48 protein-coding genes (1 of these 48 running past the window's edge) are annotated in these 57,671 nt (G+C 33.1%); 24 read left to right on the forward strand and 24 right to left on the reverse strand.

Annotation, left to right across the window (positions count from 1 at the left end; translation table 11 throughout):
- Nucleotides 1-222: 222 nt before the first annotated feature.
- The gene (locus tag Q0910_RS14935) at nucleotides 223-729 is read right to left on the reverse strand and encodes a hypothetical protein (RefSeq protein ID WP_299218141.1); all 507 of its coding nucleotides are present in this window, start codon (nucleotides 727-729) and stop codon (nucleotides 223-225) included.
- 259 nt (nucleotides 730-988) lie between these two features.
- Between Q0910_RS14935 and Q0910_RS14940 the strand changes: the two genes are divergently transcribed.
- The gene (locus Q0910_RS14940; protein ID WP_299218143.1) at nucleotides 989-1,372 is read left to right on the forward strand and encodes a transcriptional repressor; all 384 of its coding nucleotides are present in this window, start codon (nucleotides 989-991) and stop codon (nucleotides 1,370-1,372) included.
- 240 nt (nucleotides 1,373-1,612) lie between these two features.
- Here Q0910_RS14940 and Q0910_RS14945 read toward each other — a convergent pair whose 3' ends face one another.
- A complete protein-coding gene (locus tag Q0910_RS14945; protein ID WP_299218145.1) occupies nucleotides 1,613-2,881 on the reverse strand; it encodes a S8 family serine peptidase in 1,269 nt (422 codons plus the stop codon).
- A gap of 460 nt (nucleotides 2,882-3,341) precedes the next feature.
- Here Q0910_RS14945 and Q0910_RS14950 point away from each other — a divergent pair, with 460 nt between their 5' ends.
- The 4 genes from Q0910_RS14950 to Q0910_RS14965 all read left to right on the forward strand — a co-directional run bounded on the left by Q0910_RS14950 (nucleotide 3,342) and on the right by Q0910_RS14965 (nucleotide 7,052).
- Entirely contained in the window at nucleotides 3,342-3,878 is a 537-nt protein-coding gene (locus tag Q0910_RS14950; RefSeq protein ID WP_299218148.1) for a hypothetical protein, read from the forward strand.
- A gap of 120 nt (nucleotides 3,879-3,998) precedes the next feature.
- Entirely contained in the window at nucleotides 3,999-4,952 is a 954-nt protein-coding gene (locus Q0910_RS14955; protein WP_299218150.1) for a DUF5829 family protein, read from the forward strand.
- Nucleotides 4,953-4,985: 33 nt separating this feature from the next.
- Entirely contained in the window at nucleotides 4,986-5,813 is an 828-nt protein-coding gene (locus Q0910_RS14960) for a hypothetical protein (RefSeq protein ID WP_299218152.1), read from the forward strand.
- Between the two features lie 27 nt (nucleotides 5,814-5,840).
- Entirely contained in the window at nucleotides 5,841-7,052 is a 1,212-nt protein-coding gene (locus tag Q0910_RS14965) for a GTP-binding protein (RefSeq protein ID WP_299218153.1), read from the forward strand.
- A 363-nt stretch (nucleotides 7,053-7,415) separates the two neighbouring features.
- On the opposite strand, the gene Q0910_RS14970 is transcribed toward Q0910_RS14965, so the two are convergent.
- The 5 genes from Q0910_RS14970 to Q0910_RS14990 form a co-directional block, all read right to left on the reverse strand.
- Nucleotides 7,416-8,330, reverse strand: coding sequence for a metallophosphatase (locus tag Q0910_RS14970; protein WP_299218155.1), 915 nt, complete (start codon nucleotides 8,328-8,330; stop codon nucleotides 7,416-7,418).
- Between the two features lie 11 nt (nucleotides 8,331-8,341).
- A complete protein-coding gene (locus Q0910_RS14975; protein WP_299218159.1) occupies nucleotides 8,342-9,106 on the reverse strand; it encodes a 5'-nucleotidase C-terminal domain-containing protein in 765 nt (254 codons plus the stop codon).
- A 74-nt stretch (nucleotides 9,107-9,180) separates the two neighbouring features.
- Nucleotides 9,181-9,624, reverse strand: a complete 444-nt coding sequence (locus Q0910_RS14980; RefSeq protein ID WP_299218162.1) for a hypothetical protein — start codon at nucleotides 9,622-9,624, stop codon at nucleotides 9,181-9,183.
- Nucleotides 9,617-10,732, reverse strand: coding sequence for an FtsX-like permease family protein (locus tag Q0910_RS14985; protein ID WP_299218165.1), 1,116 nt, complete (start codon nucleotides 10,730-10,732; stop codon nucleotides 9,617-9,619). Before Q0910_RS14985 ends, Q0910_RS14980 begins: the two co-directional genes overlap by 8 nt.
- Before the next feature lie 83 nt (nucleotides 10,733-10,815).
- The gene (locus Q0910_RS14990) at nucleotides 10,816-11,448 is read right to left on the reverse strand and encodes an ABC transporter ATP-binding protein (protein ID WP_299218168.1); all 633 of its coding nucleotides are present in this window, start codon (nucleotides 11,446-11,448) and stop codon (nucleotides 10,816-10,818) included.
- A gap of 103 nt (nucleotides 11,449-11,551) precedes the next feature.
- Here Q0910_RS14990 and Q0910_RS14995 point away from each other — a divergent pair, with 103 nt between their 5' ends.
- The 6 genes from Q0910_RS14995 to Q0910_RS15020 all read left to right on the forward strand — a co-directional run bounded on the left by Q0910_RS14995 (nucleotide 11,552) and on the right by Q0910_RS15020 (nucleotide 17,775).
- Nucleotides 11,552-11,956: a MerC domain-containing protein gene (locus Q0910_RS14995; RefSeq protein ID WP_299218172.1), complete on the forward strand. Its 405-nt coding sequence runs from the start codon at nucleotides 11,552-11,554 to the stop codon at nucleotides 11,954-11,956.
- Nucleotides 11,957-11,962: 6 nt separating this feature from the next.
- Nucleotides 11,963-12,640, forward strand: a complete 678-nt coding sequence (gene folE, locus Q0910_RS15000; protein WP_299218175.1) for a GTP cyclohydrolase I FolE — start codon at nucleotides 11,963-11,965, stop codon at nucleotides 12,638-12,640.
- A gap of 29 nt (nucleotides 12,641-12,669) precedes the next feature.
- A complete protein-coding gene (locus tag Q0910_RS15005; RefSeq protein WP_299218179.1) occupies nucleotides 12,670-13,626 on the forward strand; it encodes a prolyl oligopeptidase family serine peptidase in 957 nt (318 codons plus the stop codon).
- Between the two features lie 531 nt (nucleotides 13,627-14,157).
- Nucleotides 14,158-14,883 (forward strand): hypothetical protein, encoded by a 726-nt coding sequence (locus tag Q0910_RS15010; RefSeq protein ID WP_299218183.1) that lies wholly within the window; start codon nucleotides 14,158-14,160, stop codon nucleotides 14,881-14,883.
- Between the two features lie 399 nt (nucleotides 14,884-15,282).
- Nucleotides 15,283-16,353 (forward strand): AraC family transcriptional regulator, encoded by a 1,071-nt coding sequence (locus tag Q0910_RS15015; protein WP_299218186.1) that lies wholly within the window; start codon nucleotides 15,283-15,285, stop codon nucleotides 16,351-16,353.
- Between the two features lie 273 nt (nucleotides 16,354-16,626).
- Nucleotides 16,627-17,775: an NAD-dependent epimerase/dehydratase family protein gene (locus tag Q0910_RS15020; RefSeq protein WP_299218189.1), complete on the forward strand. Its 1,149-nt coding sequence runs from the start codon at nucleotides 16,627-16,629 to the stop codon at nucleotides 17,773-17,775.
- A gap of 287 nt (nucleotides 17,776-18,062) precedes the next feature.
- On the opposite strand, the gene Q0910_RS15025 is transcribed toward Q0910_RS15020, so the two are convergent.
- The 5 genes from Q0910_RS15025 to Q0910_RS15045 form a co-directional block, all read right to left on the reverse strand.
- Nucleotides 18,063-18,932 (reverse strand): hypothetical protein, encoded by an 870-nt coding sequence (locus Q0910_RS15025; RefSeq protein ID WP_299218192.1) that lies wholly within the window; start codon nucleotides 18,930-18,932, stop codon nucleotides 18,063-18,065.
- A gap of 152 nt (nucleotides 18,933-19,084) precedes the next feature.
- Nucleotides 19,085-19,888, reverse strand: a complete 804-nt coding sequence (locus Q0910_RS15030) for a DUF4249 family protein (RefSeq protein WP_299218194.1) — start codon at nucleotides 19,886-19,888, stop codon at nucleotides 19,085-19,087.
- 4 nt (nucleotides 19,889-19,892) lie between these two features.
- The gene (locus Q0910_RS15035) at nucleotides 19,893-22,529 is read right to left on the reverse strand and encodes a TonB-dependent receptor (protein ID WP_299218196.1); all 2,637 of its coding nucleotides are present in this window, start codon (nucleotides 22,527-22,529) and stop codon (nucleotides 19,893-19,895) included.
- A 152-nt stretch (nucleotides 22,530-22,681) separates the two neighbouring features.
- Nucleotides 22,682-23,638 carry a FecR domain-containing protein gene (locus Q0910_RS15040; RefSeq protein ID WP_299218198.1) on the reverse strand — a complete coding sequence of 319 codons (957 nt, stop codon included), beginning with the start codon at nucleotides 23,636-23,638 and terminating at the stop codon, nucleotides 22,682-22,684.
- Nucleotides 23,639-23,709: 71 nt separating this feature from the next.
- The gene (locus Q0910_RS15045; RefSeq protein ID WP_299218200.1) at nucleotides 23,710-24,228 is read right to left on the reverse strand and encodes a sigma-70 family RNA polymerase sigma factor; all 519 of its coding nucleotides are present in this window, start codon (nucleotides 24,226-24,228) and stop codon (nucleotides 23,710-23,712) included.
- A 397-nt stretch (nucleotides 24,229-24,625) separates the two neighbouring features.
- Between Q0910_RS15045 and Q0910_RS15050 the strand changes: the two genes are divergently transcribed.
- From Q0910_RS15050 to Q0910_RS15080, 7 genes are read left to right on the forward strand one after another with little or no spacing between them, the layout of a single operon-like run.
- Nucleotides 24,626-26,134, forward strand: a complete 1,509-nt coding sequence (locus Q0910_RS15050; RefSeq protein WP_299218203.1) for an aspartate aminotransferase family protein — start codon at nucleotides 24,626-24,628, stop codon at nucleotides 26,132-26,134.
- 14 nt (nucleotides 26,135-26,148) lie between these two features.
- Nucleotides 26,149-27,480, forward strand: a complete 1,332-nt coding sequence (locus Q0910_RS15055; RefSeq protein ID WP_299218205.1) for a lysine N(6)-hydroxylase/L-ornithine N(5)-oxygenase family protein — start codon at nucleotides 26,149-26,151, stop codon at nucleotides 27,478-27,480.
- An 11-nt stretch (nucleotides 27,481-27,491) separates the two neighbouring features.
- Nucleotides 27,492-28,673: an MFS transporter gene (locus tag Q0910_RS15060; protein ID WP_299218207.1), complete on the forward strand. Its 1,182-nt coding sequence runs from the start codon at nucleotides 27,492-27,494 to the stop codon at nucleotides 28,671-28,673.
- 10 nt (nucleotides 28,674-28,683) lie between these two features.
- The gene (locus tag Q0910_RS15065; RefSeq protein WP_299218209.1) at nucleotides 28,684-31,125 is read left to right on the forward strand and encodes a GNAT family N-acetyltransferase; all 2,442 of its coding nucleotides are present in this window, start codon (nucleotides 28,684-28,686) and stop codon (nucleotides 31,123-31,125) included.
- A gap of 13 nt (nucleotides 31,126-31,138) precedes the next feature.
- Complete coding sequence (locus tag Q0910_RS15070; protein WP_299218211.1) at nucleotides 31,139-33,583, forward strand: GNAT family N-acetyltransferase; 2,445 nt, start codon at nucleotides 31,139-31,141, stop codon at nucleotides 33,581-33,583.
- A gap of 20 nt (nucleotides 33,584-33,603) precedes the next feature.
- Nucleotides 33,604-34,722, forward strand: a complete 1,119-nt coding sequence (locus tag Q0910_RS15075; RefSeq protein WP_299218213.1) for a heparan-alpha-glucosaminide N-acetyltransferase domain-containing protein — start codon at nucleotides 33,604-33,606, stop codon at nucleotides 34,720-34,722.
- 4 nt (nucleotides 34,723-34,726) lie between these two features.
- Nucleotides 34,727-35,554: a crotonase/enoyl-CoA hydratase family protein gene (locus Q0910_RS15080; RefSeq protein WP_299218215.1), complete on the forward strand. Its 828-nt coding sequence runs from the start codon at nucleotides 34,727-34,729 to the stop codon at nucleotides 35,552-35,554.
- Nucleotide 35,555: 1 nt separating this feature from the next.
- Here the strand turns inward: Q0910_RS15080 and Q0910_RS15085 are convergent, their stop codons facing one another.
- Complete coding sequence (locus Q0910_RS15085) at nucleotides 35,556-36,575, reverse strand: AraC family transcriptional regulator (RefSeq protein WP_299218217.1); 1,020 nt, start codon at nucleotides 36,573-36,575, stop codon at nucleotides 35,556-35,558.
- A 114-nt stretch (nucleotides 36,576-36,689) separates the two neighbouring features.
- Here Q0910_RS15085 and Q0910_RS15090 point away from each other — a divergent pair, with 114 nt between their 5' ends.
- The 3 genes from Q0910_RS15090 to Q0910_RS15100 all read left to right on the forward strand — a co-directional run bounded on the left by Q0910_RS15090 (nucleotide 36,690) and on the right by Q0910_RS15100 (nucleotide 41,743).
- A complete protein-coding gene (locus Q0910_RS15090) occupies nucleotides 36,690-39,062 on the forward strand; it encodes a TonB-dependent receptor (protein ID WP_299218219.1) in 2,373 nt (790 codons plus the stop codon).
- Between the two features lie 31 nt (nucleotides 39,063-39,093).
- Nucleotides 39,094-40,377 (forward strand): DUF4374 domain-containing protein, encoded by a 1,284-nt coding sequence (locus Q0910_RS15095; protein WP_299218221.1) that lies wholly within the window; start codon nucleotides 39,094-39,096, stop codon nucleotides 40,375-40,377.
- Between the two features lie 190 nt (nucleotides 40,378-40,567).
- Nucleotides 40,568-41,743, forward strand: a complete 1,176-nt coding sequence (locus tag Q0910_RS15100) for a PepSY-associated TM helix domain-containing protein (protein WP_299218223.1) — start codon at nucleotides 40,568-40,570, stop codon at nucleotides 41,741-41,743.
- Between the two features lie 160 nt (nucleotides 41,744-41,903).
- On the opposite strand, the gene Q0910_RS15105 is transcribed toward Q0910_RS15100, so the two are convergent.
- The 5 genes from Q0910_RS15105 to Q0910_RS15125 form a co-directional block, all read right to left on the reverse strand.
- Nucleotides 41,904-43,550, reverse strand: a complete 1,647-nt coding sequence (locus tag Q0910_RS15105) for a serine hydrolase domain-containing protein (protein ID WP_299218225.1) — start codon at nucleotides 43,548-43,550, stop codon at nucleotides 41,904-41,906.
- A gap of 30 nt (nucleotides 43,551-43,580) precedes the next feature.
- Nucleotides 43,581-44,585: a prolyl oligopeptidase family serine peptidase gene (locus tag Q0910_RS15110; RefSeq protein ID WP_299218228.1), complete on the reverse strand. Its 1,005-nt coding sequence runs from the start codon at nucleotides 44,583-44,585 to the stop codon at nucleotides 43,581-43,583.
- Nucleotides 44,586-44,630: 45 nt separating this feature from the next.
- Entirely contained in the window at nucleotides 44,631-45,749 is a 1,119-nt protein-coding gene (locus Q0910_RS15115) for a T9SS type A sorting domain-containing protein (RefSeq protein ID WP_299218231.1), read from the reverse strand.
- Between the two features lie 457 nt (nucleotides 45,750-46,206).
- Nucleotides 46,207-47,817, reverse strand: a complete 1,611-nt coding sequence (locus Q0910_RS15120) for an isocitrate lyase (protein WP_299218234.1) — start codon at nucleotides 47,815-47,817, stop codon at nucleotides 46,207-46,209.
- Between the two features lie 889 nt (nucleotides 47,818-48,706).
- Nucleotides 48,707-48,985 (reverse strand): 2TM domain-containing protein, encoded by a 279-nt coding sequence (locus Q0910_RS15125; protein WP_299218236.1) that lies wholly within the window; start codon nucleotides 48,983-48,985, stop codon nucleotides 48,707-48,709.
- 555 nt (nucleotides 48,986-49,540) lie between these two features.
- On the opposite strand from Q0910_RS15125, the gene Q0910_RS15130 reads away from it, so the two are divergent.
- From Q0910_RS15130 to Q0910_RS15140, 3 genes are read left to right on the forward strand one after another with little or no spacing between them, the layout of a single operon-like run.
- Nucleotides 49,541-49,945 (forward strand): nuclear transport factor 2 family protein, encoded by a 405-nt coding sequence (locus tag Q0910_RS15130; RefSeq protein WP_299218238.1) that lies wholly within the window; start codon nucleotides 49,541-49,543, stop codon nucleotides 49,943-49,945.
- Nucleotides 49,942-50,697 carry a GNAT family N-acetyltransferase gene (locus Q0910_RS15135; protein WP_299218240.1) on the forward strand — a complete coding sequence of 252 codons (756 nt, stop codon included), beginning with the start codon at nucleotides 49,942-49,944 and terminating at the stop codon, nucleotides 50,695-50,697. Before Q0910_RS15130 ends, Q0910_RS15135 begins: the two co-directional genes overlap by 4 nt.
- Before the next feature lie 49 nt (nucleotides 50,698-50,746).
- Nucleotides 50,747-51,745, forward strand: coding sequence for an NADP-dependent oxidoreductase (locus tag Q0910_RS15140; protein WP_299218242.1), 999 nt, complete (start codon nucleotides 50,747-50,749; stop codon nucleotides 51,743-51,745).
- A gap of 470 nt (nucleotides 51,746-52,215) precedes the next feature.
- Here the strand turns inward: Q0910_RS15140 and Q0910_RS15145 are convergent, their stop codons facing one another.
- From Q0910_RS15145 to Q0910_RS15170, 6 genes are all read right to left on the reverse strand, one after another.
- Nucleotides 52,216-52,887 carry an SDR family NAD(P)-dependent oxidoreductase gene (locus tag Q0910_RS15145; protein ID WP_299218244.1) on the reverse strand — a complete coding sequence of 224 codons (672 nt, stop codon included), beginning with the start codon at nucleotides 52,885-52,887 and terminating at the stop codon, nucleotides 52,216-52,218.
- Nucleotides 52,888-52,994: 107 nt separating this feature from the next.
- Nucleotides 52,995-54,005, reverse strand: coding sequence for an XdhC/CoxI family protein (locus tag Q0910_RS15150; RefSeq protein WP_299218246.1), 1,011 nt, complete (start codon nucleotides 54,003-54,005; stop codon nucleotides 52,995-52,997).
- Between the two features lie 61 nt (nucleotides 54,006-54,066).
- On the reverse strand, nucleotides 54,067-54,534 hold the full coding sequence (locus Q0910_RS15155) for a (2Fe-2S)-binding protein (protein WP_299218248.1): 468 nt from the start codon (nucleotides 54,532-54,534) through the stop codon (nucleotides 54,067-54,069).
- Entirely contained in the window at nucleotides 54,531-56,798 is a 2,268-nt protein-coding gene (locus Q0910_RS15160; RefSeq protein ID WP_299218250.1) for a molybdopterin cofactor-binding domain-containing protein, read from the reverse strand. The genes Q0910_RS15155 and Q0910_RS15160 overlap by 4 nt, the downstream gene beginning before the upstream one ends.
- A gap of 5 nt (nucleotides 56,799-56,803) precedes the next feature.
- The gene (locus Q0910_RS15165; RefSeq protein ID WP_299218253.1) at nucleotides 56,804-57,469 is read right to left on the reverse strand and encodes a hypothetical protein; all 666 of its coding nucleotides are present in this window, start codon (nucleotides 57,467-57,469) and stop codon (nucleotides 56,804-56,806) included.
- Nucleotides 57,470-57,471: 2 nt separating this feature from the next.
- Nucleotides 57,472-57,671: the 3' portion of a DUF481 domain-containing protein gene (locus tag Q0910_RS15170; protein ID WP_299218256.1), read on the reverse strand. 607 nt of this gene lie beyond the right edge of the window; only the last 200 of its 807 coding nucleotides appear in the window; the start codon falls outside the window, past its right edge; it ends in the stop codon at nucleotides 57,472-57,474.

A 57,671-nucleotide genomic window follows, 5' to 3' on the forward strand; every position in this document is an offset into this window, starting at 1 on the left:
TATGGATCCAATCGTTGCTTTTTTTTGCAAAGATCTTATTCTATTTCCAATTCACACACAACTTTTGAGAATGATCCTTTTTTTACTTAAGTCTGACAATTTTTTCTTGTTTTTTAACAACACTATCTTTTCTAGAGTACGATGTAGTGTAAGGTTAAGACCAATACATAAAAAAATCCTTGAAATATTATTTCAAGGATTTTTTCTGGTATGATTAAAGGTTTACTGTTCAGAATTTTCTTTTGTTGCTTTCTCCTGATCTTCTTTCATCATTTTTTGATCTTCTTCTGTAATTCGTTTATGCTCAGCTGTTATACTTTTATGCTCTTTCTCCATATTTTCATGTTCAGCTTTCATAGACTCGTGTTCCGTTGTCATTTGTTCTAGTGTAATCTCACCAGAAGTATGTTTTGTTTCTAATTCAGCATGTTTTTCTATTAATGCCTTATGTGCTGCAATAAGCTGATCATGTTTGGCTAATAAGGTTTTATGGTTCTTTTCTGTTAATAGGTGAATAGAATCATTTTCAATAGTTTTGTGAGCAGCTTCCATTTGTTGATGATCATCTCTCATAGAACCGTGTTCTGCTTCCATTTTACTATGAGATTCTTCCATTTCAGAATGTTCAGTTACCATCGCTTTATGTTCCGGAGCTTCAGCAGGATTTTGTTTACAGGATACAAATAAAAGAACTGTTGCAATTACTGTTAATTTACTAAATGTTTTCATGATTTTGGTTAATTGGTTTACGATTTAAATCACATGTAAAACTGTTTTTTCACGAAATTATTTCAATATTCCTTTTTAAAATTAAAAAAACTCCGCCTCTTTAACAATCGAATTAATAAAGATTACCACTTTATTAAAAAACAAATTCCTTAAAAGACAAAGTATTAAAGCTTAACTTTTTTCAATTTTATAGAAAAAAATCTCTAATGACTAAAAAATTACTACTTTAGATAAAGTAAAGGGGTTTGAATACTGTACCATGGAAATCAAAAAATCAAGAAATACTGAAAAACAAAACCTGGTAAAGGATATTTTATCCAAAGCGGAACATACTTTAGCCGCAGAGGATATTATGGAGGCGATGCCTGTAAAGGTAAACAAAACAACTATATATAGGATTTTAGATCGTTTTGCGGAGAAAGGAGAAGTTCATTTTATAACTGGCAAAAATGGAAAAGCATATTATGCACTATGTGATGGCTGTGGAACCTCTCATAAAATTCATAATCACATACATTTTGAATGTCAAATATGTAAAGAGGTAACTTGTCAACCCAATACACTACATATCCCAAATTTAGAAGGTTTTACCATTCAAGAGACTCAGTTCTTGGTCATCGGTATCTGTAATAAGTGTAAATAAACTACCTCGATGCAAGCATACGAGGTATTCAATGGAAAATAGTTGTTAAAGTTCTGAAGCAAGCTTCGAGGTATTAGACCTGAGATCCCGCTGAAAAAGCGGGATTAGTTCAACTCTATTTTGAATGCATTGCTATGCAAATTTTCAAAATAGAGTTTCACTAATAAAATGAAACCACCCGCTCTCCAGCTGATGGTTTCGTAACTACACGTCCCAACTTAAAAACAAAGACTATGTCTTTTATCTTACAGCTATAGGATAGTTTTCTCCTCTGTTACTTACAGTACCAGATGTTCTAGGTCCATTTCCTCTGGCGTGCATAATTCCTGCTACGTGAGGTGATGCCATTGAAGTTCCGCTTAATGTAGCATAACCTCCATTCAAATATGTACTTCTTACACTACTACCTGTAGCGATTACATCGACAGGATTCATATTATAATTTGAGAAAGATGAAAACCCTTGACTACAAGTCATGGAAGCCACCGTATAAATATTAGTTCCATTCACACAAGCTGGTTGATAATTCGCCGAGTTAGCACTGCTATTTCCTGCTGCAATTGCAACTCTAGTTCCTGCGTTTGCTAAAGCCAGTAATGCACTTCTGTAAGAAGAATTACTTGCACACCCAGATCCAAAAAATCCTCCTAAACTTAAATTAGCTACATCTCCAGCTAAATCATATGTACCAACGTGATTTATTCCTGATAATATCGTGGCAGTACTACTACTACCATTACATCCAAAAACTCTTACAGGTACTACACTTGCACCTGCAGAAACCCCTACGACACCGATACCATTATTAATTGCCCCAGCTGTTCCGGCTACGTGAGTTCCGTGTCCGTTACAATCATTAGCAGATCCTCCTACAAAAGATCTTGCATAAGTAGTGTTGGTAACTACATTTAGATCTGGATGATCTAAATCGATACCGCTATCAATTACCCAAATCCACTCGTCTTTACCTGCACCATTAGCAGCTCCTCCAGCTCTTGTGATACCACAAGGAGTTTGTTGAGCCATTTTTTGTGATACTTCTCCGGTAATAACCTCTTCTACTTCGAATTTTGGCAATTCCACAACCCGATTATACTCGATTGCGGCTATATTAGGGTCTTTAGATAATTTTTGGAATTCATTATCTCCAAGTTTAATAGCCACCCCAGAAATTTTAGTAGTATAATAATTGAGTATTTTAGACTGATCCAAATCATTTTCTGATAAAATAGTATTCATTCTTTTAATCGATACCTCAGAAATGTCTCGAACTGATTTTGCTTTTTCTTCTCTATTCGTAAAAGATTGTTTTTCTAAAACTTTGGATGCCGGTTCAATTTTAGAATCTTTAAATACTACAATGTACTCACCAGGAATTATTTTCCCTTCTGTACTGGTGGGCTCTATAATGGTTTCTACTGCTCCATCAGAGAGCTTTTCATTTTGACAAGAAGTCATTACTAAAGCTGAAAGTAGTGTGCCTACAGCTAGTTTACCTAAATTTTTCATATTGAGTTTATTTGTGTTAGAGACCAAATGTATAAATTCAAATGAAAAAATCATTATGGCAAAACCATAAGCTAAGTTGCTGACAAACAAAAATTAAGAAGGAATTTGCACTATATTAAAAAACATTATTGCAATTTTGTTGCTTTAGTAAAAACGGCGTATTACTAAGTATTTAACCAGAAAAATCTTTCAATACAAATTTGTAGGAAATTTCCATAATCGAACAATTAATTTGTTAACACATTTTAACATTAATTAACTATTAATTAGCACTTTGTGTAGTTAGCTGAGATGTATTAAGCGCAATCAACTTTATCTACATAAGTAATTTATCTAACATTAGACTTTACAATATCTCACTTAAAGCAACATTGTTGCATTTGATAAATAATGCTATATTTGTTATGATTTAAAAACTTATTCCATTGAGGCTGCCAAATTTTAAAATAGCATAAAGTGTATGATTTTTAATACTCCAGAATCCGGCAATTGTTTGTTTATGATTTGCCCAACGGACAATATAGAAAGTGTTTTAAGACAAACTTGCAGTGGTAAAGCATTTTTCTATACGGCCCTTGGGGCTAATTTTAGGTGGGATATTGATACACAGCAAAGTCTTATTACCTTAATAGAGAATCAAAAAATTACTCAAATTATTTTTATAACAAAATACACGAATATTTTCTATCGAGAAGTACTTGAACCAGAAATTGAACCTTTTTTTAATGTTAGTGAAACATTACTACAAATGGATAGGACATTGCCAGATTATTTCCTAAACCAAAGTCATCCGATTTTAAGAATAATGCTTTTTGCATCTCGCCATTTGCAAAGACAACAGAAGCATATACTAGAAACTTCTATACTTGGAAAAGCCCTAAAACATAATGTGATTATTACACAAAGCTTTGTATATCATCCCAATAATCAAATTTTTTATCCCCCAAGAATAATCGAAAAAAAAGTGCTGCTATATGGTAAATTATCTCCTAACTAGATACTGCTATTATTATCTATTATCCTAAACAAATGATATCCGATTTTATCAAATGCTATTTAAGGATGTACAGTAATAAACTAATTCTTGTCATAAGAAAGATGAAAAATACTTTTAAATATGTATAAACTAATAAAGGTTTATTTAATCTTTTCGATTTTTTTTAGTTCTTGTAATAAGCGAGAAAAAAAAGAAGATTCCGAGGTTATCATTGATCGAAGAAAAATTGATGCAACTTTCAATAAGGATGTATCTAAGTTACTATTAGATCATTTATACGTAGTTGTCGATAGTATTACTTATGAAAAATTGATAAAAAACAACAATTGGAAAAACAAATATGCTTCTATAGACCTAGGGTTACCAGACTTTGCTCCTGTACATTATAAAGCATCTACTTGTTATTTAAGAGGGCATCAGCATTATATCGAAATTTTAAGTCCAAAAAACCGCTATAATGAACCTGTAGGAAAAAGCGGAATTGGTTTCTCTTTAAAAAATAACGACGAGCATTTTCATCTAGGTGTTAAACCTAAATTAAAAGCGACCAAAGATTCATTTCTTTATGCTACCGAAACTGTAGAGATGTCGTTAGGAAATCATAATCAGACTTGGTTTAAGGCTTTTTATACGCCTAGCCCTGGTACATCTTTACATACTTGGTATGGTTTTTACAATCCAGCTTTTTTAGACAACCTTAACGGAAAGAGCCATACCACATACTCGCGCGAAACATTTCTTGAATCGACTTATACTGATCAAAAACTTTTTAACGGAATTAAAGAAATTCACCTAAGTTGTATCCCAGATGATTACCGTCGTGTAACCCAAGAACTAAGGCATTTAGGCTGTAAACTTTTAAGCAAAAATGGAAATACCCTTTCCATAGCTAGTGGTGACATTACAATTAACATAGCACCTTCTAACCAAGTTGGGTACAGTCAAATTACAAAAATAATTTGTCGATTAAATAATAAAGACAACAGTACTACCCAATTAGGGAATATTACCATAACCAATCAAGGAAATGAATCTATATGGAATTTTGATGCACTTCATAGAAATAACCTTTAAAAAAGCATTTAATACTATTTAAAATTAAACAAAATGAACAAAAAAACTCACTATCAAATTATTACAATATTCTTATTACTACTTGCAATTACCTCCTGTAAGCAAGAAAAAAAAGCTGAAGAAACTATCGACGAGCTAGAAGCCGAAATTACTGAAGAAGTAGAAGTAGTGCAACCCAAAATTATATTAGAGAAATTAGAAGGTTCCCCTACTTATGCCAATGCTGCACTTATTTTAGGTACTCCTGATGAAATAGTTGCTAAAAAATCTGGAGGAATGGATTTTTCTTTTAACGTAGAAAATTATGAATTAGGAGCTCAAACTAAAGGCTCAAATGCACAAAAACTAGCGAATTCTGGTAAAGGACAACATATTCATTTTATCCTGAATAATCAGCCATACTCCGCACATTATGAACCAAGTTTCAAAAAAGAAATTCCTGATGGAATTCATCATCTGGTTGCTTTTTTAAGCCGTTCATTCCACGAATCAGTAAAGAATGAAAATTCTGTAGTTGTTCGTAAACTAATAGTTGGAGAAAAACCTGAGGATAAATTAAGCCTTGATATGGAAGCACCAACATTAATTTATAGCAGACCTAAAGGTGAATATTCTGGAAAAGACACAGAGGAAATATTACTAGATTTTTTTGTTCTAAACACAAAACTTTCCAAAGATGGAAATAAAGTTCGAGCTAAAATTAATGATAAAGAATTCACAATCACTGAATGGGTTCCTCACGTTATCAAAGGACTTCCTATGGGAGAGATTACTATTCAATTAGAGTTAATTGATGCATCTGGTAATTTAATTCCAGGGCCATTTAACAAAGTAACTCGAACCGTAACATTAAAAGAATAGAACTTTAAACTAAAAAAAATCAAATCAATGAAAAAACTACCTGTAACTGTATTGAGTGGCTTTCTTGGTGCAGGGAAAACAACGCTTTTAAATCATATTTTACATAACAAAGAAGGATTAAAAGTTGCTGTTATTGTCAATGACATGAGTGAAATCAATATTGATGCACAACTTGTTGAAAGCGAAAACACACTCTCTAGAACAGAAGAAAAACTTGTGGAAATGTCCAATGGATGTATCTGCTGTACCTTAAGAGAAGACCTTATGATAGAGGTAGAAAAGCTAGCCAAAGAACAACGGTTTGATTATTTAATTATAGAAAGTACTGGTATTTCTGAACCTATTCCCGTAGCACAAACTTTTAGTTTCGCTAGTGAAGATGGACAACTGGATTTAAGCCGGTTTAGTTATGTAGATACTATGGTTACCGTTGTAGATGGTTATAATTTTCTAAAGGATTTTTCCAGTCCACAATATTTGACAGATAGAAACCTCACCAATATTGAAGATGATGACCGCACCATTGTAAATCTACTTACGGACCAAGTGGAGTTTGCAAATGTAATTTTGTTGAATAAGGTTGATTTGATAACAGAATCAGAATTAAGAAATTTATATGATATCATCCATAAATTAAACCCAAATGCTCGTGTTATCCCTACTCAAAATTCACAAGTTTCTCTGAAAGAAGTCATTGATACAGGTTTATTTGATTTTGAGGAAGCAGAAACATCAGCAGGATGGATTAGAGAGCTTGAAAATGAACACGTCCCCGAAACCGAAGAATATGGAATTGGTTCTTTTGTTTATAGAAAACGTAAACCCTTTCACCCACAACGATTTTTGGATTTTGCTACCCATCACTTTTCGTCAAATATTATTCGTAGTAAAGGATTGTTTTGGCTTGCCTCTCGACCCGATCAAGCTCTTATTTGGGGTTCCGCAGGTGGGTCGCTCAAAACTGACCCTGCCGGAGTTTGGTGGGCTTCAATGCATTTTAGTGAAAGAATCAGTTACACCTCATTTATAGATAATCAAAAGATGATTGAAGCAGAGTGGGATGTTTCTTTTGGTGACCGTAAAATTGAATTGGTATTTATTGGTCAAAACATCGATGTAAATCTAGTAACTAAGCAGTTAGATGATTGTTTACTCACAGAATTAGAAATTGATCAATGGAAAAATGGAGCGTTTACTGCAAACGATGATTGGCCGATTCCTAATTATCAAGAATCATAAATAACATGAACTTGATGTAAGAATTTAGTTCTAAAAAAAGCCGTCAAATTGAGTGGTTTTTCATAGTGACCTCTCGACTCCGCTCGAGGTGACAGAAGAAAAATTAGCTTGTCCGTCCGCCCTAGGCGGAGTATCGAAATTAGGCTTTTGATTGAAAATTTACTTGTCTTCGATACGATTCGCCTGAGGCAGATCACTGACTGACGTTAATTTTCTTATGTCGAACTCACTTTAAATAGAACAGATAAAAAATTAAATGATTCGAAAGGAACAGTCCGGTTTGTATATAATCTCACCGGGCCTGTTTTCTTTGGAATGATAAAAACATTATTTCAAAAACTATTAGTAGTAAATGAAGTTCATCTATACTGCAATCGTACTTCCTTTAGAAACCTTACTTTTATCGCTATCAAAATAGAAATCTATTCTTCCTAAATATAAACCATAACAACCAACCTGATTTACAAGTACATCTTTATCCTTCCTGTTTTTTACTACTGTTGGTTCTTTAAGAAAGGTATGTGTATGTCCCCCAATGATAAGATCAATGTTTTCTGTAGCTTTGGCAAGATTCAGATCACCTACTTTATTTGGTTCATTTTTGTAATCATATCCTAAATGTGATAAACATATTACTAAATCACACTTTTCTTCATTTTTTAATTTAGCACTCATATCCTGTGCAATCTCTATAGGATCAAGATATTTAGTTTCCTTATATAAATCCCGCATAACGAGTCCTTCTAATGCGATTCCTAAACCAAATACTCCAATCCTAATACCGTCTTTTACCAAAATTTCATAAGGCTTTACAAACGTATCCATTACCGTATTAGAAAAATCATAGTTAGCAGAAACAAATTTAAAACCAGCGTAAGGCATCTGAGCGTGCAACCCTTCAATCCCATTATCAAAATCATGATTACCTATAGTCGCGACATCATATTTAAGCATACTCATTAACTTGAATTCTAGTTCACCTCCATAAAAATTAAAATAAGGAGTTCCTTGAAAAATATCGCCTGCGTCTAACAGCAGGGTATTTGGGTTCTCTTTTCTGATATTTTCAATAATGGTAGCTCTTCTTGCAACACCTCCCTTATTGGAATTCCTGCCTTCTTCAGGACCAAATGGGTCTATATGACTATGCACGTCATTTGTATGTAAAATTGTTATTTTTTTTGCTTGGTTAGCAGAAAAAGATGATAAACTAACTCCTCCAATAGTCACCAAACCTGCAGTTAAAGCTGTATGTTTTACAAATTCTCTTCGTTTCATTTCTATACTTTTTAATTAACTTGTAAAAATCTATCATCAATCTTCGGCGCAATTGTATCTACCTTTTTAAAATAGTCGATCATTGCATTTCGTATTTTATAATTTAACTTATGCGCCTTCTCAGCCTGCTCAAAAAAATACATTTCATCACCTCCATTATATAAATAATCATTAGTTGCAACGAAATAAATCTCTTCATCCATAATTTCTGAATTATTGATCAATGTACTCACAATATTAAAATCTTTATCAACAGTTAATTTTAATCCTGAAATGGGATGTGCTTTTCGAGATTTTTGTAAATAGGCAATCAGTTTTCTGATATGGATACCTTTCATTTCGGCGACTATAATACTGTTTTCAAATGGCATTACCTGATATGCTGTACGTGAAGTAATAGTACCTTTTGGGATTGGTGCTCGTATTCCACCATGGTTTAATAGTACCATATCAATTGTATCTTTAGTCTTTGATATAAAAAAAGGATTGGCTTGTTCTAAAACAATATCTGCCATTAAATTACCTATAGCTGTATTCAAGATTCCATCTTTTTTGGAATATGTCTCTGGTGCATACGCCAAAGCACTATCTAAAGTCTTATTTACATGTACTCTGTATGGTTTTATAAAAGCCTCTATATCCGGGTTGTCAGGAGTAGTATCGTTGATTTCAATTCTTACACCTTGCACTTTTACAATATGTTCCTTTTTTTGACAAGAGGAGAGAACTATTATAAATGTAAGTAAAAAGATACTTTTGCAAATTATATTTTTCATTAGCTGATTATGATTTGTTATGTATAAACTTTAATAATTCTATCTCGATAAGTTAGCAACCAATTTAATATATTTTACTGAACCAATCTACCGGTAGCTTCTTTCAGAATATAATTACAGTGATCCACATCTTCAACATTAAGTTCTAGAACACCTTTAATCTCTACAATCTGATCAGTTTTAAACTTTGGTTTTTGTTTAAAAACAACTTCAACAACACTTTCTGGGCCCGCTCCACCACAAAAAAAACAGGAAGACCTAGGGTTTTTAGAAATCAAATAAAACTCATCTTCCTGAATAGAAAAATCTAAAAAGTACCCTTTAATAATAATTTTGGATCCTTCGTAGGATTTTACGTGGGATCCAAAAGTTGGTTTTAAAAAATACTCTCCATATGCTGCACTATAAAAATTTTGGAAAGTAACATCTGTTAGATCATTCCAGGTCACTTGTTTCTGAGAAAAAAGATCAGATTGCGACCATATCGTAATAATGAATACTAAAAATATTCTACGCATCGGCTAAAATTTTAGAAATATTTAATTTAAATAAAGAATAAGAAGCAAAAATCACAGCAAGTATTGTCATGAAAATCACTATTATTAATATGAGAAACTCCTGCATATTAGGCGAACTGATCTCCAAATGATACTTATATGTATCCGAGGCTAAATTAGAAAACAAAAGAATGCTTACTCTTCCCCAAAACCATCCTAAGACAAATCCAATTAAGGATAAAAAAAGTGCTTCGAGAAAAACTAGTTTTAATAATTGAAAGTTAGTAGCTCCATATGTTCTTAATAAGGCTAGTTCATGTTTTCTTTCTCTTACAGTTTTTATAAGACTAATAAAAATACTTAAACCAGCCACTAGTAGTATTGCCATAGCGATGCCATTTATTGCCTGAAAACCAATACCTAAAAATTTCAATAATCGATCAATTTCGAATTTTGGGAGTGCTGCTTGTAAGGAGCTATCTTTATTTATGGATCTAGAAAGTTGCAATGCCCCAATAGGATTCCTGAAATTCAGCAGTAACGCTGTAATTTCTTTATGTTCTTCCTTGTGTTTTTTATATTCTATATGTTCATTCTCATGTTCATGAACTTTCCAAATACTTTCAAGATTTGTGATAATAAGCTGATCTACCACTGTTCCAGTAGGCGCTAAGATACCGGTCATTACAAAAGGTTTTTCATCGTGAGCCTCTATTTCGTTTTGTATTAACCCATGCGAACTAACAAAAGAACTTCCAATGTTAAGATTTAGCTTTTTGGCTACTTCAGCACCAAATACTGCTTCAAAGTTTTTAGTGTTTAATTTTCCCTCTTTTAAGGTTGCGCCATATTTACGTACATATTCATCTGAAGTTCCCAGAATCCTGTAACCCCTATAATTATCACCGTAAGAAACTAGTATAGCTTCTTTTATCATAGGATTTTTACTTATTCTTAAAGCTTCATCTAGAGATATATTACCCGTTGGATTGTCTATATGTAGGATAGCGGATAACACCAACTGCAGCGGACTCCCTTTTGCACCAATTACCATATCAAATGGTTTGCTATTCTTCTCTAAATGGTGGTTAAGTTGTTTGCTTATTTGTAAAACAAAAGTAGCTAACAAAATGCTTAACGTTAAAAGCAAAATACTAAGCAACGTATTCAAAGGCTTAGAAATTAGATTTTTGAAAGCTAGGTATAACAATTTTATAGAATTATATGTTTGTTGAAATGTAATTTAACTCTTTGATCATGTGTTATAATGACCAAATTACTTTTACAAATTTGCGCCTCTTTTTTCAATAAGGAAATGACCTTTTCGCAATTCTTATCATCTAAGTTAGAGGTAGGTTCATCTGCCAATATGACCTTTGGTTTGTGGATAACCCCAAGAGCAATCGAAAGTCGTTGCCGCTGGCCTTCGCTTAATTCATGAACTTTCTTATTCCTAACTTCGGTTAACTCTAATTGTTCAAGTAATTGTCTTCTTCTGTTTGGATCAGTTGTCTTTTTGGATAGTTTCTCTCGTATCCTCAGGTTTTCTAATAAGGTTAAAGACTTAATAAAATATGTTCTTTGAAAAATTATTCCAATATGTTTTCCTCTAAAATTATTTAGTTGATTTCTTGTGAGTTGGTGTACACAAGTATTACCAATAAACACATTTCCTTTTTTAGGAATTAAGAGACCCGCCATAAGATGCAATAAAGTGGTTTTGCCAACACCTGAAGGACCTAGAATTAACGCATTTTGTTCAAATGACAAATCTATGTCAGGAAAATAAAAAGTATTAGTTTTTGTATTCTGATATGTAAACCTTAACGAGGTTGTTCGGATCATAAAATCATTTTGGTCAAAAATAAATAATTTTATTAACGCAACAAAGTTGCATTTGTAAAATATATACTATCTTTGCCCTCATTAAAATATATACACTTTTATTTTGAACATTTTACACATACGCAGTAACTCCGATACATTAGGTATCATAGCTAGTACTTTATGTTTAGTACACTGCTTAGCGACTCCTTTTTTATTTTTAGCTCATACAGGATTGATAATTTCTGAAGGAACACATCCATTTTGGTGGAAATCTTTAGATTTTATTTTTTTAGGACTATCTTTTATAGCTGTATATAGAACAACACAGACCACTTCTAATCAAAAACTAAAGTATGTTTTTTGGATATGCTGGTCCCTTCTATTCGCAATTGTACTTAATGAAAAGCTTGATTTATTATCACTAGCCGAAGAGTTTATCTACGTTATTGCTATTGTTTTAGCTAGCCTACATTTTTACAATCAAAAGTATTGTAGATGTAACAATAAAGAATGCTGCACAAATTAATTTATCATGAGCACTAGAAATGAAATAGAAATAGAATCCATTGGAGATGCACATATTTCCAGTTCAACAGAAACGCCTTTACGAGCAGATGCTTTTGATACATCTGACGATGATAAGATTAAAAATATAGAACATCATTTTTCGGAAATTATGAAGGAGCTAGGGTTAGATTTAACGGATGATAGTCTTTCTGGAACTCCATATAGAGTGGCTAAGATGTATGTAAAGGAACTCTTTTATGGTTTAAATCCTAAAAACCGTCCAAAAACTTCCATTTTTGAGAATAAATATCAATACAAGAAGATGTTAGTAGAGCAAAACATCAATATTGATTCTTCTTGTGAACATCATTTCCTACCAATTGTAGGTACTGCACATGTAGGGTATATTCCTAAAGGAAAAGTAATTGGATTATCTAAAATTAATAGATTAGTAGATTATTATGCACATCGTCCTCAGGTACAAGAGAGACTTTGTTTACAGATTCTAAAAGACTTGCAGCAAACCTTAGGAACTGAAGATGTTATTGTGATAATACAGGCTAAACACCTTTGTGTTTCTTCAAGAGGAATTAAAGATAAAAGCAGTTTTACTACCACAATAGAATATAGAGGAAAGTTCGTTGAATCCGATACTAGAAAAGAGTTCTTAGAGATTGTAAATAAACCTTTTGATGTATCTTGATTATTGTAAATCATTAAGCAAACAAAATAATGAGATCCAAGCTAACAATACTTCTACTTTTAACTTTTTTAAATTGTTTTCTTTCCTATTCTCAGAATGGGAGAATTATAGAAAAAGAAAGGTTAATTTTAAGCGATTCAACCATTGCCAAAATTCATAAGGCTGATTCAACAATGATTAAGGCTCTTAAAGAAATTGAGTTTTTTAGAATCACTTATCTATCCGATTCTCTTAAGATTAAAGGTTTTATAGCTAAACCGATTCAGGAAGGTAGTTTTCCTTGTATTATTTCTAATCGTGGAGGAACTGGCGAATTTGGACAATGGAATGAAACTGGGGTAGGCTTTTTTTTAGGAAAACTTGCTAGCTGGGGATACGTTGTAGTGGCTAGTCAATATAGAGGAAATAGTGGTAGCGAAGGAAAAGAGGAAGTAGGAGGAAAAGACTTAAATGATGTTTTAAATCTCGTACCTACTTTAGATGAAATTGATAATGCAGATACTTCAAGAATAGGTATAGAAGGAGCAAGTAGAGGGGGTATGATGACATATCTTGCGCTCAAAGAGACGTGTCAATTCAAAGCTGCTGTTGTGCTGGCTGGAGCTGCCAATGCTTTTAAAGCACTTGAAAATCGACCGGAATTTGAAAAACATGTATACGAGAAATTCATTCCAAATTATCGTAAGAATAAAGAGAAAGAGCTTACAGCTCGATCAGCAGTATTTTGGGCAGATAAAATGTGCAAAACTACTCCTCTTTTAATAATGCATGGTAGTTCTGATTGGCGTGTTCAAGCTTCAGAGTCACTAGAGTTAGTAAACAAGTTATATGAATATAAACATCCTGTACGTTATATTTTATTCGAAGGGGCAGATCACGGAATAAGAGAATTCCGAAAAGAGTTTTTTGCTCAAACCAAAAGGTTTTTCGATTTTTATGTAAGAGACCTTAATGATTTGCCAAATATGGAATTACATGGAAGGTAATCGATTTATATTTAGGGAAATTAGTAATTAACTTAACAATAAAAACACTTCCATAATTTTTCAAATGTGGCTCGCGTAGCTTGGGTTTACCCAAATAGAGATTGTTAGTTTTCTTCTTTATTATTCTTAAACATACTACAGAGCATTTACCTGTTTTTATAAAAATATGTAAGCTATCATTACGATTGTTGATTGGTTTTTCGGGAATTCGAAAAACAACACTTTTAAAGCACTTAATGACAAGCTATATAAAATATTATTGAAACTCTTTCATTATTCAGAAAAAGTACATCGTTATAAGGGCAAGAATCATACTTTTAAACAGCTTTTAGGCTGAAAATAATGTTTGCTAAAAATTCAATAGTTGTCAATCTCGCTTTTTTAGAAATATCCAAAGAACCCTCTTTAATTCTTTTTCTATCGAAGAGATATAATAGAAGTATTCGATAATACATTACTTTTGAAAAATTATACCTTAATAACAATAAGGTTTTTTATATAATTCCAAATTAATTGGTAAGATTAAATGTTATGAGTGAAGAAAATATAGTAAAGATTAATGAAGTAATAACTCATTATTTTAATACAAACCCATCTGTAGACTGGATTCCTGTAAAAGAAATTATGCCTGCATTAATTGAAGCGGAAGTTTTTAATAAAGACAATAAAAAGGGGTTACCAATTCGTAAAGTATTGCGAAAATTAGATCTGAAATCAGAGCTTGCTAAAATCCCATCTGTACATGCAGAAAGAAGATCCGATACCATCTATTGGTATTTGATAAGAGCTGGTAAGAAGTATGAACCAAAAGAATTAATAAGTCCAGTCACTAAAAAAGAACAAAATCTACACGCTATTCAAAATAGCGATGAGTATTATTTAGTAAATCTATGTGATGAGTTGTTACAACAAAAAGCGTCAAGAAAACATACTTTTGATACCTTAGTAGGAAATCTCCACAAAAGAGGAAAAGGAAGAACAAAACTCCCTTTAGACGCCTATTATGAAGACTTAAAATTAGTTCTTGAGTTTTTTAGAAAAAATGAGGATACTGATGAGTTGGATGAGAAAGAAAAAGCACGTAAGGCCCAAATAAAATATTATAACCAGTTAAAAAGGAAAGCCATTCTTACTAAAAAACTACGCTTAATTGAGATTAACTACGCCTTGTTTGAGTGTAATGATGCAAACAAATTGTTTAGAAATACGGAAAAGGATAGATTGGTTCTAAAAGATATTTTAAAAGATTTCGTATAGAATCAAAAACTTTAGTAGTTTTCGGGCTATACCCAAAGTAAAGTTAATTAGATATGCTTATTTGCTATCACCAAACAGCTTATGTAATAGGTTTTATGGAATGATATGATACTTTTACACTAAAATTAATTACTATCCAGTACCTCTATTATTGGTATTAGCCCCATTAATCTAAGTATGATTTCATTTACATTTAACCCCATAAAGATTAGTGTAGAAATTAAGAAGAAAGTTACCCATTAGAAAGGCTACAAAGACTAACTCCAGAAATTCTTTCATCTTTTGATTTAGTATGCTACCAATTCTTTTGCAACAACTCATTTATTCGACTCCCAATTGAAAAAAGTTAAATTATTGCTACTTTAGCAATACGTGTACACCCTTCAAAAAATTCATTAAATGGCCACTTCAGTTGCTATAGTTTCGGGAATTGGTGCAATTCAGAGTATATTATTTGCCCTATTAATTTTTATAAAAAAAGAGAGAAACAAATCAGATTGGATATTGATGATATGGTTTCTTGTATTCTCAATTCATTTATCATTAAAACTAAGTATTGGGTTTTATGAAGTTACCGTTATAGATATTTTAATAATGACCATTAGTTTCTTGCATGGTCCACTTTTTTTATTCTATTCAAATTCAATTCTTGGAGGGCATTTTACGAAAAAGAGTCTTTTACATTTCGTTCCATTTTTATTCTTTTTTATAGGATGTTTTTATGTAGAAGATATTCACGAACCTAATTGGGAAGTGATACTTCTTATTGTGAAATTAATTTCATTAATTTTTTATCCTTCTTTTATATTGTATCATTTCAAGAGTAAAATTAGATTTTTAAAATCCAAGACTTCTAACAGCTCAGTTTTAGAATATTTCTGGATTAAAACCGCTGCTATTATCTTCTTAATCAGCATGGGAGTTAGTATGATACGACTTGTCACAGAACTGAATGTAGGTGTATCATATTTTGAGTTTATAGATGTACTTCGTTATACTGTTTTAGTAATGATAATTGGTTTTTATGGGTTGAAGTATGGAACTATTTATAAACCGGAAGAAGTATCTGAACATCTAAGTTCAAATAAAGGAAAATATAAACACAGTCCATTAAAGACGAATGAAATTAATAACATTCGCCGCCTAATCAATCAATACTTTAAAGAAAACAAATCATATTTAAATTCTGATTTTTCTTTGACAAAGCTATCCAGATCAATAGACATTCGTAAGCATCACTTATCTCAGGTAATAAATGCTGAAATGAAAACTACTTTTTATGATTTGGTAAACACTAAAAGAATTGAATATGCCGCTCATAAAATTAGAGAAGGAGAAAGCTCTTATTTGACCATGGAAGGTTTAGGTTATGATTGTGGATTTAACTCTAAGTCAGTGTTTTTTTATCATTTCAAAAAACAAACAGGAAAAACACCTGGGCAGTATAAGAAAGAAATGAGTACGAATTAATTAATACCTTCTAATACATCATTTAAAACTTCAATATTTGTTTGACAGCAATAAATAATATTACTGTTAATAGAAACTCGATATTTTCTTTTTTTGAAAATTATGTCTAAATATTTACCTAAGAAATATCTAAGGGATTCAAAAATATCGGATAGATAAACGTATACGCGATAGTATTGTTTATTCTTAATTACATAATGTAAAAAGAGAAGTTAATAATGATTATAGAATTTAAGAACTCATTAAAATAAACCCCTTCAATATTATAAGTAAATGAATAAAAGAGAATTTATTAAAACATTTGCGTCAGCTTCTGCATTAACCTTGGTTAATCCAATAGAGGTCTTGGCGGGCAAAACAATTAGTAGTATAAATAAAAATGTACTCATACTAGGTGGAAGAGGCTTTATAGGTCCTAGCATAGTGCAGGTTTTTTTAAAGGCTGGTTATAACGTAACTTTATTAAATAGAGGGAAAACCAATCCGACACTTTTTAATAATCTACCAATTATTATATGTGATAGAGAAAAAGAAGATAAGAAAGGTCTCAAGAGTATTGATAAAAAGTACAGAGAAACCCATTGGGATATCGTGGTAGATACATGGCAGAAATCTCCAAAAGCAGTTGCCGATTTTCTGGATGAATTTAAAGGACGTATTGGTCATTATCATTACATATCAACCGTTTCTGTGTATGATACATGGGACAAGAAATTTATTGAGGAAACAGAACCTCTAAATCCGCTCCCTAAATTTCCTAAAACGATAGGTGAAGATTTTAGATATGCCATAAGAAAAACGTTTTCTGAGGAAGCTATACGCGAAAGAGTGAATAACTATACCATATATAGATCTCATGGAATGAAAGATTTTAGGACAACCAGACCACTTGACCCCAATTCTGAACCTTTTTGGCCTGTAAGGTTTTATAGAGGAGGAGAGATACTTTTACCAAATGTGCAGGATCATCATATTCAGGTAACAGATGTTCAAAGTCTGTCAAACTTCATTTTGCACTGTTCTAGAACTAAAACTTATGGCGAGTATAATGTAGCCTATCATTCAACACCGTTTAAAGATTTTGTGTCAAGTCTTATTTTAGCTACAGATATGCCAAAAAAATTACATTGGATTGATGGAGATTTCTTAATAGAAAATGAATTATTACCTTATAAAATAGTCCCTTTGTGGAAACCTAAACCGGCAGGATCGTATTATTTTAATGTTCAAAAAGCTATAGGAGCTGGTCTAGTTAACAGACCTATGGTAGATATGATAACTGATCAATTAAATGGATACAAAAGTAGATATCCAAACGATGATGTTAGATTTGGGGAAGTTATAGATGGTAATAAAATTAAGTATTATTCTATGGATAAGGAGAAATCTATCATTGATAAATGGATTGCCAGACAAAAGTGATATTTTAATGGTGTTTAGCTATATTGCGGATTAAATTGTTATTCAAAAAAGAGGTTGTCAGAAAGGGATTAAAAATACGTGTCCGTACATTGAGCGAAGTCAAAATGTAATCTGTTTTCCAATGGATTAACAGACTTCGACTACGCTCAGTCTTTTATATATTTAGTTTTTCAGATAACCTCTTTTTTGTTTTGCTAAAGTCAATGTTTATAGGAGTTTATTATAAATGAAACTATAAAATCTTTAGCTTTTAAATGATTTGATCCTTGTTTATTCCAATAGTACTATCAGTTTTGTAATTGTATTCCAAATGCCTCTTCAAAACCTTGTGCAATGAAGTCATTAATCGTTTCATCATGATCTCCGGAACCAGTAATTATATTTGTATTTTTAGACTGTAAAAATTCAATTTCTGCAGATGTAAGTCTACCGACTGCCTGATCTGTTTCTCCGTATACATAGGTAATGCTAGATAAGTCATCAAAAGAAGTAAGAAGTTCGGTATATCTATTCATTGCAAATCCGGCAGCTAATCGGTTTAAGTTTCTATCGATAACATCCGTTTCTGGTTCTTGATCCAGAATTGGATTAATTCCGTTTTCGAAATACCCAGCCCTTCCTTCAGAAAAAGCTTCCCATACAATTGCATCCATATCTAACCTACCTGCTATAATCAAATAGTTGTCTGCTACGTCTATCCCTTTTTTTGCGATAAGATCTTGTGTTACGAAAGCTCCAAATGAAATTCCTAAAACATAAACTGTTCTTCCTTGATCTTTAAAATATTTGACAACTTTGTATAAAATTTCTATGCTTTCTACATCAAGATTAATAGCTTGATCAAATGTTATGTTATTACTTTCGAATTGGTCTGAATTTAATGTTTGTGCTTGGTGCACATTTACAGCTAAAAGGTCTGTAGTGTCAAAATTTTGGAAAACCTCATCAACTTCGCCCGTACTAAGTTCAGTGTCAGGACCACTTTGGACATTGACCAGAACAGTAGGAGCATCTTCATCTCCTTTAAAATAAATTAAATCCTTAATTTCTTGTGATATTTCAAGAGGTTCATCAATAACGATAGGATCATCAGAGTCGCAGCTGATGAAAAATAATGATAAAATAAGGACTGTTGTGTACATGCGATAATGCTTCATAATAATTTAAATTTAGATTGTTTGTAATAATTTGATAGGGTACACCTCCATTAAGGTAACCTCCTAAAAATGTAGTAATTGATTAAAATCAAAGGATAGTATCAGGATAGTTTGATGTCCTGATATATCTATAAAAAATATTTGGTAATTGGTTAGAAATCTATAGTAATCGGAGTTAATCCTGCTACACCAAAATTGCCTAGAACTAATTCATCGGTTGCAGTGTTGGTAATATTGCCAACAAGATTGACAGGTAAAAATAAAGAGGATACTTCTGGTTCATTTCCTTGGTTACTAATGACATTACTATAAAACTGAAACGTAGTAAAGTTAATATTACTGATGTCTACGTTTAACGTTTCGCCTTCATTCATACCAGTAATAGAAAGAATTTTTTCTTCCTCTTCATTGATAATTCTGTCATTGGATACGATCAATTCATCAGAAATTATCACCCCATCTTTAAGAATTTCTAAATGAATTAAATAGAAATTTTGTACATCGATTGGACCATTGAAAGTAATTCGAATACTATCCTCGGTTTTTATCATATCCGTAATAGGAATTGGTGGTCTTAAAATTTCCTTTTCTGATATAAGTACAGTTTGATCTTGTAATAGTACTTCTATCCAATAAGTGTTGCCTATAATGGGAGTAATCATCTCTGAAGTAGTATAGATGCCATTATTTACCGTAAACGAATCAGAAACTAACGAGGTGTTATTGGATACATCTCTAGTAAATAAGGATATTTGCGCGTCATTTATAGCGCTAAAAGACGTATCAGTCACTGGAACGGTCTTTTGAACCTGAATAGAAACAAAACCCTCCTCGCTGGTCAATAGCCCAGAAATAAATACCTGCTCTTTAAATTCAAAATCCTGACTAATATCTTCAACACAACTCATGAATGTGAATAATGAAATAAATGTTATGTATATAGGTAGCTTTTTCATGGTTCTAAAATTTAAAATTGTAGGATATGAATGGAATTGGTGCAGCGATAAAAGAAATTTGAGACGTTTCTAATTGATTATCATCAAAAACAGAATTAACAGAAAATGCATTTTTACGCCCATATACATTATATACACCAAAATTCCAGCTTCCTTTCCAGTTAGTTTTGGGATTGTCAGTAGGTGTGTAAGTAAACGAGATGTCTGCTCTATGCGTATTCGGAATTCTAAACGCATTTCTATCAGAATAGGTGATAAACGAATCTCCGTCTAAAGTCAATCTACCATTAGGCTGGGTGATGGGTCTTCCTGTTTGAAAGGTAAAAAATGCTCCTACTTCCCACTTTTTAGATAATTTATAATTCGCTGTTATATTGAATATATGGGGTCGATCAAAATTCGAAGGAAAGTACGTATTGTTATTAATTTGCTCTGAAGAGAAATTACTTTTCGTTTTTCGTTTTGATACAGAATAGGTATAGTTTACATTTCCGGTTAATTTTCCCTTGTTTTTATGAGCGGCTAGTTCTAATCCATAAGAAAAACCATCGGCAGCAACTAATTCGGTTTCTAAGTTGTCAAAAACTCCTAATCTAGCTCCATTTTTATAGACTATTAGATCATCAAATGTTTTGTAGTATCCCTCTACCGAAAAATTATAACTTTGATCTTTGGTGTCATAGGCGTATCCAGCAGAAAATTGATTTACTTTTAACGGAGCAATATGTTCGCCAGAAGGTTTCCAAGTATCGTTTGGTAATGTTATAGTCTGTCTATTAATGGAATGTATGTATTGAAACATTCTGTTATATCCTATTTTAAAGGCTTTTCTATCATTAAGATTATATTTTAAAGATATGCGAGGTTCTAATCCAGAATAAGTTTTCGATATCTCGTTATTTTTTATACTCCTATTCCCAATAATTGAGTTTTGTGTTTGCGGAAGATTAGGGTCATAGATAGCAATGTTTTCTTCTCCAAAATTAGCAAACCATGAATATCGTAAACCTGTTGATAATGATAGTTTATTCCATTGTTTTTCGATACTGTAATAAGCAGCTAGTTCTAATGCTTTTTCTTTGTCTAAAATTTCGTTACCTGTTGTACTGGTAATTTTAGGAATGAATTGATATAAATTACCATAGAGACCAAATCGCATTAAGGTACTAGGACTTGAATAATAAGTGAAATCAGGCTTAAAAATCCAATTCTCAATTGATCTTTCGACGGTCTCTTCAATATCTTCTTCAATTTCTTCTTCTCGAAGATCTTCTCTCTGCCCTAATGAGAAATCGTATTTACTATAGATACCTGTTATATTAGAAAACAATCTATTAGAAAAAGTATGATTCCATCGTAAGGTAGCAGTAGTATTTATCCATCCAAGATCTAAATCAGAATCAAATCCTCCTTCGCCATTTTCTTCTTCTTGATTAAATTTTAAGACATCCGCAGCAAAAATACCTGAAGCATACAGCCTATTATTTTTATTGATATTCCAGGTAAGTTTTGTGTTTAAATCATAAAAATGAAATTTATCAACAGCCTCATTACCTTTAAATAACGGAAAAAACACATCAAAATAAGATCTCCGACCAGAAGCTAAGAAGCTTACTTTATCCTTTTTAATAGGACCTTCTATAGTAAATTTAGAAAACAATAATCCCAATCCACCTTCTCCTTTAATTCTCTTTGAGTTACCATTTTTTTGTCTAATTTCTAGTACTGATGATGCTCTACCTCCAAAACGTGAAGGAATTTCACCTTTATATAATTTTAATATTTTAATTGCATCTGCATTAAAAATAGAAAACAATCCAAATAAATGGGAGGTGTTGTACAAGGGAGCTTCGTCTAATAGAATTAAATTTTGATCTACATTTCCACCTCTTACATTAAAACCGCTAGTTCCTTCGCCAATACTACTAATCCCTGTTTGCGTTAAAACCGCACGGGTAATATCCGGTTCCCCTAAAAGAGATGGTAGTTTTTTAATTTCCGAAGTGGTCAAGCTAGTGGTTCCACCAAGAATGGGATCTACCTGACTTTTATTATTATTAGATGCTATTATAATTTCATCTAGTTTACTTGAAGATGGTTGAAGTTCTATCTTTATATTTCTATCCGCTTCTAATTGAATATCTAGCGTTTTGGTTACATAGCCCAAATACGAAATCTCCAAAATATAATCTCCTTTGGGCAATGTTATGGAATAAAAACCATATTCATTGGTAAATACTCCACTGTTGCTGTTTTTTATAATAATACTGGCGCCCAAAAGTGTTTCACCAGTACTTGCGTCGGTAACAATCCCGCTAATCGTAAAATCGTCATCTTGCCTTTCAACTTTAGAAAGAATAATATGGTTTTTTTTGATTTTGTAAAAAATTGTATCATCCTTGAAGAGTAACTCAAGGGCTTCTGCTACATTCTTTTCTATAATTGTTATACTAAAATTTTGGTCTACGTCGATCACATCATTACTAAAGATAAACGTGTAAGATGTCTGTTCTTCAATTTTATTTATAATTGATTTTAATGAACTATTTTCTTCCGTTAGCGTAACGCTGTTTTGAGAGAATCCATTAAATGCCAGCAGTTGAAAACAAAAAATTAGATAAAAAAAGAAAGATAATTTCATTAAAAAAATGGTTTTTCTATACCTGCTTTTTGGCAATAGCATGCCCTGAAAAAGGTTTATTTTCATACATTTGAGTATTGTTAATTAATACTGATTTTGCGATTAGATTTTTTTTAACATTTATAGTGGGAAAATGGCAGTTTTCCCACTTTTTATTCTATTATCCACTCATTGGTTTTTGTGTTTAGTTTATAGGTAAATTCTTTAGAGATTTTGAGTATTTCAAAAATCTCATCTATAGGAGTTGTGTTATCGAAAGAGCCTGTAAATTTAGTAACTGCAATGTCTTCATTTTCAAAGCGAATTTGTTTACCAAATTGGGCTTTTAAGTCAATAGCTATTTCTCTGAAAGTTTTGTTTTCGAATTGTATTTTTCCTTCTTTCCAGGCAATGTTGGATTCATTAAGATCCATCTTGGATTTCACTACTTCTTTGGTATGCTTGTAAAAGGTTACTTTTTCATCAGGGATCAGGAGCACCTTTTCTTTAAACTGCTCATCAGAAGTAACTTCCACTTTACCAGTAAGTAATTTTGTTTCTGTGATAGGACTATCTATATAGGATTTCACATTAAAACTAGTTCCTAAAGCTTTTACTGTAATGTGATCTGGAGTTGTTACGGTAAAAGGGTGTAACGTATCTTTTGCAACTTCAAAAAATCCTTCTCCTTCCAGATATAAGGTTCTAGGAGTTTTGACATTATAGGATAATTTACTAGAAGCATTTAACCAAACGTTGGAACCATCTGGTAATGCAATATTCTTTTGTTCACCAAAAGTTGTCTGCAGGACTATTTGATTGGTATTGGAGGATACTGTATTGTAGAAATATACTCCAGAAATAAGTATAACAAATATAGCCGCATACTTCAGCAGCTCTTTCCAAACCATGGTTTTTGGTTTGACAGTAGTAAAGAATCGTTTTTTAGCTCGCTGAATAGAAGGGTTTTGTGTAGAGCTATTCTTATGGATAGCAGTTATTTTGCTAAATAAATCTTCATCATAATTAGAAGAATCTATCCACTTTTCTACTTTCTTAGTAGTTATATCATCAGCAGTTTTTGAGATATATTCCCAAAGTTCGGTTTCTGTAATTTTAAAAGGTTCCATACCAAAAAGGTGTTAACTACTTAAAAGACGTTTGTCAAGTAGTAGTACCCTATTGAAAAAACTTTTTTTTCTTAAAAATAATCTTTTAAGCCGTTCTTAAATGCTGTTAAAGCCTTTGAAATATGAAGTTCTACGGTTTTTATAGAAATACCTTTTTTTTTGGAAATTTCTTTATAGGTCAATCCTTTATCTCTAGATAACTTAAAAATATCTGTTGTTTTTTCCTCAAGAGAAGTATAAATATCTTCAATACGTTGCACTAATTCCCACTGTTTATCAATCTGAGTTTCGATACTGGTATTAAGCGAATACAAATTAGTATGTTTTTCTCTGGTTTGTTTTTTTCTATAGTCATCTATAATTTTATTTTTGAGTGTAGTAATTAAAAATGATTCTATAGAACGTTCGGATTCTTTGATATGTTCAAAGTTTTCCCAAAGCTTAATAAATGTTTCCTGAACCAACTCCTCAGAAAGATCCGTTTCTTTTAAAACTTTAAATGCATAATTGTATAGCCTATTATAGTGCCTATCAAACAAATTGGAGAATTTTGCTTCTTTGACGGAATAAGATGTAATTTTTTTCTTCAAATAATTTGAGTAACGATAGATTGCTAAATTATATAAAAAACGCTCAAAATTCCTTTCTGTTACATTTTACTTTTTCTTTCTAGTTTATTATGTTTAACAGAGAAATCCCGAAAAAAGACTTAAGAGCTAAATGATATTTTTTTACATACTTATAGTTCTTTCAAAAAACTATAAGCTTCACATAAATGTGAGGCATATCTATTTTTGTTGATCCCCTTATTTAACTCTTACACATAAAGTTGTTATAATCTTTAGAATGTTCTTATGCTGATGTTATTTTAAAATTAATTATCGCCAATATATACTTACAACGTCTTTTTTTATCCAAAATACGTCATAAATATACTTTTGTTTGCGTCTAAATTTGCCAAGCTTATTTAGACCAAATAAAAATAATATGCTCCTCGACACACGAACCAACCTTGTTTTTGATCAAAAAGTTGACCATTTTTTCGATACTCAATCCAAATATACTTACGAAGAGTATATTCATAAAGCGTTGCAATATGTAATGTCTTATTTGGATAGAGATCATTTTTATCCCGGAGAAGTATGCAATTTTCAAGAAAAGAAAGATTTACTATCTCCTAATAAGAATGAGACCTTATCAATGGATGAGGCTCTTAATGAAATTAAAGAATTGTACTTGGATCATACCATTGCTTTTCATCACCCTAACTATGTAGCTCATCTTAATTGCCCCGTTTTACTTCCTGCCTTAGTAGGAGATTTAATTGCTTCATCAGTAAATACAGCAATAGAAACCTGGGATCAAAGTATTTCTGCTACCTACATCGAACAAGAAATGATTCGATGGATTTGCGATAAAATGAATCTGTCATCTACTGCTGATGGTGTTTTTACCAGTGGCGGAACCCAGTCTAATTTTATGGCACTATTATTAGCCCGAGATGATTATGCTTTTAAGCATTTCGGGTTAAATCTAAAAGAGAATGGCTGGTCCGATGTAGTTTCTAAGTTTCGTTTTTTCTGCTCAGAAAAAGCACATTTCAGTATTAGAAAAAATGCCGCACTTATGGGTATGGGATACAATTCCGTGATTCCAGTAGCTACTGATGAAAAGATGAAAATGAAAGTAGACGCGCTAGTGCAAGCTATAGAAAAAGAAAAACAAATAGGAAATATACCAATCGCTATTGTTGCAACGGCTGGGACTACAGATTTTGGTAGTTTTGATCCTCTAGATACCATTGCGAAAATTGCTAGTGAATATGATATCTGGTTTCATGTAGACGGGGCGTATGGAGGTAGTTATGTGCTAACAGAGACTCATCGTCATCTTTTAAGTGGAATCAAACATGCAGATTCTGTTACTATTGATTTTCACAAAACCATGTTTCAACCTGTTTGCTCCAGTGCTTTTTTAGTAAAAGACACGAAACATTTTAAATACATTTCCTATTACGCGGATTATCTAAATCCCTTAGAGCATAGAGATGAAGAATGCCCTAATCTTATAGAAAAATCAATCCAAACCACTAGAAGGTTTGATGCACTTAAACTATGGTTTACGCTAAAGATGACTGGAGAAAAAAATATAGGAGCATTTTTAGAAAAAGTACATTATTTAGCTTTAGACCTTTATCATAGTATTAAAGATGATCCGTATTTTGAAATGGTTCATAAACCCGAGTTAAGTACCTTAGTTTTCCGATGTAAAGTTCAAGGTGTAACGTCCAATGTATTTCTTGATAAAATGAATCTCCATATTAAAAACACCTTATTTAAATCTGGTCAAGCTTCTATAGCAAGTACAAAGTTCAATGGAAAAACCTACTTAAAATTTACATTACTAAATCCTAAAAGTACAATTGATGACCTGTTAAATATCATCCAGATGATCAAGGAAACAGGGCAATCGTATGATACTAAAAATCACAATTAAAACAAGAAAGCATTATGCAGAAAGAAGAAAAAATATTTGATTTTATTGGGATTGGTGTCGGTCCTATGAACTTAGGACTAGCTTGTTTATCAGATCCAATTGCAGAGTTGGATGGATTGTTTTTAGATAAGAAAGAAAAGTTTGATTGGCATCCGGGAATGATGCTTCAGAATACGACATTACAGATTCCTTTTATGGCAGATTTAGTAACCTTAGCCGATCCTACTAACCCATTTAGTTTTCTGAATTATATCAAAGAGCAAGGAAGAATCTATTCCTTTTACATTAGAGAGAACTTTCTTTTACTAAGAAATGAATACAATCAGTATTGTCAGTGGGCGATAGACAAATTAACGAACGTCCATTTTGAAACAGAAGTAGTAGAGATTGCATATGACGAAAAAGGAAGATATTATACAGTTTTTTCGAAGTGTGTAAAAACGAATAAACGAAACATTTATAAAGCTAGAAGGCTTGTTTTAGGAACTGGAACAAGTCCTTATATACCGAGTTGTTGTAATTCTTTGAAAAAAGAAGCTGTACATTCTAGCTCTTATTTGCCAAACAAGAAGAAACTACAATCCAAAAAATCAATAACAGTTTTGGGTAGTGGACAGAGTGCTGCAGAGATTTTCTACGATCTTTTACAGGAAATAGATGATAAAGGATATGAATTAAATTGGATCACTAGGTCACCAAGGTTTTTTCCGCTAGAATATGCCAAGCTTACACTAGAGATGACTTCTCCAGAGTATGTAGATTATTTTTATAATCTACCAAAGCATAAACGTAATCATTTGATTAATAGTCAAAAACACTTGTATAAAGGGATCAATCAGGATTTGATTGCTGATATATTTGATCTGATATATACGAAACGACTACTCGGAGATGTCAAAATTAATTTAAGAGCAAATTCAGAGCTACAGAACGCTATATATGATGATACTTTGGAGAGATTCTATCTAGAAATTCATCAATACGAGCAGGATAAATACTATCGTCATAAGACAGAAGGATTGGTATTGGCAACGGGATATCAATATCAAAAACCAACATTTATCGATAGTATTAATGACCGAATTCGATGGGATCAAAAAGGCAGGTATGATGTGCATCGTAATTATGCTATTGATCATTCCGGAAATGAAATCTTTGTACAAAATGCAGAACTACATACGCACGGATTTGTAACTCCTGATTTAGGAATGGCTGCTTATCGCAATTCGTATATCATCAAAGAATTGACGGGTACTGATTATTACGCTATAGAAAAGAAAGTTGCGTTTCAGCAGTTTGATGTGCTAGAAGAAGAGGAAATTATGATGGAAGCATCGATGAAGTAACTAAAACTCCAATGAAGAATTTTCTGATCCTAATGACCTTAGTGGCCGTAGTAAGTGATTATTTGCTGCATCCATTTTATCCTCAATTTTTTGAAGCTCGATTTGGAGTAAATGATCCAGAGTTGGTGGGTTATTATTTTGCTGCCATTTGCTTTATGGTTATGATTTCATTTCCTTTTTGGGCATATGTTTCTAAAAAAATAGCAGAGCTAAATATCCTTATATATACGCAGTTCGTAGCAGGATTATTAGCTTTATGTTGTTATGCAACTACATCATATCTAAACTTTTGGATCATTTCTTTAGTGATGATCTTATTTAAAGGAAGCTACTTACTGGTATATCCATATATCCTAAAAATAATTACTAAAAAAGAACATCCTAAAACCATTGGTTTGTTATCGGTAGTTGTACATCTTGGGGGAATATTAGGAGCAGTGATAGGAGGTGCCACAGTGGATTTAATTGATGCTAGTTATATTTTTCTGATTATGGCATTAGGAGATTTTATACAGATGGGTATGAGCGCTTATTTATTGAGAAGCAAAAAATACAAGATAACCAAAAGCTCAGAACCCAAAGAGTTCATAAAGCAAAAAACAAAAATGATCCCGAAAGGTTTTATCCTCAAAATAGGATTGATCACTATGATTTTATATTTCAGTGATTTTTTAATAAGACCATTTTTTGCAACCTATTGGGAAAGTATTTCGGGGTACGAGTCTAAATTAATTTCAGGAACAATATATGCGATACCCGGTTTTGTAGCACTGATTGCTTTATGGATCAATACCAAAATAAAAGAAACAAATAACGGGTTTTTACAAGTAGTTTCGATACTTCTTATAGGTATCGTTGGATTATTCCTGCAAGGGATTCCTATGGAAATAATGATCATCATAGGAAGAATCATTTATGGTTGGGCAATTTTTCAGGGAGTGGTCAAATTTGATGTGTTACTCTTCGAATTCAGTACTCCTGATTCTTATGCAATGGATTATAGTAAAGTGCACTTTTTTCAAAACCTAGGAGTGTTATTGTCTTCTTTTTCCGTGGGTTTACTGGTAGACAATTATGGATTAAGAATTCCATTTTTGGTTGCTTTAGGCGGTTTTAGTATCACTTTATTACTGTATTATTTAACTTTTAAAGTTGCTCCAAAACTCACTTCTAAAATATTAGCAAAGTCATAAGAAATTCTGAATGGAAAAAACAGCCAATAACATACAGCATCAGTATCATAAAATCTATTCAAAAAGCTTTTCAGATTTTGGGACTATAGAAATACGACCTTTTAGAATATCCGAAGATTGTGAAGTTTTGCATGAGTGGGTAAATATGGACTATGCTTTTTTTTGGGGAATGCAAGGGTATGATTTACAACAGGTGCGACAAGAATATATAAAATTAATGGAACCAGAACACTATGATGTTTTTGTAGGTGTTTTTGAAGGTAACCCAGTTTTTGTATTAGAAAGATATCATCCTAAACAAGATGTTGTAGGAACATTATATCCTGCTCAAAATGGGGACTGTGGGATTCATATTATTATAGCTCCGCCACGAGTAAAAATTCCAAATTTTACTTGGTATTTGTTTACGACTATTATGGATTTTGTGTTGAAAGATTCTACGATTAATAGAATTATAGTAGAACCAGATATCCGCAATAAAAAAATGTTCGCCCTATGTCAGCGAATAGGTTTTCAACTTGATAAAATTATAGAACTCCCAAATAAGACTGCTCAAATAGCATTTTTGGACAGGCAACAACATCTTACATCAATTTCAAAAATTAATAAAAGAAGTGCTATGAACACCTTAGATAATGCCGTTTCGCCTCAACAATCAATAGCTCATTTACAGCCCGAAGTTTGGGTTAAAGTAAATACACTTTTTGTAATTAAAGCTATTTGTGAATTCAGTCACGAACTTTTGATTAAACCTGTTGTTTTAGAACGATTAAAAGACGGTTGGAATAGTTATATCCTAAAAACAGATAATCCTACTATCCAATACCAGTTTAACGCAAAACCGTTAGCATTAAATCATTTATATATTGAATCAGCATCTATCAAGAAATACGAAGAAAGTGAATCGGTAGTTGTAGATGGTATTTTGTTTATTAAGGAATTTAGAAAACAACTGGGAATTAAGGATCAACAGATGCCTCTATACCTAGAAGAGATCATCAGTACATTATATGGTAGTGCATTTAAATTTTTAAAAGGAAATCCACCTTCAAGCGAGCTTGCGACTGCAGATTTTCAGACTATTGAACAATCCATGACAGAGGGACATCCTGGTTTTGTCGCCAATAATGGTCGTATCGGTTTCGATAGTAGCGATTATAGGTCGTATGCTCCTGAAGCTGGTAATTCTTTTTCCTTATTGTGGCTAGCAGGTCATAAAAGTAAAGCGGTATATGCCGCTACAGAAGCATTGTCATATGATGTTTTGATACAACAGGAATTGGATTCTAAAACGATACAAACATTTAAAGAAAGTATAAAAAATAAAGGTTTTGATCCGGATGACTATTTCTTTATTCCTATGCATCCGTGGCAATGGTTTAATAAGTTAGCCAACATCTTTTCACCAGAAATTGCTACCGGAAATTTAATATGCTTAGGGTATGGTCCAGATCAATACCTTGCTCAGCAATCCATTAGAACCTTATTTAATGGTACCAATCCCAAAAAATTCTATACTAAAACAGCACTTTCTATTTTAAATATGGGATTTATGCGCGGACTTCCGCTATATTATTTAGGCACCGCGCCTAAAATGGCTGTTTGGTTAGAAGCGTTGCTTTATAATGATCCATATATTCAGGAAACTGGTTTTAGGATGTTAAGTGAAATTGCATCTGTGAGCTATGTAAATCCTTATTTTGAAGAATTTGGACCACACAATGATTACAATAAGATGTTAGCTTCACTTTGGAGAGAAAGCCCTATTGCAAACGTGACAGAAAAACAACAAGCAATGACTATGGCAGCATTTCTGCACATAGACCATAATGGTGAAGCTTTATTACCAAAAATCATCAAAAAATCAGGTTTGACCGTTGAGGATTGGCTTCAAAAATATCTGGAAGCTTATTTAAGTCCATTATTACATTGCTTTTATCATTTTGATTTAGTGTTTATGCCTCATGGAGAGAATATTATTATGGTATTGGAAGATCAAGTACCGGTAAAATCTTTTTTAAAGGACATAACAGAAGAAGCTTGTATTCTAAATCCGGAAGTTAAATTACCAGATCATCTAAAACGAATGTATGCTCCCGTTCCTGAGGATGTGAAATTACTTTCGATTTTTACAGATATATTCGATGGTTTTTTCAGGTTTATGTCTCACATTTTAGTTGCACATACCAATTTTGAAGAAGAACAATTTTGGAAAGTTGTTGCAGAAGTGATTCGGGAGTATCAGGATCGTTATCCAGAAAAAGAAGCAAAGTTTAAGCAATACGATTTGTTTGCTCCAGAATTTCAGTTGTCTTGTTTAAATAGATTACAACTCAATAATCATAAGCAAATGATTGATTTAGATGATCCTGTAGCGTTACTTCAGTTTGCCGGTAAACTAAAGAATCCAATCGCAGCATTTAGAAGAGATTTAGTAGATACAACTTCATAATTCAAGGTTCATTATGGAAAATACTGAAATTGCTCAAAACATTGTTTTTTTAAGAACAATTGAAAACTTTGGAACCATACAGCTACGCCATTTAGATTTTGATTATGACATTACAACTATTCATAAATGGGTAACAAAAGAGTATGCTAGGTATTGGGGCATGTTGGATAGTTCATTAGAAGAAGTACACTCAGAATATACAGCATTGGTTTCTAGAAAAGACTATGATGTTTTTGTAGGAATATATAATGGAGTTCCCATCTTCTTAATGGAAAAATACAAAGCATCAACAGATAGGATTTCTGAATACTATTCTGCTAAAGATACTGATTATGGGATGCATATTTTGGTAGCACCATCAGAACATAAAATAGCTGGATTTACATGGAATGTCTTTAGTACAGTACTCGAATATTTTTTTGAATTACCAGAGGTAGAAAGGATAGTAGTAGAACCTGATATTAGAAATGAAAAGATCCATACGCTTAATAAAAAAGCAGGATTTATATACCAAAAAGAAATCGAATTACCTGAAAAAACAGCTGGATTAGCATTTTGTGAAGCACTAGATTATAGAAAAGCAAAAAATGCGTTGCGAGAAAAAACAAAACTAATGACCAACTTAAATATATCAAATTCATTGAAGAAATCCTACAATCACCTTAATCCATTGACTTGGGAAACGGTAAATAGATCTCTTGTAAGCAAAGCAATTAGTGAATTTTCGCACGAATTGCTTTTTAAACCTCAACAAAAAACAAATAACCAAAAGTGGAATAAGTATGTCCTAATTGCAGATACTCCTGGAATTACCTATGAGTTTACCGCTCAGAGATATGCTCTGGATCATTGGTATATTGATGAAACTTCAATTGTTAAAAAAGTCAATGACACACCAGAACCAGTTGACGCTTTACAATTTATTATTGATTTTGTACACACTTTAGAAATACCAAAGCATTTACTTCCTGTGTATTTGGAAGAAATATCCAGTACATTATCAGGTGCGGCATATAAAAAAGTAAACAATTTATTTTCATCAGATGAGTTGGTAAATAGCTCCTTCCAGGATATAGAGCATGCGATGACCGAAGGCCACCCTTGTTTTGTAGCAAATAACGGAAGAATAGGTTTCGATGGTCAGGATTATTTGGAATACGCCCCAGAAACGAATCAGCCTTTTAAAATATATTGGATAGCAGGTCATAAAAGTAAAACAACCTATACTTCGATTCATAAATTTGAATACAAATCTTTAATGCATAAAGAGTTAGGTGTACAGTTAATCGCAAAATTTAATACAAAATTAGAATCCTTGGGGTTAGATACTAGTTCGTATATTTTTATTCCTGTACATCCCTGGCAGTGGAATAACAAGATACTACAGGTATTTGCAGCAGATATTTCGAATCAAAATTTGGTGTTCTTGGGTGAAAGCGAAGATTATTTCTCTGCGCAACAATCAATTAGAACACTTTATAATAAGAGTAATCCGGAAAAAATGTACACCAAAACAGCTTTGTCTATTCTGAATATGGGGTTTATGAGAGGACTTTCTCCTTCTTATATGAAGAGTACGCCCCACATTACGAGTTGGATTACAGAATTGTTGGATCAGGATGCCTATCTAAAGAAGAATGGCTTTACCATGTTAGGGGAAGTTGCTACAGTTGGTTTCCAGAATACTTTTTATGAAGTACTAGGAAAAACAAATGCTCATAATAAGATGTTATCTGCTTTGTGGAGAGAAAGTCCGCATACTAAAATAAAGAAGAATCAAGAATTAATGACAATGGCTGCATTGCTTCATGTCGATACAGAAGGCCATTCGTTAATGGCAGCATTGATTAACGCTTCTTCATGCGATGCCAAGAGTTGGATTCGGAAATATTTGAATGCATATCTAACACCGTTATTGCATTGTTTTTATACCTATGGATTTGTTTTTATGCCTCATGGAGAAAATGTTATTATGGTTTTGGAAAATCATGTTCCAGTAAAAATTCTAATGAAAGATATTACAGAAGAAGTGATTGTTTTTAATAAGGAATTAGAATTACCCGAAAAAGTAAAACGATTATATACAGAGGCTTCTGATACGATGAAAGTGTTATCGATTTTCACAGATGTTTTCGATTGTTTTTTTAGGTTTATGGCTCCGATTTTGGATAGAGATCTTGGGTGTTCTGAGAATGATTTTTGGCAAGAAGTAGCGTTTTGTATTCATTCCTATCAATCAGAACATCCAGCATTACAATCGGAGTTTGATCGATATGATCTTTTCGTTTCAGAGTTTGATAGATGTTGCTTAAATAGATTGCAACTGAAAAATACTCAGCAAATGCTAAATCTTGCAGATCCCATGGCAAGTTTAATTCTAGAGGGAACGCTAGAAAATCCTATTGCTAAGTTTAAGAATACAGAGAAGAAATTAGGACGTCTGATTTCTTCAAATTAATAAAATTAAAACTCAAACATATGTCGACATCAAATAACAATAGAATTTTGGCGATAGACCTGGCAAGAGGAGTTAGTGTATTGATGGTAATTATCGTACATACACTATGGATTTATGGAGATATTGTTACACAATCAGAAACCTGGTTAGGATCCGTAGTTCATTTTATAGGAAAAGGAACTCCTATGTTTTTGATTGCAATGGGAGTATCATTTACATTATCTCGCAATCAAAGTGTAGTATTATCAATCAAGAGAGCCTTTTATATTTTGGGTGTTGGGTATTTAATGAATTTCTTAAAATTTGTACTTCCAGTTCTTGTTGGCACTGTTCCTGATAATTTTATCGAAGCCTATGGATGGACAACACCTGTTAGTATAGATAATATGATCTATATGTTAGGAACTGGAGATATACTACAGTTAGCCGGAGTTTCTTTGCTATTTATGGGATTGATTAACAAACTCTCTAAAAATAAATATGTACCATTGATTATAGCTTTTTGTATTGCACTATTGACCAAAGAGGTACACGGATTTCGATTAGGTATTACAGGAGTAGATTATGCATTAGATCTTTTATGGGGTTCCGAATGGAACGTATATTTTGCTGTATTTCCCTGGTTTTCTTTTATACTTATCGGGATGTTCTTTGGGATGTGGTATAAAGAAAAAAATGGAAGCACGAATTACTTATTTAGTAGAATGTTAATAGCAGGAATTGTGTTGATGGTTATCGGCGGAGGATTATGCTATTATAATTTTGAGTATCATTTTGGAGATTACTTTCACTTAGGCCCAGGAGGAACATTGTACCTGGCTGGATTCAATCTTGTATTGCTATGGATTGCACAATTATTAGTAACAAGAGTTAAAGAAAATAACATCTTTAGATTCCTTTTTTATTGTAGTAAGAGAGTAACTACCATTTACATTATTCAATGGGTGTTTATCTGTTGGGGAATGGGCGCTTTGGGATATCAGCAATTTGGGGTTACATCAGTACTTCTATTAACTCCCTTCTATATTTTGTTGACTCTAGGAGTTCAAAGGTTTGGGTTAGATAAGTTACTTTTTAAAACAAAATCGAAAAAACAAACCCATATAGCCAAAAAGAGGATGGTTATTTCAAAATCGTAATACTATGAGAGAGTTTAATTGCGTTTCCATCGAGTATTTTAAAGAAGAAGAACTCTTGATATGGAAAATAAGAGATACCGGAATGCCTAATTTTTGTTTACAGGGGCTTCAGGAGTTTCGAGAGTTCTGCTCTTGGGTTAAGAAATACTTTTCCCATCCGGATAGGCCGCTAAAATTTATAGTTTCCGGGTCAGAACATCAAGGTATTTATAATATGGGAGGTGATCTTTCATATTTTTTAGATAGTATAAAAACCGAGGATGTTTCTAAATTAAGAACATATGCCCATTTATGTATCGATGCTATTTATAATATGTATACATCCTTTGGATTACCGGTTATAACCATTGCTTTGGTAGAAGGTAATGCCTACGGAGGCGGATTCGAATGCGCTTTGGCGCATGATTTTATACTGGCAGAAGAAGGTGTTCAGTTTTGTTTGCCTGAAAATAAGTTCAACTTGTTTCCGGGTATGGGAGCGCATAGCTTATTAACTCGTAAGCTTAGTAAAGTAGATACCGACATGCTAATTAGAAGTGGAGATATTTATAAAGCAAAGTATTTACAGACTTTAGGTCTTGTAGAGAATATAGCTCAAAAAGGTACTGCTATTCTTGAATTGTATAGGTTTACTAAGACGATAAAAGAGCGATTTAATTTTGAATATCATCATATTCAATGTAAAAAAATGATCAATCCACTATCAAAGAGTGAGCTACTAAAAATTACAAATCTATGGGTAGAAGCGTGTATGCATATTAAAGAGTTTGACTTACGTAAAATGGAGATTTTGGCGAATGCTCAATATAGGAAAGTTAAAATGGTCAATTAAATTATGCTTTTTCGTTTTCAGAAGTATTTCTATACTTTTTTGGTGTAATTCCTTCTATTTTCTTGAAAGCAGCTGTAAAATGGGTAGAGTTTTTATAACCAACCAGCTCTGATATTTCATAAATAGGCTTTTTACTGTGCAATAATAGTTGTTTGGCTTTTTCCATTCTTAATTCAGTAGCATATTCAAAAATTGTTTTCCCAAAAAGTACTTTAAATTCCTTTTTTAATACAAAATCGTTTAATCCAATCTGTCTTGATAATTGATGAATAGAATATTGAATAGATAGATCAGAAGAAACCATGTGTTGTACTTGATATAATTTTTTTACTAAATTATCTGTTGGTAAATTGCTCGATGTTTTGGTTTCTTGCGATGAAGTTTCTAGTTTTAATGCGATCAATTCTAGTGTTTTGGATTCTAAAAATAATCGTTTCAATAAACCTTTTCGTTGATCAGTCAAAATTTCCGAAAGTATATCTTGAGTTTTGGAGCACAAGGGTTTTAAAAAATTACTTTGTAGTTGTAGTAAAGAATATTTCTCCGCAATATCATACTCTTCATTTAATTTGTGTCTTTTAATGAAGTCTATACTCATTCTAATTTTAACTTCTTTAAGCCGTTTTCGCTTGCGATATGAAATACTACCTTTTATGTTTTCTAGATATAAGAGATAACATTCCTGACTTTCATAAATTAAGTCTTTACTTACTCCTTCTATTTTAATTATCTGTTCTCCCTCAATCAGAAAAGACATTTCCAGAAAATCATCATAGAGAGTCCCTTCAAGCAGTAGATCTTGCTTAAATAAAACATCAAAAATAATGATCGACAACCCTTCAAACTGCTGCGTTTGAAATTGACCTATACCAAACTGTTTCAGGAATTGAAATTTTTTTGAAACGATACCACATTGTTCTTTAGATGTTATCAATTCTGTAACAGCTGATAAAGTGTCTATCTTTTTTCGGTTTTGTATTTCGGTTTTAAGCGACGTCTTTTCGCGTCTTTTTTTATCCATAATGCGTCATTTTTCTCTTCTCTTAGATACTAATTTTGCATTTTAATTTTATTTAGACTAATTATAAATAATAAACTTGAAGTCGCTAAAATAAATAAAAAATTGTTACAGTCAGTGGTTATTTTAAAAAGAAAAAACAGTGTCTTTTTGATGCTTTTGGTTACGTTCTTTTGTCAAAGTCAGGAGCTAATACAAGGTGTTGTTGTGGATCAAAATTCGAATCCAATACCTGGAGCTTCGATTAAAGTTTCAGAACTTCAAAATACAGGAACGATTAGCGATTTTACTGGGAAGTTTACGCTAAGTCTTCCGGAAGGATCATATACGCTAAAAATTAGTTTTGTGGGGTTTAAAACCCAACTCAAAAGAATTAATGCCGGATCTAATAAAGAATCGTTTTTAAAAATAATTCTACAATCGGATATTGAAGAATTAAACGATGTTATTGTTAAAGGAAAAACGGCTGCTCAAAAAACCAAAGAAAAAGCTTTTGAAGTAGAAGTTATTGAGACCAAAGGGTTAAAGAATAGCAGCGTAGATATAAATGCTATTTTAACAACAATACCCGGAATAAATGTTCGGCAACGAGGAGGATTGGGATCTGTTTTTGATTTCTCCTTAAACGGATTGTCTGGTAAGCAAGTAAAGTTTTTTATAGATGGAATTCCGATCGAAAATTTCGGAAGCTCCTTAACGCTAAATAATTTCCCAGCTACGCTTATAGAACGAGCAGAAGTGTATAAAGGTGTAGTTCCTATCCATTTAGGGGCAGACGCATTAGGTGGTGCAGTCAATATCATTACAAATCAACGTAAAAAAGACTTTCTGGATGTATCCTACGATATAGGTTCTTTTAATACGCATCGTGCTACAGTGAATGGTCAGCACTATAATAAAAAAGGTTGGATGTTTCAGGTATCCTCATTTTATAATTATTCGGATAACAATTATACGATTGATAATATTGAAGTTAGAGATGAATTAGGAAATGATACAGGCATCCGTAGAGATAATGTAGAGCGATTTCATGACGCTTATAATTCCCAAATGGTACGTGTACAAACCGGATTAGTTGATAAATCATATGCTGATCGATTGATTATTGGTTTCACTGCGTCTGCTAATGAAAATGAAATACAGCATCCAATAGATCCACAAAACCCGTTTGGAGAAGTTTTTAGTGAAAATGATATTATTTCTGGATCTCTTGAGTTCGAAAAAAATAATTTGTTTAAAGAAAAGCTGAAACTTAAAATTTATGGTTCTATTACACAAAATAACGAAAGAGTAGTAGATACTTCGTCTCGAAAATATGACTGGTTTGGAAATTTTATAGAGCGTGGAGATCAAACATTAGGAGAATTTGAAGCTAGTAAGACGCTATTCAAGTTTAAGGATAACCTACATTTGATTAATGCTTTAGCCGCCTATACCTTTGATGAGAACCATTTATTGAGCTTTAATTATACCAAAAATTATATTCGAAGAAAAGGAGAAGATGCTGCCAGAACAGGAAGAATCGCTTTTGAAGATCCGCATATTGTAAACAAAAATATATTAGGACTTTCTTATGACCTCAAGCTGCTAGATTCGAGATGGAATACTTCTGTTTTTTCTAAAGGATATTTGTTAAACTCAGAAGGAATTGTAGAAGATGTATTTACCAATATAGATGAAGATCGATTTACCAGAATCGAAAATACTTTTGAAGAATTGGGATATGGTTTTGCTACCACCTTCAGAATCCTTGATAACTTTCGAATCAAAGGATCCTTTGAAAGAACATTTAGGATTCCGGAAGGCTATGAAGTATTTGGAGATGGATTTTTACTTAAATCGAATCCGACTTTGTCCCCAGAGAAAAGTTACAATGCCAATCTGGGAGCACTTTTTAATACAAATATTAATGGTTTCAAACTTCAGGTGGATACCAATGTGTTTTTTAGAGAGTCTGAGAATTTTATAGCGATTAGATCGGAAGGGATTTTCTCCCGATACTTTAATACAGCTGATGCCAGAAGTACAGGTGTAGAAGGAGAGATAAGAATGCTGTATAATAAATTCTTTTTGGATGTTAATGCTACCTATCAAAATATTATTGATAGAAATGCCGGAGAAAATGCTGGTGTAGATTTTTTAAGAAACCAACGAATAGCGAATATTCCTTATCTATTTGGAAATGCCCGTATTGGAGGTGCATTCGAAAATATACTTTTCATAAAAGACCAATTGAACATTTCTTGGAATACATATTATGTTCATGACTATCCACTTACATCTTTTGTAGAAGGAAATCCAGAAGATAGAGATATCATACCAGAACAAGTTTCACACAATCTAGAGCTGGGATATTCTTTTAATGATGGACGTTACAATATATCAGTTTTAGCCAGAAATATTACGGATTCGAAGGTCTATGACAATTTCGAAATTCAACAACCGGGAAGAGCTTTTTATGTAAAGCTTAGATACTATATATCAAATTAAAATAAATTTTAAACATCAAAAATCATATACAATGAAAACAATAAAATGGATAAAAAATGTAATGTTATTTATAGCGATAACCACGGTGGTTATATCTTGTAGTAGTGATGATAATGGAGGGACACCTATAGATCCAGACCCGGATCCAATAGCTTTATCTAAATATGTGGTTGGATTCGAGGCATTTCCTGTTGGAGATGCAAGTCCAGTAGATTATATTTTAGAATTACCATCTTTAGCATCATTAACTACGGGTGAGATCTCGGTTGAAGGGCAAGGAATACCATTAAGAGGTTGGAGATTTTTTCACGGAGTCGGTAATACGGTTTTTACTGCAGGATATTCTGATGATGACAAGTGTATTGCATATCAATTAAATGAAGAAGGTGAGCTAGAAGAAAAAGCAAATTTTGCGTTTCAATCTACCTTAGATAATTATGCAGCTTTAGATGAGAATACTCTGCTAGCAGTAGAATTAACATATGGAGGACTTTCTGATAAACGTTTTCATATCGTAAATGCGGAAACTGGTTTATTAGAAAAAGTAGAAGAACATCCTGTAGATACAGATATGGGAGATGGTACGGCAGAAAACCCTGGATCAACTCCTTGGGTTACTGGGATGGTACTTAGAGATGGAAAATTATTTGTTTCTTATCATAAGTGGTTAGCAGACGGTTCTTTTGTCACTCCAGATGTGGATCGTGCTTATGTAGCGGTGTTTAGTTATCCAGATTTCGAATTAGAAAAAATAATTGAAGATGATAGAACCAGTCCGATCGGAGTAAACGGTCATAGCACAGGTATCGAACAGATAGAAAACGGTGATATTTATTCGTTCTCAACATCTGCATTAAGTGCTGGTTTTACGGCAGCTTCTAAACCTTCAGGAATTTTAAGAATTAACAATGGAGAAACAGAATTCGATTCTGATTACTTCTTTAATATAGAAGAAGCAACTAATGGAGGGAAGTTATTCTGGATGGATTATATGGGTAATGGAAAAGCAATTGCAAGAATAATTGTAGATGATACCAATGGTGCAGGAGAATGGGGAGCATTCTTTAAAAAAGATGTGTTTAAAATGGTGGTGATAGATTTAGTAAATCAAACCGTTACTGATATTGCTGGAGTACCAACCCACGGTCATCGCTATACATCTCCTATGTTCGTAGAAGATGGCAAAGCATACATCAGTAGTTCTACAGATACCGATACTTACGTGTATATCGTAGATCCAGAAACTGCTACAGCGACACAGGGTGCCAAAGTTCTTGGTTTAGGACTTAAAGGAATATTTAAGATCAGCAATTAACTCAACTGAACTATATGAATATGGGGTTCTGATAACGTCAAAACTTTTATTCTGATGCTTATACCCCCATTTGGAGCTCAGAATGGATCAAAGTCGAATTAATAAGTAATTGTGCTTTATTTAGTGATTTTGTTCAAAATAAAAGGACTGAGTATTTGTTTTCAGGCCCCATGTATTTAACAAGCTATAAATGACAAAAAAAAGAAATAATAGTCGTAAAAGAATTTTACAACTTCATAAAATACTGGGATTAGTTACTGGTGTAGTACTTTTTATTGTTTCTATTACCGGTTGTTTATGGGTTTTTAAAGAAGAAATAGAAAGCTTCTATGATGATTACAAATATGTAATTCCGCAAGACCAAGAGTTTCTACAAGCTTCTGATATTAAAGAATTGGCTGAACAAGTGATTCCTGATAAAACCATTCACGGAGTCATCTATGGAAAACCAAATGAAGCCATAGAAGTTGTTTTTTATGAAGCTGAACCAGAGGTGTTTTATCATAGTGTCTACTTAAATCCATATACTGGAGAGTTCATTAAGAGAATAGATAATGACGCTGGATTTTTTGGTTTTATATTAAAAGGCCATCTACGATTATGGTTACCGGATGTTATTGGATCTAGAGTAGTATCCTATTCAGTATTAATCTTTTTGATTATCATGATAAGCGGACTTTTTCTTTGGTGGCCAAAAAACAAGAAGAATTGGCGTCAGCGATTAAAATTTGATTGGAATAGTAAAACTAGATGGAAACGTAAAAATTTTGATCTTCACACGGTAACGGGGTTTTATATTTCATCTTTTGGTTTGATACTGGCTTTTACAGGATGTGTGATGGCTTTTAATTGGTTCTATTTTATTGCTTATAAAGCTACTGGAGGAGATAAAGACCCTAGATTTGTAATTCCAGAGAGTGAACAAGTAGCAGTATCTACTACAATCTCTAATTTTGAATACGATAAATTGATTCCTATTCTGCAAAAAAAATATAAAGATGCGCATAGTTTTGAATTGCATTATCCAGAAAATGATTCTACTTCAATTCTTGTTGAGGTAAGCAATTCTAAAGGCCTATATTATAATATGGACTATCTGTTTTTTGATCAAAATACATTAAAAGAAATAGAAACTCCAAGTATCTACGGTAAGTACAAAAACGCTGATTTTGCAGATAAAGTTATTCGAATGAATTATGATATTCATATCGGAGCAATAGGCGGAATAGTAGGTAAAATCATTGCTTTTTTAGTGAGTTTAATATGTGCTTCATTACCTATAAGTGGAATTTTACTTTTGTATGGAAGGAAGTATAAAACACAAAAAGAAAATAAGGTTGTTAAAGACCTAGTAGTTGTAAAATGATATCCGCGCGTGTTTACGGATAGTGTCTATGTTTAAATTATATTCAGGATTTTGTTTTAATGAGAGTTTTATTTCTTATAAGATTAATTACTTCAAAATTTTAGATGAACAGTTTTAAAGTTTATAAATTATTAGTACTCTAATAGATATTAAAGGTAGCCTATTTAATTTTCACAAATTTCTGATACCTACTTCTAAATTGTGTAGCCGTAAAAGAAATCACTTCATTTTCACCATTTCTTTGGAATTCTATAATTGGTGTAAACCATGCATCTGTTTCAAAGCCGTCATGCCATTTGGGATGTAATGGAATACTTCCATTTCGTAAATGAAAAAGTTCTAGTTTACCATTATCTAACTTCACATCGTAAACTGTATTCAATTCTTCACTATAGAACTTACCTGTATAGTTATCTATATATTCCAAAATAAGAGGCTTCATTAATTTCTTTTTTTCATATGTTTTCCCTTTGTATATATATCGGTTTGTTCCAAACTCGATATAGGCTTCATAAGATTCAACCCAAAATTTGGTTTCAGATACCGCAGTCATCACTTGCTGATCTTCTCCAGTTGCCTGAGCATACATTTTATCATCTTCTAAAAAAATATGCACATAAACATCTGCTTCTAAATGATATGTACCTAAATAGGATTCTAAAACTTTTAAATCAATAACATCTTTATAAGGCGTAATATGAACATCAGGTTCTTCAGTTTCAGCTTCTAGAACATCTGCTAAATAAATATCTATGATTTTTTGCGCCATATCTTGTGCCCACCATGGACGATTAAATAAAACAACTACAGAAAAATGATGCTCTGGTAGATAAGCAACGTAGGTGTTAAATGAAGCCCAACTACCATCGTGAGCAATTCGTTTCAATCCTTTATACTCGTCTAACTCAACTCCAAATGCATAATTGGTGATTTCACCCGAATTCAATACACCTTGTTTCTGTAACAGCTTTATTGTAGATGGTTTTCCAACTTTTGGATTATCTAAGTTCTGCATCCATTTAGCTAAATCATTTAATGAGGTTTGCAATGAGCTTGAACCCATTGCAGTTAGATTATTAGGGCTATAAAAGAAAGGCGTGTTTTCTTCTTCATAATAGCTATTGACACTGTTATAGATTACTTCAGAATTATTAGTTTTAAAATGTGTGTTTGCCATACCTAATGGCTCGAAAATGTGTGTTTTGGTCCAATCGGTAAAAGGTTGTTCGGTAATGCGTTGAATGACTTCGACCAAAATATTATATCCTGTATTGCTATAGCTATATTGTTCGCCTGGAATAAAATTAAGATCAGTTTGTTTATAGGTCATCTCCAAGATTTTCTCAAAAGAAACAACATCTTCTAATTGTACTCCAGAGAGTTTTAGTGCACTTACCCAATCACGTAAACCGCTTTGATGATGTAATAAATGTTTAATTGTAATAGGATATACAAAATTAGGAAACTCAGGTATGTATGTTTTAACATCGTCGTCTAAGCTAAGTTTGCCTTGCTCTACCAATAAAGCAATAGAGAAGCCAACAAATTGTTTAGAAACTGAAGCAATATCGAAGACTGAATTTGGAGTTATAGGAGTGTTATGTTCTAGATTGGCCATTCCAAACCCTTTGCTGTATATTCTCTTTCCATCTTTAATCACAGCAATAGCAACCCCAGGTTTATCTTTCGTGTCAAGCTCTTTGCATAAGGCATCTACTTGATCCGAAAAATCAAGAATCTTTTCAGAGTTGTTATGACAAGAGCTTATAAATAATGCAAATATGTATAGGAGAATGCCTTTTTTCATAATAGCTTTGAAGTTTGAGTGTTTTTTTGATTATAATTGACTTAAAAACTGTTGAATTCTACTGGTCAATTCTTGATTTTCCATTCCAATATTTGAATGAGTTCTATTTTCATATACAAATAATTCAAAACTTTCACCTAGTCCTAAATTTGTCATCACATCTAATAATTGTTCCCCTTGAGAAAGAGGAACATTTTGATCATTTTCTGCCATGTGAAGTTGTGTTAAGGGTAAATTTTTCGCAAAATAGATCGGAGAACTAGCAATCATTTTATATCTAGCTTCTTCAATTGTAATATTTCCACTTACTAATTCTTGTAAAAACTGACATTGGTATGTCGTGTCATTTTCATTTCGTGATGTAAGTTCTAACATGTTAGTTGGTGCGACTACGCCAACGACTCTTTTAATACGTTCATCATGTTCTCCCATAAGTAAAGCGACAGTTCCACCTCGACTACCACCATTTACAGCCACTCGATTAAAGTCAGCATTAGTTTCGGTACTTTCTATAATATTTAAAAACGCCAATGCATCATCAGTAGCTCCGTCAAAAGCATCGCAATGTCTGCCTTCAGACGTTGGTGTAGTATATTCTTCATTATTAATTGTTATACGTAACGATTGTCCTCTAAGAGCAGGTATGGCAAAAATAAAAGGAAGGTCAGAATCGTCATTTAAATTTAATCTGAATGAATTGGTCGTAACTTCCTTAGAAAATCCAAAAATTTGCATTCTAATAGGCAACGGTATACTAGATTCTGGTATAATAAGAGCTCCATATTCTTTAAACCCATTGACTCGATATGAAACTATTTTCAATATAGCCCCATTAGATGTTAGCTCAATAATTTGCTCTAATCGATAATCATCAGGAGATAAATCTCTAGATGTCCAATCCTGGGATATAGCATTTAATTCTACTTCAGTAGGAGTTGCAAAAAGTATTTGATTATCAAAATTATCTAAAAAATCATCTTTATCGCAAGCAGTTAAAAAACCTAATAAGATTATTACCATGAAACTACTTTTCATATATCAAGTGTTAGCATAAGTAAGGATGGATTTATTTGGTTAATGTTACAGTATTATTTTTTTGCTTGATACGATGTTGTCTTGAGTGAACAAAACAATATAAATTCCAGAATTGAAAGTATTTTTATTAATGGTTTCAAAAAACTCTAAATTTAAAACCGAATAATCCTTGCTAAACACTTCTTTTCCAGTAATTTCATAAATCTTAATGTTTGCTTTTTCACTAGAAGTTAAATTTGCTTTTATCCCAATCATATCTGATTCTCTATCAGCAAATATGTTTAAATCAATATTATTAGCTTCAAATTCTGAAGTTGATAAGGTTGTATTTTCAATAATACGTAGATTACCTGTTCCTGCATCAGAAACATAGATTCTATTATTAACCGTATCTGCTAAAATGCCATTAGGGAAATTAAATGTTGCAGTAGAGATGTCACCATCAGTACTTCCTTGTATAGAACCTGCGTACACTGCTGCATTTCCAGAAATAGGGTCGATAACATAGATTTGATGGGCACCCGCTTGTGTTGCATATAATTGATCGTTTGAAGCTGTTAAAAAACCAATAACGTTATTGTTTGGCGCGGTAGCCGGTAATTGACTTAACAACGTCATATTTCCATTTTCAAACCGCATAATTTTTCTGTCGTTGTAATTTGATATAAAAGTTTCGCCATTTATAAATGCGATTCCTGAAGGACCATTTAATGGAAACCCTGAAAACAATGTCGATACGGTTCCGTCTGAAGCTAATCGTTTTAAGGTGTTGTTATTGTATTCCACAAGAAGCATATCTGTTGTTCCTGGAATATTTTTAATACCTGTTGGGTTGTTTATATTTATTGTGTAAGTAGTTAGAAGGGTTCCATTTAAATCGTATTTGAAAACAGTATTTGCGCGAGCATCACAAATAAAAATTTCATCTTGCTCATTTACGCCAATACCATTTGGACTCATAAAACCACTCTTAAAAGTACTTACTACTCCCTCGGTATTATATTTAAAAACAGATTCTCCAGAAAAATCAGAGCAATAGATATTACCTTGGGAATCTTGTCCTATACCATCATAAAAAATCCCATCAAAAACGGTTGTTACCGTCTGTGAGAACGAAAAGTTAACTGTTAAGAAGATCGATAGAAGTGTAATTTTTTTGAACATAATAATAGATTTCAGTTTCTACAAAACTATATTCAAAAAGTGTGGATAGCGACTTTGTGTACCCACTGAGACTTATTTATATATGTTTTTTATAATAGTTCTGTTGTTATTTTTTAGAAATTAAATGAACTATTAAGTTTCAAGTGTAAACTTAGATTTGTTATTACGAAAAACAAAGTTTTATAAAGTCACTTGATAATTTGATTGTTGATGTCTTAATTAAAGATGTGGTGATTGTTTTTTGTTTGCAGGTTTTTTTTCTTCTTAAAAAAGATGCTTTAGTATGGAAGAGTATCTTTTTTGAAAGATCTAAATTGATTTTTGTGTTTAAATGAATATTCTTAGTTCTTGTGTTCAAGTATTGATGGGTACACTAACTATAAAATGATGACATAACATCCATAAAAAAAGGCGACCCTATTATAGGTCACCTTTCTACAGAACTCAAATTCGAGTCTTATTTATCTAAAACCAGTTCTGGTTCTTTAACACTTGTTTTAATTTCAAATTGATTACTAGTGTTTTTCTCACCACCAGCTTTTAAAGCTTTTTCACCTGCAAAGAAGGTTTTATGATCATCTCCTAAGTCAGAACCTGCCATACGTTGGTGTTTTACACAAGATACACCTTTTCGTATTTCTTGACGTTGCACAGAATCTACATATGCCAACATTCCCTCGTTACCAAAATAACCTTCTACAAGATCATTCATATGCAATGCGGTAGTGTGATATGTTGGTAATGTAATTAGGTGATGGAATACACCAGCATCACGAGATGCTTCTGCCTGAAACATACGAATCATTTCATCCGCTCGGTTTGATAATTCGGTGCCATCATATTTAACGTCCATTAGTTCAGAACGGTTATAAGAAGATGTATCTTCGCCTGCTTCTTTCATGGCATCGAATGCTTGCTGGCGGAAATTAATCGTCCAATTGAAAGATGGAGAATTGTTGTATACTAATTTAGCATTTGGCACCTGTTCTTTTACACGATTTACCATATGTGCTATTTGCTTCACATTTGGAGTTGGAGTTTCAATCCATAATAAATCGGCACCATTCTCTAGACTTGTAATACAATCTAATACAACGCGATCGATATTAGAACCTTCTTTAAATTTATATAAACCGTTAGGCATTCTTACGGGACGAACTAATTTACCATCACGTTTGAATAATACATCATTTTCATTAACCTCATCTATAAGAACTTCTTCTGCTTCCACAAAATCCATATACTGTGATGCTAAGTCGCCTTCCTCTTGAGATACTGGTAGTTTTTGTGTTAAACCAGCACCTTCAGAATCTGTTCGGGCAACGATTACGCCTTCTTCTATACCTAGTTCTAAGAAAGCATATCGAAGTGCGTTTAACTTAGCGATAAAATCTTCATGTGGTACTGTTACCTTACCATCCTGATGACCACATTGCTTAGCATCAGATACTTGATTTTCGATCTGAAGAGCACAAGCACCAGCTTCAATCATTTTTTTAGCTAAAAGATACGTCGCTTCTTCATTACCAAAACCTGCATCAATATCGGCAATGATTGGTACAACATGTGTTTCAAAATTATCGATCTCAGCCTGAACATCTTCTCCAGTATCCAGACGACGAAAAAGATCATTTAATTCTACTGCATCAGCTTGACGTAAAAAGGTGTATATCTCTTCGATTAGCTTAGGAACTGAAGTTTTTTCGTGCATTGACTGATCAGGTAAAGGGCCTAATTCTGAACGTAATGCCGCTACCATCCAACCAGAAAGATATAAGTATGTTTTATCGGTTGTACCTTTATGTTTTTTTACCGCAATCATTTTTTGTTGGGCAACAAAACCGTGCCAGCAACCTAATGATTGTGTGTAATTTACACTATTAGCATCATATGCTGCCATATCTTTACGCATGATAGACGCTGTGTACTTAGCAATATCTAATCCTGTTTTAAATCTATTTTGTACGGCAATACGTGCAGCATTTTCCGGGCTTATAGTTGCCCAGGTATTTCCGTGTTTAGCTTTTAGTGTGCGTACAGTATCAAGTGCTGAATTATAAGTAGTCATAATGTTATGTTTTATATTTTATTTTAAGGTTACTGTCTTTATTTTGAGTTGTTTGATTTTTGTGGGCTGTAGACGTACGAATTGTAATCAATCGTGTTATTAATAGCCCAATTGGTAACCAGTGTTTTAGTTTTTACTTGAGATTTCATCTTCTTAGATTTTTGTCTTTATTAATAATTCGAATTCCAATTGCTACATAGTAGCGTCTACCAGATTCTTCTTTTTTGTAATATGATTTACTGACTGTCATCAGAAATTAATTACAGGACAATATTATAAAAAAGTTTTTGATAAAAAAAGCGAACGTTCGCTAAAAGTGATAAAAAAATAAAAAATAATCTTTTCGCAGGAAGGTGTTTTTATTATTTATGGGTTATGAAAAAAGTGTCTTATTTTTTACTTTTTAATTGAAAATCAAATAGATATGGGTTTTAGAAGAGCTTTCTTAATTGGATGTTCTAAGCTTTCTGGTTTGCTAAAATTTATTTTTAATAAAATTGAAAAAGGATAGAATATCCTGAAGATTGATGAGGTTGTTCTTCTTTTTTGAGAAATTAGATATGTTTTATCGATATCTTTCGTCGTTAAGTTTAATAAAAATTTGACACTATTGTAGAGATTTCGTAGTCTGGAGTTCTATAGGGATTCCGTTTTTAGTTTTTCGGGATGAAAGATCACAATCTTATTTTAATAGGTTGGATAAATTTAAGAGTCCGTTTTGGGTTAGAACAGATTTAACACTGGACGAATTACTGGAAAAGTAAAAACATATGCTGACACAGCATCCTTTCCCGAAAATATGGATTGTAAGGAGTGCGGTATTTATTTAACAATCGAAACATCCTGGTAAAAAAGAAGCTTCCCCCAACCTCCTCAAAAATGAACAATGTTATTCCTTTTTCGAAAGTTGCTTGTCCATTTCTCTCCGAATCATACTTTCTGTGATCCCGGATTCCTTGTTAATAACAAATACGCTCATGGCATGCCAAAATATCGCTATGCCCCATCCCATAAGTGGCCAAACGAACCATAGATAATCTGGTGAATTAATGAGGTTTATACTTATAAGAATTGCATTTACTACGAGATATACTGTTAAATGAGTTTTAAAATTAAGCTTTGCCTTTACTTTCTTCTTTGCCTTTTGATATGCTTCTGTATTTTCCATGATATATCTTATTATTAGATTATAATTGTTGTTTTGGGTTAAAGATGAATAACCAAAGAAGAGGCCTAACCTTTTCACTTCTTAAAGGCAGTATGCTCATTCATATTTCCGACCCTAACCGCTTTCAACTTTGCGAACTCATCGTTTTCACATAAATGTACCTCAAGCAGAAAAGTAAATCAATGATATTTATCAGGTGGAGAATGGTTAAGAAGGGATTTGATATAGGATTGCCAGGTGTGAACAGTTATTCACTATCAAGCAATAAGTATTGTGAATACTCCTTTTAGAATGTGTGTTATCAATCCTATAATTTCAATATGCGAAAACAGTGAATTCAATTTCCAAGATCAACTGGATAAAAGAAGCCCTTAATGATTTATGTCATTTTTCAAACAATTGATAGTCAATATATTTAGTGCTCGAATCTAAAAAAAAGTACTCATAAAAGCGATAGCTGTTTTACTTACCTCACTTTGTACAATGGTCTCTTTTGGTCAAATAGAGCTTGAAGGTAATTCATTCTAAAAAGCGGCTAACTAAAAAATTAATATCATGAATAAAGAACATCCAAATGTCAGTATTTTAAAGAAGTTCAATCCTGCAAATCCCAATAGTGTGGCTGAGGTGTTAGCCAAAGATTTTGTTTGGCATTATATAAATCCAGAGCTGTCTGAGTTGGAAGGAGATTATTTGGGCCTCTCTGGTTTGACGGATTTCTTCCAAAAAATAGGAGGCTATACAAGTGGTTCCTTTAAGGTACATCCTCTATCCGCAACTCCTATGGGAGATAAAATAATCATCACACATGTTAAGGACACGATGATATTAAAAGGGAATCAAATGGAAATTGACGCTATTGTGGTATGGTGTATTATGGGTGGCCAGATTAAAGAAGCCTGGGATATACCTGTTATCCACACCGCAAAAATGATAAAAACTATAAAAGAAAAATTATGAAAATAGTAGCCGTTACACCAGAAAATGCAGTAAAAGAAACTTTCTTCTGTATAAAGGACACTAAAAAACAAGGATTTAAAGATAAAGTTGAGTGGTTTGAAAAGCGTTATAAAGAAGGGGTAAGAATAAAACTCTTGAAAAACGAAGAAGACAAGATGATTGGATTTATTGAATATGTGCCAGCAAAAAATGCGTGGCGACCTATAGATGCTGATAATTATATGTTTATTCATTGTACTTACGTATACTCTAAAAAGGAAAGGAGTAAGGGCTATGGTTCAATGCTTATTGAAGAAGCCGAAAAAGAAGCAAAAGCCAAAGGTATGGATGGTGTATGTGTCATTACAAGTAAAGGTGGTTGGCTTGCTAATAAAACCCTTTTTGAGAAAAATGGATTTGAACAAATTGAAGCAAAGGACCGGTTCGAACTACTTTCTAAAACATGGAACAGTAAAGCTGAAACGCCTAAATTTTATAATTGGACCAACCAACAAAAAAAGTATAAAGGTTGGCATCTTCTTTATGCAGATCAGTGCCCATGGAACGAGAAGTCCGTAGCAGCAATACTAAACGTTGCGATGGATTACGATATAGATTTAAAAGTGTCTAAAATAAATACCGTAAAAGAAGCGAAAATGGCGCCTTCCGGCTTTGGCGTATTCAATCTTTTGCTTGATGGTAAGTTACTAGATGACCATTATTTAAGTGCCACGCGATTTAGAAATATTTTAAAAAAAGAACTCACTATTTAAAAATCAAAGTAAACGTAAGTTTCAGTATAAACTCTTTAAAATCTAACTTATGAATAAGCGAGTATTATTGGCTAAAAGGCCTGAAGGATTACCTGATGAATCAACATGGCAATTAGAAGAACAACCTATTCCTGTTCTTGGCGAAGGTGAAGCCTTGATTCAAACAGAATACATATCCATTGACCCTGCTATGCGTGGCTGGATAAAGGATGCAAAATCATATCTTCCTCCTGTACAAGTTGGAGATGTGATGCGTGCCGGAAGCGTAGGTAAAGTAATTGAGTCTAATAACCCGGATATGAAAGTGGGTAATTATTATGCGGGCTTGAGTGGCGTGCATCAATATGTAGCGACCGATGGCAAGGGTTGGTTGCAAGTTGACCCAAATCTGGCTCCACTGCCCAAATATCTAAGTATATTGGGTTTGACAGGGCGTACGGCTTATTTCGGATTGCTCGAAATAGGACAACCAAAAGAAGGAGAGATCGTGTTGGTTTCCGGGGCAGCTGGTGCAGTTGGAAGTACGGTCGGCCAAATAGCAAAGATCAAAGGCTGCGAAGTTGTAGGCGTTGCGGGAGGAAAGGAAAAATGTGATTACATTGTAAACGAACTTGGCTTTGATGGTGCAATTGATTACAAAAGTGAAGATATCAAAACACGGTTGAAGGAACTATGTCCGAATGGAATTGATATTTATTATGACAATGTAGGTGGAGAAATACTGGATATAGCCCTCACTCAGATCAATAGGAAGGCGAGGATTGTTATTTGTGGTGCAATTTCCCAGTACAATAAGAAGCACAAGGGACCTGATAATTATTACTCATTATTGGTTAACCGAGCCAGAATGGAAGGGTTTGTTGTCATAGATTACGCCAAGGACTATCATACCGCATATATGCAAATGGGTAAATGGCTTATGGAAGGAAAATTAAAGTCCAAAGAATTCATTGTTGAGGGGATAGGAAATTTTCATGATGCATTTCTAAGATTATTTTCGGGAGAAAAGTTGGGTAAACTGATCCTGAAAGTCAACATAACTTCATAAAAGGAACGTTTTTCGGGATTAATTTTCTTATTCGACTTTTTTACTAGTAAAATAACACTTGTCATTACGTAAAATAAGAATTCTTATAGGCGCCTGAAACCAAAATCAAAGCGCATAAAAAAACGCTAAATTCCACCAAGATATCCGCTATTTTACACTTTAGAAATAGTAAATGATATGCAAGTATGAATATAGTAAGCTTTATGAGAAATACTCTAAACCAAAGAAAATAGTCTAATCAGTTTCTCGATTTAATAGTTTTCCTATTTCTGTCTGAATTGATTTTAATTGTTTTATAAGAGTTTCATTCTCGATATAATACAGTGAAAAGTCAATTTACCTAATCTCAATATTTATATAACGAGGACTAGAGGACTATATAATAGTTGAAATACGTTTTTATAATATCTATTTTTTTGATTCTAAGAACCCTTATATAGTATAATCCTTACTAATATTTTATGAACTTTCTAGACCTTGTTTTCATGGTACAAAGTTTCAGTGTTCCAACTATCAGAATTTGTATTGAAAAGATTCCAATACGCTTCGGCAATTTTATCGGGATCATAAAAAGTTCCTACTGCTACGAAACCCATAATGGTTAAGGTTCCTATCAAGATTTTTTCTGATTGGACTTCTTGTGACAACAATTTTACTAAAGTCAACAACGCAGCTTTTCCAATACTAAGTGAAGCATATTCCTCATGCGGATAATGGGCAAGTCCACCGCCGGTAAATAAAAGCTTTCCACCGCCATTATTAATCATATTAGGTAGTGCAATTTTGGCCACCCTTATAGCGCCCATCACATTGATATCGAAATCTTTATGAAAATTATCAGTGCTATAGCTCAGTGCAGTTCCTTTTGAAGCCTTAAAAGCATTATATAATACCATTTTAGGTGCACCTTGTTTGATAACAGCCAGATTAATTTGATGCTCCAGCATTTTATAGTTACCACTATCCGCCTCAAAGACCGAATTACGAATTCCTAGCTTGTTCAGTTCAGAACTATATTGGATAAGCTTGTCAGCAGAACGCGAAATCAACGAAATTATATAACCTTCCTTTCCGAATTTTTTAGCGACCGACATGCTGATTCCCGGACCCGCTCCTACTATGATAATATGTTTACTTTTCATACTTTTTCTATAGTCTTTTAATACATAGTTTTACTTCCAGTGTTTTTATATCTTCTGTTAGTATACCTATACTTATTTACCATTTATTTTATTTATATGTGCTGAAATTATCCTACAAAACTTGTGTCCAGTGTTACTAAACCTTTGTTACTCATTATTGATGTTATTTCAGCTATTATTGAAACAGCTATTTCTTCTGGAGTTTCTGCATTTATAGCTAATCCTGCGGGACTATAGATACTGTCTAAAAAAGACAACTCTGCATTTGGCAAAAAATCTAATATCTGATTTTCTAATTGCATTTTCCGTTTGGAAGACCCCAATATACCTATATATTTAGGTGGAGCAAGAGCCAATTTTAATAAGTACTGAAAGTCTTGAGAGAAACTATGTGTCATTAATACAACTGATGTATAAGAATCAATAAAATTAAAATTGATCGTTTCTGGAGGTTCGAATTTTACGGCTTTTGCACCAAGGAAATTAATTCTGTTTTCAGGGTTTTTACTAGATGTTATAACGATAACATTCCAGCCTAAAAATGAAGCAGCTCTACAGAGTTTTATCGCGTCGTGTTCAGAGCCGATAATTACAAGTTGAATATCGGGATTGATGGTCTGATTAAACTTTTCAAAATAATTTTCTTCAGGATGAATGGAATATGAGTTAGTTGAAATTTCTATTCCATTGATATAAAAGAAGGATCCGAAATTGCCCTCAATTTCATCCATTTTTCTATAAAAAGAGACGATTTCGAAAGACCTCCTTTTTTCGATGGTATTTAAGAGTAATGCACAATCTTTTTTATTTAAATAAAAAGGCTCAATCAATATATATAAAAATCCTTCGCATCCTAATTTATATCTTCCATCATAGGAAATCACTTTAGATACATTTTTATCGAAAACACTAAGAGCACTGTGATATAATTTCTTTTCTACACAACCGCCGCTGATGGCTCCCATCATAGTACCATCTTGAGCAATGGCCATTCTCACCCCTTGTTTCCTATAAGAAGAACCGTCTAACCCAACTAATGAAACCAAAACAGTTTTGATTCCCTTATTTTCTGAATCTTGATAAAAGGTCAATATGTTTTTTAATTCAAATGATTTCATTAGATAGTTTTAGTTATCCAAAAAATAGATTGCATATTCTAAATTGCTTACTCTCTAATTTTTAGCCTTGTTCTTTTTTTGTTAATTCTGCAGCTGTATGTATGGCCTTCCTTACCCTACTATAAGTGCCACATCTGCACAGGTTGGTTATTGAGTTGTTAATGTCTTCATCGCTTGGATTTGGATTTGATTCCAACAGTTTCACTGTAGACATTATAAAACCGGATTGGCAATACCCGCATTGAGGTACCTGTTCTGCTATCCAAGCTTTTTGTACAGGATGCAACGCTTCCCCATCCGAAATTCCTTCTATAGTTGTAATTGATTTCCCTGACGCATATTTCAGAGGAAATGAGCAGGATCGTACCACTTGGTTATCTACATGCACAGAGCAAGCGCCACAAAATGCTTTACCACAACCGAATTTTGTTCCCTTAAGTCCAACGGTATCCCTAATAACCCATAACAATGGAGTTTCTGGATCATCCTTAACTTCTGTAACTGTACCATTTATTTTGAATTTTATCATAATGCTGTAAATTTTTTAATGGGTTTTTGCGAGATGGGAAGAAATTCTGAATAGTAGCGGGTATAAATACCATGCTTTTTTAAAGGCAAACTTCTAAAGCGTTCTCCGGTTGCGGCGAATATGGCATTACAAAGTGCGGGAGCAGTACAGATAGGCCCTGACTCCGCGATACCACCTATTTTTTCTCCACTGTTTACAAAAACGGTTTCTATTTTAGGGTTAAATTCAGGCATTGCCAATATGGTATAATCGTTAAAATTACTTTCAGCTGTCCGACCATCTTTAAAATTTATTTCGGAAGTTAAAGCTGCAGTCAACCCCCAAACAATACCACTCTCTATAGATGCTTTTGATATCCCTACATCCAGTACGGTACCACAATCTATAGCTGTGGTTATTTGATGTATATCTAGTATTCCAAAAGCATCTATTGATATCTCTACTACTTGTGCAACAAAGGATTCAAACGAATGTGTAATCGCTACTCCGCGATAATGACCTTTCTTTTTTGGACTATACCAGTTCGAGGCTTTAGCTACTGCATCTAGGACAGCTTTTGAGCGTTTTTCAGTCACTAAATTTTTTCGATAGATGATAGGGTCAATATTGTTTTTTGAGGCCAACTCATCTATAAAACACTCCACAGCAAAAACATTTGGACCATAGCCAGTGGTTCTCCAAACCGAGGCAGGAGGGGGAATTCGTAATAAATGGGTGCGCATTCGATAGTTAGGAAAATGGTACGGTGTTTCTTTGGCGCCTTCTATAATTGAAAAATCTTCTCCTTCAAATACATGGGCAACGGCTGTGGCAGCTTGAATAACCGAAGGTGATATAAGTTTTAAGTCCAATGCTGTTGGATATCCTTCCTTATTTAATGATGCTTTTATGCCTTGCATTACTCCCGGTCTATAGAAATCATGCTGCATATCATCTTCTCTAGACCATAACAACTTAACCGGTTGTTGGATTTTTTGTGCCACAAAAACAGCTTGATAGATGTAATCGGCTAGCAATCTTCTCCCGAAACCACCTCCTAAATAGGTGCGATTAATGGTAATATTTTCTTTAGCAAATCCTAATTCCTGAGATACTAAAATCTCTGCCATTTCTTGACCTTGAGTAGGTGCCCAAACCTCTACTTTGTTCCCTTTTACTTCAGCTGTAGCATTCATAGGCTCCATGGTTGCGTGACTTTGCCATGCGCTATAATATTGAGCTTCGTGAGTGTTTTCTGACGCGTTTATGATAGCTTCAGAATTACCTTCGTTTAAGGTCTCGAACCATTCAGAGCCAGACATCTTTTTCTCATAGGCACTATACAAAGAATCACTATCCATCTTACTATTTGGTCCTGAATTATAAATAATGGTAATTGCATCTAACGCCTTTCTTGCTTGCCAGTAACTTTCTGCCACAACAACAATACCTTCTTTTTTTGGGAAACCAGGGCGATAAGCAACTACTGGGTTGGCTACCGGCATTCTAATTAAGTCGACAAAACCTGGCATGTTTCGTACATTATTCTCCTTGATCTCTTTTATCTTTCCTCCAAAATATGGACACATTTCAATGGCCGCATAAACCATTCCAGGGCGTTCCACATCAATGCCAAATTCAGCCTTGCCAGTCACTTTATCCGGGACATCTACTCTAGGCAGTGATTTGTTTCCAACAAGTTTCCACTCACTGGGTTTTTTTAACGGTGGATTTTTGGGTGGTTTAAGCGTATTCGCTTTTTCAACAAAATCGCCATAAGGTGCTTTTTTGGTAGTTCCCTTAAGAAATATGTAGCTGCTCTTGGTGGTAAGGTCATTAACTGATACTTTCCACTCTAAAGCAGCAGCTTCTTTCAGCATTTCTCGTGCTGTCGCAGCGGTCATCCGCAACACATCGTGGAAGGCTCTAACACTTTCGGCGTTACCAGTAAACTGAAATTTGAATTTTGGATTTTGAAAAGCAGGATCTGTAAGACCTCTTTCGATACTTACCTTGTCCCAATCTGCATCTAACTCGTCTGCAAGGATGGCGGGTAAGGTAGTCCTGATTCCCTGCCCCATTTCTGCTTGGTGAGAAATAAGGGTAATCCCATTGTCTTTGTCAATTTTCACAAAAGCATTTAAAGCAATTTGAGGTGCGGGGTTATCTTCTCCTATAGGTAAATAAAACCCTTGAAGCAAAAGACCGCCTGTTGCTAACCCAGTTGTTTTTAAAAAACCTCTGCGAGAAACTTTTGTTACGTTTATCTTATTATTTGATTTCATAATTGTCAATCTTTATTTTTTGGCACTTCAGCTCCTGTTTCTAACCATTTTTCTAATATTTCCACAAATTCATCATGTGAAATTGGTATCGGTTCTCGACCTGGTCCAGGATTCCAACCCCATAATACCAGTGGGTCATCTGTCATGTGTTCAACCAAATCCTTTGGTGACATATTTCCGTTTTGTTTCTTATCTAACAATCGAGCTCCCAGTTCAGCATCGTTCAAACCTATCCAACCCATAGAAAGCGGAGCTAGATGCCATCGTGATACCAAGGGGTCATTAGGTTGAGGAGCTCCTGGTACTCCAGAAACCAGATTGTTAGAAGCTTGATGACAGCTCGTACATTTCATTCCAGTCATTCCTCTATCCTCAGGTCCGCGTTGTACATTAAAAAGATGCTTGTGCATATCGTCTCCTTGTCTTGGATAGTTATCGTTTGGATGGCAATTGATACATCTAGGATGTCTCAATACCTTTGTTATCTCTTCAAAGTGCTTCAGTGATTCCTCTTTAACCGAGTTTTCATCTATTGAGACATAACCATTATTATTGTTTAATTTACATCCCACCATACTTACTAAAAGTACTAAGCACATTGACGTTAATAAAATCGGTCTATGCCATTTGGCATTTTTGACTGATGCTGTTTTTCTAAAAAATAAATTCATTCTTATTTATCGTTTTTAAAGGTGAAACCAATATTGATAATAGAGTCAAATGTTGGGCTAGAAGGAGCAACTATGGATTCATAGGTCATAATCCATCCAAGCCTTACAAAAAGTTTTTCGATTACAGGAACCAGGAGGGCAAAATTTCCATAGGCATTATAATCATCCAATTTTTCCAAGGAGGGTTGTATCCAGCATTCGT

It is taken from the genome of uncultured Aquimarina sp. (genome assembly GCF_947495315.1).
Taxonomy (GTDB): domain Bacteria; phylum Bacteroidota; class Bacteroidia; order Flavobacteriales; family Flavobacteriaceae; genus Aquimarina.

Bases quoted from the DNA above. Each gene is read 5' to 3' on its own strand.
- Q0910_RS15150 (WP_299218246.1), bottom strand. From the start codon at position 54,005: ATGAAATCATTTGAATTAAAAAACATATTGACCTTTTATCAAGATTCA.
- Q0910_RS15120 (WP_299218234.1), bottom strand. From the start codon at position 47,817: ATGACTACTTATAATTCAGCACTTGATACTGTACGCACACTAAAAGCT.
- Q0910_RS15060 (WP_299218207.1), top strand. From the start codon at position 27,492: ATGAAGAATTTTCTGATCCTAATGACCTTAGTGGCCGTAGTAAGTGAT.
- Q0910_RS15035 (WP_299218196.1), bottom strand. From the start codon at position 22,529: ATGAAATTATCTTTCTTTTTTTATCTAATTTTTTGTTTTCAACTGCTG.
- Q0910_RS15050 (WP_299218203.1), top strand. From the start codon at position 24,626: ATGCTCCTCGACACACGAACCAACCTTGTTTTTGATCAAAAAGTTGAC.
- Q0910_RS14940 (WP_299218143.1), top strand. From the start codon at position 989: ATGGAAATCAAAAAATCAAGAAATACTGAAAAACAAAACCTGGTAAAG.
- Q0910_RS15075 (WP_299218213.1), top strand. From the start codon at position 33,604: ATGTCGACATCAAATAACAATAGAATTTTGGCGATAGACCTGGCAAGA.
- Q0910_RS15155 (WP_299218248.1), bottom strand. From the start codon at position 54,534: ATGATAAAATTCAAAATAAATGGTACAGTTACAGAAGTTAAGGATGAT.
- Q0910_RS14990 (WP_299218168.1), bottom strand. From the start codon at position 11,448: ATGATCCGAACAACCTCGTTAAGGTTTACATATCAGAATACAAAAACT.
- Q0910_RS15125 (WP_299218236.1), bottom strand. From the start codon at position 48,985: ATGGAAAATACAGAAGCATATCAAAAGGCAAAGAAGAAAGTAAAGGCA.
- Q0910_RS15040 (WP_299218198.1), bottom strand. From the start codon at position 23,638: ATGGAACCTTTTAAAATTACAGAAACCGAACTTTGGGAATATATCTCA.
- Q0910_RS15100 (WP_299218223.1), top strand. From the start codon at position 40,568: ATGACAAAAAAAAGAAATAATAGTCGTAAAAGAATTTTACAACTTCAT.
- Q0910_RS15005 (WP_299218179.1), top strand. From the start codon at position 12,670: ATGAGATCCAAGCTAACAATACTTCTACTTTTAACTTTTTTAAATTGT.
- Q0910_RS15160 (WP_299218250.1), bottom strand. From the start codon at position 56,798: ATGAAATCAAATAATAAGATAAACGTAACAAAAGTTTCTCGCAGAGGT.
- Q0910_RS15095 (WP_299218221.1), top strand. From the start codon at position 39,094: ATGAAAACAATAAAATGGATAAAAAATGTAATGTTATTTATAGCGATA.
- Q0910_RS15080 (WP_299218215.1), top strand. From the start codon at position 34,727: ATGAGAGAGTTTAATTGCGTTTCCATCGAGTATTTTAAAGAAGAAGAA.
- Q0910_RS15010 (WP_299218183.1), top strand. From the start codon at position 14,158: ATGAGTGAAGAAAATATAGTAAAGATTAATGAAGTAATAACTCATTAT.
- Q0910_RS15070 (WP_299218211.1), top strand. From the start codon at position 31,139: ATGGAAAATACTGAAATTGCTCAAAACATTGTTTTTTTAAGAACAATT.
- Q0910_RS15105 (WP_299218225.1), bottom strand. From the start codon at position 43,550: ATGAAAAAAGGCATTCTCCTATACATATTTGCATTATTTATAAGCTCT.
- Q0910_RS15055 (WP_299218205.1), top strand. From the start codon at position 26,149: ATGCAGAAAGAAGAAAAAATATTTGATTTTATTGGGATTGGTGTCGGT.
- Q0910_RS14935 (WP_299218141.1), bottom strand. From the start codon at position 729: ATGAAAACATTTAGTAAATTAACAGTAATTGCAACAGTTCTTTTATTT.
- Q0910_RS14975 (WP_299218159.1), bottom strand. From the start codon at position 9,106: ATGAAAAATATAATTTGCAAAAGTATCTTTTTACTTACATTTATAATA.
- Q0910_RS15110 (WP_299218228.1), bottom strand. From the start codon at position 44,585: ATGAAAAGTAGTTTCATGGTAATAATCTTATTAGGTTTTTTAACTGCT.
- Q0910_RS15015 (WP_299218186.1), top strand. From the start codon at position 15,283: ATGGCCACTTCAGTTGCTATAGTTTCGGGAATTGGTGCAATTCAGAGT.
- Q0910_RS14960 (WP_299218152.1), top strand. From the start codon at position 4,986: ATGAACAAAAAAACTCACTATCAAATTATTACAATATTCTTATTACTA.
- Q0910_RS15165 (WP_299218253.1), bottom strand. From the start codon at position 57,469: ATGAATTTATTTTTTAGAAAAACAGCATCAGTCAAAAATGCCAAATGG.
- Q0910_RS14970 (WP_299218155.1), bottom strand. From the start codon at position 8,330: ATGAAACGAAGAGAATTTGTAAAACATACAGCTTTAACTGCAGGTTTG.
- Q0910_RS15135 (WP_299218240.1), top strand. From the start codon at position 49,942: ATGAAAATAGTAGCCGTTACACCAGAAAATGCAGTAAAAGAAACTTTC.
- Q0910_RS15145 (WP_299218244.1), bottom strand. From the start codon at position 52,887: ATGAAAAGTAAACATATTATCATAGTAGGAGCGGGTCCGGGAATCAGC.
- Q0910_RS15030 (WP_299218194.1), bottom strand. From the start codon at position 19,888: ATGAAAAAGCTACCTATATACATAACATTTATTTCATTATTCACATTC.
- Q0910_RS15115 (WP_299218231.1), bottom strand. From the start codon at position 45,749: ATGTTCAAAAAAATTACACTTCTATCGATCTTCTTAACAGTTAACTTT.
- Q0910_RS15130 (WP_299218238.1), top strand. From the start codon at position 49,541: ATGAATAAAGAACATCCAAATGTCAGTATTTTAAAGAAGTTCAATCCT.
- Q0910_RS15065 (WP_299218209.1), top strand. From the start codon at position 28,684: ATGGAAAAAACAGCCAATAACATACAGCATCAGTATCATAAAATCTAT.
- Q0910_RS15085 (WP_299218217.1), bottom strand. From the start codon at position 36,575: ATGGATAAAAAAAGACGCGAAAAGACGTCGCTTAAAACCGAAATACAA.
- Q0910_RS14980 (WP_299218162.1), bottom strand. From the start codon at position 9,624: ATGCGTAGAATATTTTTAGTATTCATTATTACGATATGGTCGCAATCT.
- Q0910_RS15140 (WP_299218242.1), top strand. From the start codon at position 50,747: ATGAATAAGCGAGTATTATTGGCTAAAAGGCCTGAAGGATTACCTGAT.
- Q0910_RS14950 (WP_299218148.1), top strand. From the start codon at position 3,342: ATGATTTTTAATACTCCAGAATCCGGCAATTGTTTGTTTATGATTTGC.
- Q0910_RS14955 (WP_299218150.1), top strand. From the start codon at position 3,999: ATGTATAAACTAATAAAGGTTTATTTAATCTTTTCGATTTTTTTTAGT.
- folE (WP_299218175.1), top strand. From the start codon at position 11,963: ATGAGCACTAGAAATGAAATAGAAATAGAATCCATTGGAGATGCACAT.
- Q0910_RS15025 (WP_299218192.1), bottom strand. From the start codon at position 18,932: ATGAAGCATTATCGCATGTACACAACAGTCCTTATTTTATCATTATTT.
- Q0910_RS14945 (WP_299218145.1), bottom strand. From the start codon at position 2,881: ATGAAAAATTTAGGTAAACTAGCTGTAGGCACACTACTTTCAGCTTTA.
- Q0910_RS14965 (WP_299218153.1), top strand. From the start codon at position 5,841: ATGAAAAAACTACCTGTAACTGTATTGAGTGGCTTTCTTGGTGCAGGG.
- Q0910_RS15020 (WP_299218189.1), top strand. From the start codon at position 16,627: ATGAATAAAAGAGAATTTATTAAAACATTTGCGTCAGCTTCTGCATTA.